Source organism: Streptomyces sp. NPDC093260, from assembly GCF_040683715.1.
Classification (GTDB): Bacteria; Actinomycetota; Actinomycetes; order Streptomycetales; family Streptomycetaceae; genus Streptomyces; species Streptomyces sennicomposti.
On record NZ_JBFBEK010000002.1, the window covers coordinates 343,311 to 399,778 of the forward strand.

53 protein-coding genes and 1 riboswitch (1 of these 54 only partly in view) are annotated in these 56,468 nt (G+C 70.1%); of the genes, 26 read left to right on the top strand and 27 right to left on the bottom strand.

Annotation, left to right across the window (positions count from 1 at the left end; genetic code table 11):
• Positions 1 to 247: 247 nt before the first annotated feature.
• The 9 genes from rpmH to AB0N63_RS03770 all read left to right on the top strand — a co-directional run bounded on the left by rpmH (position 248) and on the right by AB0N63_RS03770 (position 7,247).
• On the top strand, positions 248 to 385 hold the full coding sequence (gene rpmH, locus AB0N63_RS03730; protein WP_003956500.1) for a 50S ribosomal protein L34: 138 nt from the start codon (positions 248 to 250) through the stop codon (positions 383 to 385).
• A 21-nt stretch (positions 386 to 406) separates the two neighbouring features.
• A complete protein-coding gene (gene rnpA, locus AB0N63_RS03735) occupies positions 407 to 778 on the top strand; it encodes a ribonuclease P protein component (RefSeq protein ID WP_009189582.1) in 372 nt (123 codons plus the stop codon).
• A complete protein-coding gene (yidD, locus tag AB0N63_RS03740; protein WP_164586613.1) occupies positions 775 to 1,128 on the top strand; it encodes a membrane protein insertion efficiency factor YidD in 354 nt (117 codons plus the stop codon). Before rnpA ends, yidD begins: the two co-directional genes overlap by 4 nt.
• Before the next feature lie 3 nt (positions 1,129 to 1,131).
• Complete coding sequence (gene yidC / locus AB0N63_RS03745) at positions 1,132 to 2,430, top strand: membrane protein insertase YidC (protein WP_365523582.1); 1,299 nt, start codon at positions 1,132 to 1,134, stop codon at positions 2,428 to 2,430.
• A 15-nt stretch (positions 2,431 to 2,445) separates the two neighbouring features.
• The gene (locus tag AB0N63_RS03750; protein WP_365523584.1) at positions 2,446 to 2,958 is read left to right on the top strand and encodes a R3H domain-containing nucleic acid-binding protein; all 513 of its coding nucleotides are present in this window, start codon (positions 2,446 to 2,448) and stop codon (positions 2,956 to 2,958) included.
• Positions 2,959 to 3,075: 117 nt separating this feature from the next.
• Positions 3,076 to 3,792: a 16S rRNA (guanine(527)-N(7))-methyltransferase RsmG gene (rsmG, locus tag AB0N63_RS03755; RefSeq protein ID WP_365523587.1), complete on the top strand. Its 717-nt coding sequence runs from the start codon at positions 3,076 to 3,078 to the stop codon at positions 3,790 to 3,792.
• Between the two features lie 434 nt (positions 3,793 to 4,226).
• A complete protein-coding gene (locus tag AB0N63_RS03760; RefSeq protein ID WP_365523825.1) occupies positions 4,227 to 5,300 on the top strand; it encodes a ParA family protein in 1,074 nt (357 codons plus the stop codon).
• The gene (locus AB0N63_RS03765) at positions 5,297 to 6,415 is read left to right on the top strand and encodes a ParB/RepB/Spo0J family partition protein (RefSeq protein ID WP_365523589.1); all 1,119 of its coding nucleotides are present in this window, start codon (positions 5,297 to 5,299) and stop codon (positions 6,413 to 6,415) included. The genes AB0N63_RS03760 and AB0N63_RS03765 overlap by 4 nt, the downstream gene beginning before the upstream one ends.
• 214 nt (positions 6,416 to 6,629) lie before the next feature.
• Complete coding sequence (locus AB0N63_RS03770) at positions 6,630 to 7,247, top strand: GNAT family N-acetyltransferase (protein WP_365523591.1); 618 nt, start codon at positions 6,630 to 6,632, stop codon at positions 7,245 to 7,247.
• Positions 7,248 to 7,378: 131 nt separating this feature from the next.
• Here AB0N63_RS03770 and trxA read toward each other — a convergent pair whose 3' ends face one another.
• The 7 genes from trxA to AB0N63_RS03805 form a co-directional block, all read right to left on the bottom strand.
• Entirely contained in the window at positions 7,379 to 7,711 is a 333-nt protein-coding gene (gene trxA, locus AB0N63_RS03775) for a thioredoxin (RefSeq protein WP_365523594.1), read from the bottom strand.
• A gap of 45 nt (positions 7,712 to 7,756) precedes the next feature.
• The gene (gene trxB / locus AB0N63_RS03780; protein ID WP_365523597.1) at positions 7,757 to 8,728 is read right to left on the bottom strand and encodes a thioredoxin-disulfide reductase; all 972 of its coding nucleotides are present in this window, start codon (positions 8,726 to 8,728) and stop codon (positions 7,757 to 7,759) included.
• Between the two features lie 172 nt (positions 8,729 to 8,900).
• Entirely contained in the window at positions 8,901 to 9,779 is an 879-nt protein-coding gene (locus tag AB0N63_RS03785; protein WP_365523600.1) for a zf-HC2 domain-containing protein, read from the bottom strand.
• Positions 9,776 to 10,495 (bottom strand): RNA polymerase sigma factor SigM, encoded by a 720-nt coding sequence (sigM, locus tag AB0N63_RS03790; protein WP_365523602.1) that lies wholly within the window; start codon positions 10,493 to 10,495, stop codon positions 9,776 to 9,778. The genes AB0N63_RS03785 and sigM overlap by 4 nt, the downstream gene beginning before the upstream one ends.
• Positions 10,496 to 10,519: 24 nt before the next feature.
• Positions 10,520 to 12,241: a protein kinase family protein gene (locus tag AB0N63_RS03795; RefSeq protein WP_365523605.1), complete on the bottom strand. Its 1,722-nt coding sequence runs from the start codon at positions 12,239 to 12,241 to the stop codon at positions 10,520 to 10,522.
• 118 nt (positions 12,242 to 12,359) lie between these two features.
• On the bottom strand, positions 12,360 to 14,756 hold the full coding sequence (murJ, locus tag AB0N63_RS03800; protein WP_365523607.1) for a murein biosynthesis integral membrane protein MurJ: 2,397 nt from the start codon (positions 14,754 to 14,756) through the stop codon (positions 12,360 to 12,362).
• Positions 14,757 to 14,801: 45 nt separating this feature from the next.
• Positions 14,802 to 17,249 carry a DUF6049 family protein gene (locus tag AB0N63_RS03805; RefSeq protein WP_365523609.1) on the bottom strand — a complete coding sequence of 816 codons (2,448 nt, stop codon included), beginning with the start codon at positions 17,247 to 17,249 and terminating at the stop codon, positions 14,802 to 14,804.
• A 243-nt stretch (positions 17,250 to 17,492) separates the two neighbouring features.
• On the opposite strand from AB0N63_RS03805, the gene AB0N63_RS03810 reads away from it, so the two are divergent.
• Positions 17,493 to 18,956 carry a CCA tRNA nucleotidyltransferase gene (locus tag AB0N63_RS03810; RefSeq protein WP_365523611.1) on the top strand — a complete coding sequence of 488 codons (1,464 nt, stop codon included), beginning with the start codon at positions 17,493 to 17,495 and terminating at the stop codon, positions 18,954 to 18,956.
• A gap of 143 nt (positions 18,957 to 19,099) precedes the next feature.
• Here the strand turns inward: AB0N63_RS03810 and AB0N63_RS03815 are convergent, their stop codons facing one another.
• The 4 genes from AB0N63_RS03815 to AB0N63_RS03830 form a co-directional block, all read right to left on the bottom strand.
• On the bottom strand, positions 19,100 to 19,594 hold the full coding sequence (locus AB0N63_RS03815; protein ID WP_365523613.1) for a hypothetical protein: 495 nt from the start codon (positions 19,592 to 19,594) through the stop codon (positions 19,100 to 19,102).
• Between the two features lie 128 nt (positions 19,595 to 19,722).
• Positions 19,723 to 20,985, bottom strand: coding sequence for an MFS transporter (locus AB0N63_RS03820; RefSeq protein WP_365523616.1), 1,263 nt, complete (start codon positions 20,983 to 20,985; stop codon positions 19,723 to 19,725).
• Between the two features lie 93 nt (positions 20,986 to 21,078).
• Positions 21,079 to 22,161, bottom strand: a complete 1,083-nt coding sequence (locus AB0N63_RS03825; RefSeq protein WP_365523618.1) for an inositol-3-phosphate synthase — start codon at positions 22,159 to 22,161, stop codon at positions 21,079 to 21,081.
• Between the two features lie 44 nt (positions 22,162 to 22,205).
• A complete protein-coding gene (locus AB0N63_RS03830; protein ID WP_365523620.1) occupies positions 22,206 to 22,886 on the bottom strand; it encodes a PadR family transcriptional regulator in 681 nt (226 codons plus the stop codon).
• Between the two features lie 398 nt (positions 22,887 to 23,284).
• On the opposite strand from AB0N63_RS03830, the gene AB0N63_RS03835 reads away from it, so the two are divergent.
• On the top strand, positions 23,285 to 25,984 hold the full coding sequence (locus AB0N63_RS03835) for a transglycosylase domain-containing protein (RefSeq protein WP_365523623.1): 2,700 nt from the start codon (positions 23,285 to 23,287) through the stop codon (positions 25,982 to 25,984).
• A 105-nt stretch (positions 25,985 to 26,089) separates the two neighbouring features.
• Entirely contained in the window at positions 26,090 to 27,598 is a 1,509-nt protein-coding gene (locus tag AB0N63_RS03840) for a glycosyltransferase 87 family protein (protein WP_365523626.1), read from the top strand.
• 143 nt (positions 27,599 to 27,741) lie between these two features.
• Here the strand turns inward: AB0N63_RS03840 and AB0N63_RS03845 are convergent, their stop codons facing one another.
• The 3 genes from AB0N63_RS03845 to AB0N63_RS03855 form a co-directional block, all read right to left on the bottom strand.
• Complete coding sequence (locus tag AB0N63_RS03845; RefSeq protein WP_365523628.1) at positions 27,742 to 28,773, bottom strand: alanine racemase; 1,032 nt, start codon at positions 28,771 to 28,773, stop codon at positions 27,742 to 27,744.
• 104 nt (positions 28,774 to 28,877) lie between these two features.
• The gene (gene femX, locus AB0N63_RS03850; protein WP_009189558.1) at positions 28,878 to 29,999 is read right to left on the bottom strand and encodes a peptidoglycan bridge formation glycyltransferase FemX; all 1,122 of its coding nucleotides are present in this window, start codon (positions 29,997 to 29,999) and stop codon (positions 28,878 to 28,880) included.
• A gap of 210 nt (positions 30,000 to 30,209) precedes the next feature.
• On the bottom strand, positions 30,210 to 30,530 hold the full coding sequence (locus AB0N63_RS03855; RefSeq protein ID WP_365523631.1) for a hypothetical protein: 321 nt from the start codon (positions 30,528 to 30,530) through the stop codon (positions 30,210 to 30,212).
• A gap of 288 nt (positions 30,531 to 30,818) precedes the next feature.
• On the opposite strand from AB0N63_RS03855, the gene rpsF reads away from it, so the two are divergent.
• The 4 genes from rpsF to rplI all read left to right on the top strand — a co-directional run bounded on the left by rpsF (position 30,819) and on the right by rplI (position 32,546).
• Entirely contained in the window at positions 30,819 to 31,109 is a 291-nt protein-coding gene (gene rpsF / locus AB0N63_RS03860) for a 30S ribosomal protein S6 (protein ID WP_289939642.1), read from the top strand.
• Between the two features lie 73 nt (positions 31,110 to 31,182).
• A complete protein-coding gene (locus tag AB0N63_RS03865) occupies positions 31,183 to 31,764 on the top strand; it encodes a single-stranded DNA-binding protein (RefSeq protein WP_365523634.1) in 582 nt (193 codons plus the stop codon).
• An 81-nt stretch (positions 31,765 to 31,845) separates the two neighbouring features.
• Positions 31,846 to 32,082 carry a 30S ribosomal protein S18 gene (gene rpsR / locus AB0N63_RS03870; protein WP_003949403.1) on the top strand — a complete coding sequence of 79 codons (237 nt, stop codon included), beginning with the start codon at positions 31,846 to 31,848 and terminating at the stop codon, positions 32,080 to 32,082.
• A 17-nt stretch (positions 32,083 to 32,099) separates the two neighbouring features.
• Positions 32,100 to 32,546 (top strand): 50S ribosomal protein L9, encoded by a 447-nt coding sequence (gene rplI / locus AB0N63_RS03875; protein ID WP_009189554.1) that lies wholly within the window; start codon positions 32,100 to 32,102, stop codon positions 32,544 to 32,546.
• Between the two features lie 120 nt (positions 32,547 to 32,666).
• Here rplI and AB0N63_RS03880 read toward each other — a convergent pair whose 3' ends face one another.
• Positions 32,667 to 34,004 (bottom strand): MATE family efflux transporter, encoded by a 1,338-nt coding sequence (locus AB0N63_RS03880; RefSeq protein ID WP_365523636.1) that lies wholly within the window; start codon positions 34,002 to 34,004, stop codon positions 32,667 to 32,669.
• Positions 34,005 to 34,463: 459 nt separating this feature from the next.
• Between AB0N63_RS03880 and dnaB the strand changes: the two genes are divergently transcribed.
• Together dnaB and AB0N63_RS03890 are read left to right on the top strand one after the other, a co-directional pair.
• Entirely contained in the window at positions 34,464 to 35,942 is a 1,479-nt protein-coding gene (dnaB, locus tag AB0N63_RS03885) for a replicative DNA helicase (RefSeq protein ID WP_365523639.1), read from the top strand.
• A 94-nt stretch (positions 35,943 to 36,036) separates the two neighbouring features.
• A complete protein-coding gene (locus AB0N63_RS03890) occupies positions 36,037 to 37,422 on the top strand; it encodes a serine hydrolase domain-containing protein (protein ID WP_365523641.1) in 1,386 nt (461 codons plus the stop codon).
• 71 nt (positions 37,423 to 37,493) lie between these two features.
• Here AB0N63_RS03890 and AB0N63_RS03895 read toward each other — a convergent pair whose 3' ends face one another.
• Positions 37,494 to 37,946, bottom strand: a complete 453-nt coding sequence (locus AB0N63_RS03895) for a GNAT family N-acetyltransferase (protein ID WP_365523644.1) — start codon at positions 37,944 to 37,946, stop codon at positions 37,494 to 37,496.
• 39 nt (positions 37,947 to 37,985) lie between these two features.
• Positions 37,986 to 38,450 carry a MarR family transcriptional regulator gene (locus AB0N63_RS03900; RefSeq protein WP_365523646.1) on the bottom strand — a complete coding sequence of 155 codons (465 nt, stop codon included), beginning with the start codon at positions 38,448 to 38,450 and terminating at the stop codon, positions 37,986 to 37,988.
• 138 nt (positions 38,451 to 38,588) lie between these two features.
• Here AB0N63_RS03900 and AB0N63_RS03905 point away from each other — a divergent pair, with 138 nt between their 5' ends.
• Together AB0N63_RS03905 and AB0N63_RS03910 are read left to right on the top strand one after the other, a co-directional pair.
• On the top strand, positions 38,589 to 39,797 hold the full coding sequence (locus tag AB0N63_RS03905; protein WP_365523649.1) for an MFS transporter: 1,209 nt from the start codon (positions 38,589 to 38,591) through the stop codon (positions 39,795 to 39,797).
• Between the two features lie 192 nt (positions 39,798 to 39,989).
• Positions 39,990 to 40,412, top strand: coding sequence for a heme-binding protein (locus AB0N63_RS03910; protein ID WP_365523651.1), 423 nt, complete (start codon positions 39,990 to 39,992; stop codon positions 40,410 to 40,412).
• A gap of 72 nt (positions 40,413 to 40,484) precedes the next feature.
• Here the strand turns inward: AB0N63_RS03910 and AB0N63_RS03915 are convergent, their stop codons facing one another.
• The 5 genes from AB0N63_RS03915 to AB0N63_RS03935 form a co-directional block, all read right to left on the bottom strand.
• Positions 40,485 to 41,351 carry a GNAT family N-acetyltransferase gene (locus tag AB0N63_RS03915; protein ID WP_365523653.1) on the bottom strand — a complete coding sequence of 289 codons (867 nt, stop codon included), beginning with the start codon at positions 41,349 to 41,351 and terminating at the stop codon, positions 40,485 to 40,487.
• A gap of 201 nt (positions 41,352 to 41,552) precedes the next feature.
• A complete protein-coding gene (locus AB0N63_RS03920) occupies positions 41,553 to 42,035 on the bottom strand; it encodes an NUDIX hydrolase (protein ID WP_009189537.1) in 483 nt (160 codons plus the stop codon).
• Between the two features lie 86 nt (positions 42,036 to 42,121).
• A complete protein-coding gene (locus tag AB0N63_RS03925) occupies positions 42,122 to 43,027 on the bottom strand; it encodes a LysR family transcriptional regulator (protein WP_365523656.1) in 906 nt (301 codons plus the stop codon).
• Between the two features lie 293 nt (positions 43,028 to 43,320).
• Positions 43,321 to 44,517, bottom strand: a complete 1,197-nt coding sequence (locus AB0N63_RS03930) for a cystathionine gamma-lyase (RefSeq protein WP_365523659.1) — start codon at positions 44,515 to 44,517, stop codon at positions 43,321 to 43,323.
• A 98-nt stretch (positions 44,518 to 44,615) separates the two neighbouring features.
• Entirely contained in the window at positions 44,616 to 44,993 is a 378-nt protein-coding gene (locus AB0N63_RS03935; protein ID WP_365523661.1) for a phage holin family protein, read from the bottom strand.
• A 47-nt stretch (positions 44,994 to 45,040) separates the two neighbouring features.
• On the opposite strand from AB0N63_RS03935, the gene AB0N63_RS03940 reads away from it, so the two are divergent.
• The 4 genes from AB0N63_RS03940 (at position 45,041) to AB0N63_RS03955 (ending at position 47,343) form a co-directional block, all read left to right on the top strand.
• A complete protein-coding gene (locus AB0N63_RS03940; protein WP_365523663.1) occupies positions 45,041 to 45,358 on the top strand; it encodes a cupin domain-containing protein in 318 nt (105 codons plus the stop codon).
• Positions 45,359 to 45,503: 145 nt separating this feature from the next.
• Complete coding sequence (locus AB0N63_RS03945; RefSeq protein WP_365523665.1) at positions 45,504 to 45,710, top strand: DUF5326 family protein; 207 nt, start codon at positions 45,504 to 45,506, stop codon at positions 45,708 to 45,710.
• Between the two features lie 302 nt (positions 45,711 to 46,012).
• The gene (locus AB0N63_RS03950; RefSeq protein WP_365523668.1) at positions 46,013 to 46,807 is read left to right on the top strand and encodes a helix-turn-helix domain-containing protein; all 795 of its coding nucleotides are present in this window, start codon (positions 46,013 to 46,015) and stop codon (positions 46,805 to 46,807) included.
• Between the two features lie 98 nt (positions 46,808 to 46,905).
• The gene (locus tag AB0N63_RS03955; protein WP_365523670.1) at positions 46,906 to 47,343 is read left to right on the top strand and encodes an SsgA family sporulation/cell division regulator; all 438 of its coding nucleotides are present in this window, start codon (positions 46,906 to 46,908) and stop codon (positions 47,341 to 47,343) included.
• Between the two features lie 117 nt (positions 47,344 to 47,460).
• Here the strand turns inward: AB0N63_RS03955 and AB0N63_RS03960 are convergent, their stop codons facing one another.
• Positions 47,461 to 48,864, bottom strand: a complete 1,404-nt coding sequence (locus AB0N63_RS03960) for a YibE/F family protein (RefSeq protein WP_365523672.1) — start codon at positions 48,862 to 48,864, stop codon at positions 47,461 to 47,463.
• Between the two features lie 71 nt (positions 48,865 to 48,935).
• Positions 48,936 to 49,112: riboswitch (TPP riboswitch) on the top strand.
• Between AB0N63_RS03960 and thiC the strand changes: the two genes are divergently transcribed.
• Positions 49,105 to 50,928 carry a phosphomethylpyrimidine synthase ThiC gene (gene thiC, locus AB0N63_RS03965; protein WP_365523674.1) on the top strand — a complete coding sequence of 608 codons (1,824 nt, stop codon included), beginning with the start codon at positions 49,105 to 49,107 and terminating at the stop codon, positions 50,926 to 50,928. (Overlaps the previous riboswitch by 8 nt.)
• Positions 50,929 to 51,211: 283 nt before the next feature.
• Here the strand turns inward: thiC and AB0N63_RS03970 are convergent, their stop codons facing one another.
• The 3 genes from AB0N63_RS03970 to AB0N63_RS03980 form a co-directional block, all read right to left on the bottom strand.
• On the bottom strand, positions 51,212 to 52,060 hold the full coding sequence (locus tag AB0N63_RS03970) for a hypothetical protein (RefSeq protein ID WP_365523676.1): 849 nt from the start codon (positions 52,058 to 52,060) through the stop codon (positions 51,212 to 51,214).
• A gap of 182 nt (positions 52,061 to 52,242) precedes the next feature.
• Complete coding sequence (locus AB0N63_RS03975; protein WP_365523679.1) at positions 52,243 to 53,358, bottom strand: metallophosphoesterase; 1,116 nt, start codon at positions 53,356 to 53,358, stop codon at positions 52,243 to 52,245.
• Positions 53,359 to 53,541: 183 nt separating this feature from the next.
• Positions 53,542 to 54,654 carry a LacI family DNA-binding transcriptional regulator gene (locus AB0N63_RS03980; RefSeq protein WP_009189525.1) on the bottom strand — a complete coding sequence of 371 codons (1,113 nt, stop codon included), beginning with the start codon at positions 54,652 to 54,654 and terminating at the stop codon, positions 53,542 to 53,544.
• 482 nt (positions 54,655 to 55,136) lie between these two features.
• Between AB0N63_RS03980 and hisC the strand changes: the two genes are divergently transcribed.
• Positions 55,137 to 56,216, top strand: coding sequence for a histidinol-phosphate transaminase (gene hisC / locus AB0N63_RS03985; protein WP_365523682.1), 1,080 nt, complete (start codon positions 55,137 to 55,139; stop codon positions 56,214 to 56,216).
• Positions 56,217 to 56,279: 63 nt separating this feature from the next.
• Here hisC and AB0N63_RS03990 read toward each other — a convergent pair whose 3' ends face one another.
• Positions 56,280 to 56,468 carry the 3' end of a cyclophilin-like family protein gene (locus tag AB0N63_RS03990; RefSeq protein WP_365523828.1) on the bottom strand. The gene runs 264 nt beyond the window's last position, so 189 of the gene's 453 nt are visible here — the last part of the coding sequence; the start codon falls outside the window, past its right edge; it ends in the stop codon at positions 56,280 to 56,282.

Sequence of the window (56,468 nt, forward strand, 5' to 3'; positions counted from 1 at the left end):
AAGTTGTTGTCCCCAGGCTGTGGACAGTGTCCCCCGCCGTCAGCCGGTTTGACCGGACGGCCCGGCCGCGCGTACCGTAACCAGGTCGAGTTGTCGATGGCTGCTGCCGCCTGCCTCCGAAGGGCACAGATCGCGTCAAGGTGATCGGTAAGCGGTGCACACGGGCGTGACTGCGAGCTACTCGTGGGCGCACGGTGACAGCCAGGACGGCACCCCGCCACCTACCGATTCTTTCTGGAGCCCCCGAGTGAGCAAGCGCACCTTCCAGCCGAACAACCGTCGTCGCGCGAAGACCCACGGCTTCCGGCTGCGTATGCGCACCCGTGCCGGCCGCGCGATTCTCGCGTCCCGCCGTAGCAAGGGTCGCGCCCGCCTGTCCGCCTGATCCCGATCAGGTCATGACATCGTGCTGCCTACCGAGAACCGGCTGAGGCGGCGCGAGGACTTCGCGACCGCGGTACGACGAGGGCGCCGGGCAGGACGCCCACTCCTCGTCGTCCACCTTCGTAGCGGTGCCACGGACCCGCACGCGCCAGGGGAGAGCGCTCCCCCGACACGTGCGGGTTTCGTCGTGAGCAAGGCAGTGGGGGGAGCCGTCGTGCGCAACAAGGTGAAGCGCAGACTTCGCCATCTGATGCGCGACCGGGTCACCCTGCTGCCCCCCGGTAGCCTGGTAGTCGTACGAGCGCTGCCCGGCTCGGGTGACGCCGAGCACGCACAGCTGGCCCGAGACCTGGATGCCGCCCTTCAACGACTGCTGGGAGGGGGCGCACGATGAAGTACCCGCTGCTGGCCCTGATCAAGCTGTACCAGTGGACGATCAGTCCGCTGCTGGGGCCGGTGTGCAAGTACTACCCGTCGTGTTCCCACTACGGCTACACGGCCATCGACCGGCACGGTGCGATCAAGGGCACGGCACTCACCGCCTGGCGCATCCTGCGGTGCAATCCGTGGTCGCTCGGTGGCGTGGACCATGTCCCGCCGCGCAAGCGTCCGCGGTGGCACGAAATGCTGCGCGGCGCCTGGCGTGCGCGCAGGGGCGGGCCCTCCGCCGCCGAACCGGCCACCGACGGGAGTATGCCGTCGAGCCCGGCCGCAGAGACCTCGTCCCATGCCCAAGGAGCATGATTAGTGGACACGATTGCCAGCCTCTTCAGTTTCATCACCTGGCCCGTCTCATGGGTCATCGTCCAGTTCCACAAGGTGTACGGGGCGATCTTCGGGCCTGACACCGGGTGGGCCTGGGGCCTGTCCATCGTGTCCCTGGTGATCCTGATCCGCATCTGCCTGATCCCGCTCTTCGTGAAGCAGATCAAGGCGACCCGGGCCATGCAGACGCTCCAGCCCGAGATGAAGAAGATCCAGGAGCGCTACAAGAACGACAAGCAGCGTCAGTCCGAAGAGATGATGAAGCTGTACAAGGAGGCGGGAACCAACCCGCTCTCCTCGTGCCTTCCCATCCTGGCGCAGTCCCCGTTCTTCTTCGCCCTGTACCACGTGCTCAACGGCATCGCGTCGGGCAACAAGATCGGCTACATCAACGACGCCCAGCTCGCCAGCGCCCGCCAGGCGCACATCTTCGGCGCCCCGCTGGCCGCGAAGTTCCTGGACGGCGCCGACACGGTGGCCAAGCTCGGCGCGTCGCTGACCGACGTGCGGGTCGTCACCGCCCTCATGATCGTCCTGATGTCGGCGTCGCAGTTCTACACGCAGCGTCAGCTGATGACGAAGAACGTCGACACCACGGTGAAGACGCCGTTCATGCAGCAGCAGAAGATGCTGATGTACGTCTTCCCCATCATGTTCGCCTTCTTCGGCATCCGCTTCCCGGTCGGTGTCCTCGTCTACTGGCTGACCACCAACGTGTGGACCATGGGCCAGCAGATGTACGTGATCCACAACAACCCGACCCCGGGTTCCAAGGCCCAGGCCTCCTACCTGGACCGGCTGCTCAAGCACGTCACGCACCACGGCAAGACCCGCGGCCGGGGCGAGAAGGCCATCGTCAAGGCGATCGTCGCCAAGGGCCGCGACCGCAACGAGTTCGAGCGCAAGTTCATCAACGGTCTGAACAAGGCGGGCCTGACCGCCCAGCCCGACGGCACCGTGGTGAAGAGCGACGGCGCCGTGACCGTCCAGTCCGAGGACGGCACGACGACCACCGAGCCCGCCACCGGCGCCACGCCCAGGCGGCAGCAGCCCAAGCGGCAGACCAAGGCCCAGCGCCAGTCGGGCGGACCGAAGGCGGCCGGAGCCGGTGACCCAGAGTCCGAGCCGACGACGTCGCTGACCAAGTCCACCGAGCCGCAGGACGCCCCGCCCACCGCGAACGGCAAGGCCGCTCCCAAGCCCGGCAATGGTGCCCGGAGCAAGGCCCAGTCCGGTCAGCGCAAGGGTCCGCAGCGGCCCAAGTCCCCGTCCAAGAAGTAAGAAGGAGCCCATCCCGTGACGGAAGGCACCACCTCCGCCGCTGCCGAGGGGGCAGACGCCCTGACCCGCCTGGAGCAGGAGGGCGAGATCGCGGCCGACTACCTCGAGGGTCTGCTGGACATCGCCGACCTCGACGGCGACATCGACATGGATGTCGAGGCCGACCGCGCCTCTGTCTCGATCATCAGCGACACCGGCAGCCGGGACCTGCAGAAGCTGGTCGGACGGGACGGCGAGGTGCTGGAGGCGCTCCAGGAGCTGACGCGTCTGGCCGTGCACCGGGAGACCGGCGACCGGAGCCGCCTGATGCTGGACATCTCCGGCTACCGCGCCAAGAAGCGGGCTGAGCTGTCCGAGCTCGGCGCCAAGGCCGCGGCCGAGGTCAAGGCCAGCGGCGAGTCCGTGAAGCTCAAGCCGATGAGCCCCTTCGAGCGCAAGGTGGTGCACGACGCGGTCAAGGCCGCCGGCCTGCGCAGCGAGTCCGAGGGCGAGGAGCCGCAGCGCTTCGTCGTCGTGCTTCCCGCCTGAGCGGTACCACGTTCACCGGCCCCGTCTGTTGCGCAGGCGGGGCCGGAACTTTGTCAGCCTGAGGATTCTGGTGGTCGGCGCCGCTGGCGCTGATGCGGTACGGAAGGACGGTCCCCCGTGACGGAGGCAGCGGAGCTCCCCCCTGCGCCCGAGCAGGCACGTGACGTATTCGGTGATCGCTTCGCCGACGCGGTCCGGTACGCCGAGCTCCTGGCCGAGGCCGGAGTGCAGCGAGGTCTCATCGGCCCGCGGGAGGTGCCGCGCCTGTGGGAGCGGCACCTGCTGAACTGCGCGGTGCTCTCCGAGGTGGTGCCCGAGGGGGTGACGGTGTGCGACGTCGGCTCCGGAGCCGGCCTGCCGGGCATTCCTCTGGCCCTGGTCCGGGAGGACCTCAAGATCACGCTGCTGGAGCCGCTGCTGCGGCGCACCAACTTCCTGACCGAGGTCGTCGAACTGCTGGGCCTCGACCACGTCACTGTCGTCCGGGGGCGTGCCGAGGAGGTCATGGGCAAACTCACACCGGTCCATGTGGTCACCGCTCGCGCGGTCGCACCGCTGGACCGGCTCGCCGCCTGGGGCATCCCGCTGCTGCGCCCGTACGGCGAAATGCTCGCTCTCAAGGGGGACACGGCCGAGGAGGAGCTGAAAAGCGCGGCCACCGCCCTGGCCAAGCTCGGTGCGGTGGAGACCTCCGTCCTCCAGGTGGGCGAGGGCGTCGTGGACCCCTTGTCCACCGTGGTGCGCGTCGAGGTCGGGGAGAGCCCCGGCGGTGTGCGTTTCGCGGCCAAGCGTGCGAAGGCCGCCCGGACAGGGCGGGCGCGCCGACGCCGCTAGTCCGTTCGGGACGAGGAGTGGGCCGGGGCTGCTGGTCCGTTCGGGACGAGGAGTGGGCCGGGGCTGCTGGTCCGTTCGGGGAGGCGCCGCTCCGCGCGGTTCCGACCCATCCGGGAAGGCGCCGTCGGTGTTGGTCCGTTCGGCACTTGGCGCACACGGCGCGCGGAGTGCCGGCCCGTCGGTCGGACGTACTCCACACAAGCTGCCGAACCGTCCCATGACGGAGTGTCGCGACAGTTCGGACCCCGTCGCTGTGCATCGTGTTTCACGTGAAACGTCGCTCTCTGCTGCACGGCATCATCAACCGTGGCCGCGCTGCGGCCCAACCGCGCGATCGCAAGCCTCTCGGTTCACTCGGAGAGGTAGCGGAGTTGTCCACAGAGGTGGATTTCTCCACAGAACGCCAGGCCTCACTGGTTCGCGACCCCGAAGGCATGGGAGGCTCTGTTCATTGCGAGCCTGAAGTCGAGGAGAGTGAATCCTTGCGGTCCGACGCCAACATCGCGGGACCGATGACCGATCCGGTCCCCGGTCCCCGTACCGAGTCCATGGGGGAGCATGTTTCACGTGAAACACCGCCCCCTATGGACGACACTCCCATCGGTCGTGCCGCCCAACTGGCGGTCGAGGCTCTCGGCCGGGCAGGCGATGGACTGCCGCGCCCGGAACAGACCCGCATCATCGTGGTCGCCAACCAGAAGGGGGGGGTGGGCAAGACCACGACGACGGTCAACCTCGCCGCCTCCCTGGCCCTGCACGGCGGCCGTGTCCTGGTGATCGACCTCGACCCGCAGGGCAACGCGTCCACGGCACTGGGAATCGACCACCACGCCGAGGTCCCCTCCATCTATGACGTACTGGTGGAGAGCAGGCCGCTGGCTGAGGTCGTCCAGCCCGTCGCCGATGTCGAAGGTCTCTTCTGCGCCCCCGCCACGATCGATCTCGCCGGTGCGGAGATCGAGCTGGTGTCCCTGGTCGCACGCGAGAGCCGGCTCCAGCGGGCGATCCAGGCCTATGAGCAGCCGCTGGACTACATCCTCATCGACTGCCCGCCCTCGCTCGGCCTGCTGACCGTCAACGCGCTGGTCGCCGGCGAGGAAGTCCTCATCCCGATCCAGTGCGAGTACTACGCCCTGGAGGGCCTTGGACAGCTCCTGCGCAACGTGGACCTGGTGCGCGGGCATCTGAACCCCACGCTGCACGTCTCGACCATCCTGCTCACCATGTACGACGGTCGGACGCGCCTTGCCTCTCAGGTCGCGGAGGAAGTCCGCACCCACTTCGGCGACGAGGTCCTGCGGACCAGCATCCCCCGCTCCGTCCGTATCTCCGAGGCGCCCAGCTACGGCCAGACGGTGCTGACTTACGATCCAGGTTCGAGCGGTGCCCTCTCATACCTTGAGGCGGCACGAGAAATCGCGCTGAGGGGCGTAGGTGTCAGCTATGACGCCACCCACGCTCACATCGGCGCTCAGAGCGACCCGAGCATGGTGGAGGGCATTCAGTGAGCGAGCGACGGAGGGGGTTGGGCCGTGGCCTCGGCGCGCTGATCCCTGCTGCCCCGACCGGGGAGAAGACGCCGGCTCAGGCGACCGCGGGGAGTGTTGCTTCAACCTCTCCCACGGCGGTCCCAGTGCTGACCGCGGAACGCGGCGACCGGGGAGTGGCCGCTGCTCGGGTGGCCGCGCTGCCGCCTGTTTCACGTGAAACAGAGGAGCCGTCGCCGAGCGGTGCGGCGGAGCTTCCCGCGCCTCCGATGGGTGCGCACTTCGCCGAGATCCCCCTCGACGCCATCACACCGAACCCGCGTCAGCCTCGTGAGGTCTTCGACGAGGACGCGCTGGCCGAGCTGATCACCTCCATCAAGGAGGTCGGCCTCCTCCAGCCCGTCGTCGTACGGCAGCTCGGCCCGGAGCGCTATGAGCTCATCATGGGCGAGCGGCGCTGGCGGGCCTGCCGTGAGGCGGGGCTGGAGGCGATCCCGGCGATCGTGCGGGCCACGGACGACGAGAAGCTCCTTCTGGACGCCCTGCTGGAAAACCTGCACCGGGCTCAGCTCAATCCGCTGGAAGAGGCAGCCGCCTACGACCAGCTGCTGAAGGACTTCAACTGCACCCACGACCAGCTGGCGGACCGGATCGGACGCTCCCGCCCCCAGGTCTCCAACACCCTGCGTCTGCTGAAGCTCTCGCCTGCGGTGCAGCGCCGGGTCGCCGCCGGAGTGCTCTCCGCCGGTCATGCGCGGGCGCTGCTCTCGGTGGAGGACTCGGAGGAGCAGGACCGGCTGGCTCACCGGATCGTGGCCGAGGGCCTGTCCGTGCGCGCGGTCGAGGAGATCGTGACCCTGATGGGGTCGCGGCCCAAGGCGGCGCAGCGCTCCAAGGGCCCGCGCGCCGGCGGTCGGGTCTCCCCGGCCCTGTCGGATCTCGCGACACGTCTGTCTGACCGCTTCGAGACCCGGGTGAAGGTGGACCTGGGGCAGAAGAAGGGCAAGATCACCGTCGAGTTCGCCTCCATGGAGGACCTGGAGCGCATCCTCGGCACCCTGGCGCCGGGCGAGGGCCCGGTGTTGCAGAAGAGCCTTCTGGACGGTGGTCCGGAGGAGACGGAAGAGGACGCCTGAGACCGCGGGAAACGCGGGCTCTCGGCCCAGTCGCCCGGCGGGAGCGGGTCGTGACCGGTTGTACCGGAACACGGCCCGCTCTTTGCTGTCCGTCGGTGTTGAGGAGATCGCGTCACGGTTACGATGCGATCGGGCATGGCATATCCACCGGGGGGCGCTCATGGTGCGGCGCCGCTCGCGACGCCGCAGGCGCAGGAAGCGAGGATCAGCCCTCATGGGTCGCAGGCTGCTGCCGCTCACACTGGACAACCTTCCGGACATCCCCCAGCGCTGCCGCGGGTGCGTCTTCTGGGAGTTGGACCCCGTCAGCGGAGAGGCCGCGCTGAAGGAGAACAGAGCCGCCGCCGAGAAGGAGGCATGGATCTCCGCCGTGCTGCTGGACTGGGGCTCCTGCGGCCGGGTGGTCTATGTCGACGACGTCCCGGTCGGGTTCGTCCTCTACGCTCCCCCGGCTTATGTGCCCCGCTCCGCGGCGTTCCCCACGAGCCCCGTCTCCTCGGACGCGGTGCAGCTGATGACCGCCTTCATCATGCCGGGCTACCGGGGACAGGGGCTGGGTCGCGTAATGGTCCAGACGGTCGCCAAGGATCTGCTGCGGCGGGGCTTCAAGGCCATCGAGGCCTTCGGGGACGCTCGCTGGGAGGAACCCGCCTGCATCCTGCCGGCGGACCATCTGCTGGCGGTGGGCTTCAAGACGGTCCGGCACCATCCCGCGCATCCACGACTGCGGCTGGAGCTGCGCTCCACACTCTCTTGGAAGGAAGACGTGGAGATGGCCCTCGACCGATTGCTCGGAGCAGTGCAGAAGGAACCGGCGCTACGACCGCTCTAGGAAGCTGAGCAACAGGTGGAGAAAGCGGGGGAGGAAGACACGCCCGTAAAACCGAGTGGGCCGGCCCGGACGGGCTGGCCCACTCGTGTTTCACGTGAAACATGCGTCGTCGTATGCGACGGCTTGTCGCGTCACTCGCTGATGAAGTCCTCGAGGTCGCGGACGATCGCGGCCTTCGGCTTGGCACCGACGATGGTCTTGGCCACCTCGCCGTTCTGGTAGACGTTCAGCGTCGGGATCGACATCACGCCGTACTTGGCCGCCGTGGCCGGGTTCTCGTCGATGTTGAGCTTGACGATCTCGATCTTGTCGCCATGCTCGGCGGCGATCGCTTCCAGGGAGGGGGCGATCTGACGGCACGGGCCACACCAGGCGGCCCAGAAGTCCACCAGGACGGGCTTGTCGCTCTTGAGGACGTCCTCGTCGAAGGTAGCGTCGGTCACGTTCTTCAGGGTGCCGGCCACGGCAGGCTCCTTAACTCGTTCGGTGCGGTGGGGTGGGTGGGAAGGTCAGACAGTGCTCTTCTCGGGCTCCGCCTTCTGCTCGTTGTCCGAGAGGGCGGCGAGGAAACGCTCTGCGTCGAGAGCGGCGGAACAGCCGGTGCCTGCCGCAGTGATGGCCTGGCGGTAGGTGTGGTCGACGACGTCGCCGGCGCCGAAGACACCCGTCAGGTTGGTGCGCGTCGAGGGGGACTGCACCTTGAGGTAGCCCTCCTCGTCCAGGTCCAGCTGGCCCTTGAACAGCTCGGTCCGCGGGTCGTGGCCGATCGCGATGAACAGACCCGTCACCGGGAGGTCCGAGAGCTCGCCCGTCTTGAGGTTCCGAAGCTTCAGCCCGGACAGCTTCTGCTCGCCCTGGATCTCGGCCACCTCGCTGTCCCAGATGAACTTGATCTTCGGGTCGGCGAAGGCGCGCTCCTGCATCGCCTTGGACGCGCGCAGGGTGTCCCGGCGGTGCACGATCGTCACGGACTTGGCGAAGCGCGAGAGGAAGGTGGCCTCCTCCATCGCGGTGTCGCCGCCGCCGATCACGGCGATGTCCTGGTCGCGGAAGAAGAAACCGTCACAGGTGGCACACCAGGAGACGCCCCGGCCGGACAGCGCGTCCTCGTTCGGCAGACCCAGCTTGCGGTGCTGCGAGCCGGTGGTGACGATGACGGCCTTCGCCCGGTGCACCGTGCCCTCGGTGTCCGTGACGGTCTTGATCTCACCCGTCAGGTCGACGGAGACGACGTCGTCCGGCACCAGCTCGGCGCCGAAACGCTCGGCCTGGGCGCGCATGTTGTCCATCAGCTCGGGACCCATGATGCCGTCGCGGAAGCCCGGGAAGTTCTCCACCTCGGTGGTGTTCATCAGCGCACCGCCCGCGGTGACGGCGCCCTCGAACACCAGCGGCTTCAGCGAGGCACGCGCGGTGTAGAGCGCCGCCGTGTAGCCGGCAGGCCCGGAGCCGATGATGATCACGTTTCGGACGTCGCTCACGGCTTGATTCCTCGTCTCTGGACTGTGTCCCTACGGCCGGTGGGAGCCCTTCTCTCTGCTCTCACCCCACCCAACGGATCCTAAGGGGCGCGCATTCCCGCTGGGTCGGCGCACACGCAAGTGCTCCGGAGTACGGGATGCCGCGCAGTGCCGTGACCGAGCGTCCGGGCCTTCAGGAACGCGGGTAGGAGCGGTCCAGCAGGACCTTGGCGGGGGTGGCGGGGTGGTGCACACAGGTCGCGTCGACGAGGTAGGCCGTGACCCGGGTGGGGTTGCCCTTCGCGTCGGGCAGGACGACAAGATAGGCGTCGTTGCCGTCGTAGGTGCCGGCCTTGGCCGCGAGCGGGGACGCGGTGCTGTTGATGCCCTGGCGGACGCAGGCGGGGACCGAGACAGTGGGCTCGCTCTTGAAGACGTGCGGCCTGTCGCTGCCCTTGTCCGACTCCACGCCGAAGCTGTGCGGGGGGCGGGCGGGCCCTGAGGATTTGGGCGCCTCGGCGAGCAGGCCGGACACCTGCTTCTCCAGTGTTCCCTCGGAGAAGGTGTCCGCTACGGTGCTCGGCCGGCCGTGAGCGGTGGAGTCCGGCCCCTTGTCGTCGTGCAGGGACACCAGCACGACCGAGGCGACTCCGAGCGCGGCGACGGTGAAGGCGGTACCGAGAAGGGCGATCCTGCGGCGGCCGCGAGGTGCGCGGGTCTTGCGACCCGGGCCGCTACTGGAGGTGCGGGCGCGGCCCGCAGGGCGCTTCACAGCCGGTGTTTCACGTGAAACATGCGCGGTCTCGGTGGCGCCGGAACGCGTGGCGACGCTCTCGGCGGCCAGGGCAGCGTCGATCTGGTCGGCGATGTCGCGGGGCATCTCCTGCGGGCCGTCCAGCGTGCCGAGCAGACTCCGGATCTCCTCGAGCGAGGTGTGCACGTCGGCGCACGGCGCGCAGCCGTCCAGGTGCCGGCGCAGCTCCTCGGCCCGGACGGGCGCGAGCAGGCCTTCGGTGAGGTCGGAGATCTCGGTGACGTCCGGGTGTCCGGCCGTGCCCGTCGTGGATGTCACGATCGCCCACCTCCGCCCTTCACAGCAGCTGAATCACTTGGCCCGGGGTCCCTGGAGCCGGGACTCCCGGGACTCTCCGCCGGTGGGACGGATGTCCCCTGCGCCCGGTTCCGTTCCGCGTCCAGCTCCTTTCCGGCGCGCTGCGGCCGCAGGTGCGTGAGCAGCGGCAGGAGTCTGGCCCTGCCCCGGGCGCAACGGCTCTTCACCGTCCCGGTGGGCACGTCGAGGATGCGGGCGGCCTCGGCGACCGGGTAGCCCTGCATGTCCACGAGTACCAGGGCGGCCCGCTGGTCGGGCGGCAGGGTGCCCAGCGCCTCGACGAGCTGGCGTTGCACGTCATTGCGCTCGGCGGGCGCCGAGGCTGACTCGTGCGGCTCCAGCAGGTGTTCCAGCCGCTCGGTGTCGTCCACGGGCGAGGTTTTGCGGACGGCCGCCTTGCGGGCCCGGTCCAGACAGGCGTTCACGGTGATCCGGTGCAGCCAGGTGGTGACAGCCGACTGGCCGCGGAAGGTGTGGGCGGCCCGGTAGGCGGCGACGAACGCGTCCTGCACGGCGTCGGCGGCCTCCTCGCGGTCCCCCAGCGTGCGCAGGGCGACGGCCCAGAGGCGATCGCGGTGGCGGCGCACCAGCTCACCGAAGGCGTCGTGGTCACCCGCCACATGACGGGACAGGAGATCCTGGTCGTTCGTGTCGCCGTAGCCGGTGTCGTCCCCCATCGGGCCCTCCCCCTCAGTGAGACGTCAGCCCGTGAACTTCACTTCGGTGAGAGCCTGCTTGTAACCGGCTCCGCTGTAGCCGTCACCGGGCGCCATGGGCACGTCCGTGATCCACAGCAGCACGTACCGCGTCTTCACGGGCTTCGACGCCTTCACCGTGAGGGAGGTCCCGTCGGTGGTCGCGGTTCCGATCTCCTGCATCCCGTCGACACCGGTCGAGGGGGACAAGGAGTCCGTGGCGTAGAGGTGGACCTTGGTCCGGGTGCCGCCGTAGCGCAGGCCTATGGACGCGGTGCCGACCGTCTGCGACGAGCCGAGGTCGTAGACGATGCCCACACCCGGCTTGTACGGGGCCAACTGCGGACCGTCGTTGTAGCGCCTGGTCCGCCAGTACGTCGACGTGTCGTCGTCGTAGGTGTTGCCGACGTCCTGCGGGGCCTGGGCGTCACCGCTGGCGACGTACTCCCGGGCATCCTGGATCTTTATCGGCAGGGCCGGCTTCGGCAGATGGTTCTTCTTGTCGTTGCCGTCCTGCGTCTGGGTCTGGGTGTCCTTGCCGGACTTGCCGCCCTGGTCCATCAGGGCGTCGGCGAGCTGCCAGCTCCCCAGGCCGAGCGCGGCGATGAGAAGCGCCGAGACGGCCCACTTCAGGGCCTTGCCGGTGCGGCTCTGCAACGGGGGCGGCGGGGCCGGGACCGGCTGGGGGACACCGGGGCGCGGCGTCGGACGCCCGTAGGCACCCTGCTGGTACGACGTGCTCTGGTACTCCGGCGGGCTGGTGAACGAGGGCTCCGGCGGGCGGATGCGCGGCATCTCGCCGATCGCCTTCACCAGTTCCTCGGGGGTGGTGCACGGCGACTCGTGGCGGGAGGCGGTGGCGCCGTCGTTGACGAGGGCGCGCATGGCGAGCTCGGACAGGCCGCGGTGGATGCCGGCGCGGACCTGGTCGGGGGCGATGAGACCGATGTCCTTGGGGAGGCCGGACAGGCCGTAGGCGTCGTTGTCGTAGGGCCAGCGCTGGGTGAGCGCGGCGTACAGCAGGGCGCCGATCGCCTCGGTGTCGGTGCGCTGCGGGGTGTCGGAGCTGATGCCCCGCAGCGCGGCGTTCACGGCGAGGCCGCGGATGCGCCACTGGCCGGTGGAGGTGCGCAGAACGGCGTTGGGGTTCAGGCGCAGATGGGCCAGGCCCTCGCGGTGCGCCGTGGCCATGGCGGAGGCGACCTGGCTGACCAGCTGGTAGGCGTCATGCGGTTCCAGCGGGCCGGCGGACAGCAGGGTGGTGAGTTCGGTGGCGTCGGGGAGCCATTCGTGGACGACGTAGACGAGGTCGTCCTCCTCGACGGCGTCGAGTACCTGGACGAAACGGGGGTCACCGAGCAGGGCGGAGGAGCGCGCCGCGGCCAGTACGGAGCGGGCACGCGCGTGGTAGGCGGGAAGGATGTGCACGCCGACGGCCCGGCGGAGCTTCTCGTCCACCGCCCGCCAGCTGCTGAACCCGTCCAGACGGGTGACGCACTCCTCGAGGCGGTAGCGCCCGGCCAGCTTGTGGCCGCTGTGGAGTTCGGGCGGTGTGCTCCTGGTCTCGGGACGCTCGGTCCCGCCGTCCTTCTGCGCCTCGTCGATGTCCGTGTCCCGCTCCCGCATCTTGGCCACCCCGTCGGCCGTGGCCTGGTCCGCCTCGGCGGTCAGCGGTTCGTCACCGCTGTTGTCTGCCACCTCGACGGCAGCCGTGCTCCGTTCCGCCACCGCCGCTCCTGCCTCCCCATCCGTCGCGCGTTGTCCAGCGCCGAAACCAATTGTGCCCACAGTCCGCTGCTATGCACGACACACAGCCTTGGCCGATGGTTGTGCGCCTACCCTCGCCTCAACGTCCCAGCCGCCCGCGGACCATTCCGACGAGGGAGTTCAGCTCCTCGATCCGCATCCGCCGGGCGGCGACGAAGAAGACGCCGAACAGCAGGACGCCGCCGGCCACCAGCGCCGCGAACGAGCCGACGACGCCCTGGCCCAGAGCGTGCCCGACGGCGTAGCAGGCTGCGCCGCTGATGAGCGCGGCCGGCACGGAGGCGATGCACAGCCGCGCGTAGGTGCGCAGCACGTGCGAGCCGTCGAGGTCGCCGCCGAGGCGTTTGCGCAGCCGGTTCCAGGCGACGCCGACGCCGATGGCGTAGGCGAGGCCGTACGCGGCGGCCATGCCGATCACCGCCCACCGGGCGGGCAGCAGGAAGTAGCACAGGGCCGAGGCGCCGGCGTTGACGGCGGCGACGATGACCGTGTTGTAGAAGGGTGTCCGGGTGTCCTCGTAGGCGTAGAAGGCACGCAGGACGACGTACTGGACGGAGTACGGGATCAGGCCGAGGCCGAAGGCCATCAGCATGTAGCCCATGTTCGTCGCCTCACTGGTGCCCGAGGAGCCGAAGATCAGCGTGCACATCGGGATGCCGAGCGAGACGAAGCCGAAGGCGACCGGGACGATCGCGACGGCCGTGGTGCGCAGGCCCTGGGAGATGTCGTCGCGGACGGCGCCGCCGTCGCCCTCGGAGGCGGAGCGGGAGATCCGCGGGAGCAGGGCGGCCATCAGGGAGACGGTGATGATGGCCTGCGGCAGGCCCCAGATCAGCTGGGCGTTGGCGTAGGCGGAGAAGCCGGTGCCGTCGACGGGCGAGTGCTTGCCCGCCGCGGTGGACAGCTGCGTCACGACGATCGCGCCGGCCTGGTTGGCGAGTACGAAGAGAACGGTCCACTTGGCGAGCGTCGCCGCTTTGCCGAGGCCGTGCCCGCGCCAGTCGAAGCGCAGCCGCAGCCTGAAGCCGGTCTCGCGCAGGTAGGGGATCATCGCGAGAGCCTGGACGACGAGACCGAGCAGGATGCCGATGCCGAGAAGCCGCTGGCCCTCGGCCGGGATGGTCGACACCTTCATCCCGGAGTCGGCCGAGGTGCCGTACACCCAGATGAACATGCCGAGGGTCACGATGATGACGATGTTGTTCAGGACCGGCGTCCACATCATCGCGCCGAACTTCCCGCGTGCGTTGAGGACCTGTCCCATCACCACGTGGATGCCCATGAAGAAGATCGAGGGCACGAAGTAACGGACGAAGGTGATGCCGACCTGGTCGGCCGCCGGGTCGTTCGCCACCGACGGGGACAGCAGGCGGATCAGGAGGGGTGCGCTGACTACCGCGAGCACGGTGAGCGCACCGAGGGCCGCCATGACCAGCGTCAACAACCGGTTGGCGAAGGCCTCGCCCCCGTCGTCGTCCTCCTTCATGGCTCGCACCAGCTGCGGTACGAAGACGGAGTTGAGGCCGCCGCCGACGGTCAGGATGTAGATCATCGTCGGCAGTTGGTAAGCCACCTGGAACGTGTCGCCGAGCAGACCGACGCCCAGTGCCGAGACGATCATCGCCGAACGGATGAAGCCCGTCAGCCGGGAGACCAGCGTGCCCGCCGCCATCACGGCGCTCGACTTGAGCAGGCCGGAGGCCTTGCCGCCCTTCTTCGCGGCCGGAGCCTCGGGGGGTGCGGCGACGGCCGCCTGCACGGTGGTGTCAGGGGCCGGGGCGGGCGCGTAGGGACCGGCGGGGCCCTGGCCGGCGGCGACCGGAGCCGGGCCGGGGTTGGCGGGGACGCCCATCGGGGGGTACGCGTTCGTCTCCTGCCTCGGGGCCTGGTAGCCGTACTGGCCGGCTGCCTCGTAGCCGCCCGCGCGGGGATCCTGGTAGCCCTGCTGGTAGTTCTGGTAGCCCTGCTCGGGTCCCTGGCCGACGCCGTGGCGCTGGCCCTGGTAGCCGCTCTGCTGCTGGTCCCGGAAGAGGTGGGCGAAGGCGTCCGGCTCCTGGTACTCCTCGCCGGAGTGGCTGACCAGGTCGTCCACGCCCACGAACTGCGTCGTGCGGGGGTCCTCGCCGTAGGGCAGGTGCTGGGTGGCGGGACCGGACGGCTCGGGCGGCGGTGTCTGGGCCCAGACGTGCGGGTCCGGGGCGTACGGCGACTGCGGCGGGTTGCCGTACAGCGGCTGCTGCGGCTCGTAGGAGCCCGGGGGTGGTGGCGGGTGCGCGGCGCGGTCGTACAGCGCCTCGCCGACCGGGTCCTGCGCGGTGAGGTCCTGCGCCCGGTAGGGGTCCTCGGCGTAGGCGTCCTGGAGGTACATGTCCGCCGGATGCTGCTGCGGCGCCTGGCCGTGCTCGGGCGGCGGGGCATCGGGGTGCCCCGAGCCGCCCACGGCCTGGCCGCGGTCACCGTCGTACGGCGCGTTCATGGTTACCCCACCTCATCGTCCCGGGCCCTCCGGGCCACGACATCCTCAACGGTCCACTTTCTCACCCGTGCCGGACGGGTCGGCGTTTTCCGCTGCGGTGTCCGGTGTCGGGTCACTCGGCTGCTCCGGGCCCTCGGCCCGGGGCCGGGCGCCCGGCTCTTCCGTGAGACGCTCGGCGGTGCCCGCGGGGTTCTCGGCCCGCTCGCGCTCAGGCCGTTCCGTGTCCTCGCCGGCTCGCCCGGGCTCTTCGGCGGCCTCCCCCGGTCCGTCCCCGTCCTGCGGGTCTCCGGCGTTCTCCCTGGCCGCGGCGCGCTTGCGCTGGGTGTACATGCGGAAGCCGGCGAGGACGAGGAGCAGGACGCCGCCGCCGATGACCAGCATCACCGTGGCGGTGATCTCGGTGACCTTCACGTCGAAGGTGACGGGCTCGCCGTACGGCCGGCCGTCCTGCGTGTACAGCTGGGCGATCACGGAGACGGGGCCGTTGGCGTTGGCCGACGTGGTGAACTTCACCGACTGGCTGTGTCCGCCGGAGACGGCGACCGGCTGCTCCGAGTAGGCCCGGCCGCTGATCTTGAGGCGGGTCGGGTTGGTCGAGGTGAGGCGCAGCACCAGGTGGTCGACGCCCTGCACCAGGTTGTTCTGCACGGTGACGGGGATCGTGGCGCTGCGGCCGGACAGCTTGGTCTCCGACTTGTCGATCAGCTTGACCTGCTCGGAGATGTCGTTGAGGTAGTCCTCCACGCCGTCGCGGAAGTCCGCCGCGGCCCGTTTCCGGCCCCGCCACGAGGTGGACATCTCCCGGTTCATGGCCCGGCCGAACGGCGTGACGACGCGCGACTCGTCGGTGAGCACGACCTTGAAGTTGTCGACCTTGTCCTGTGTCCGGGCGATCTCGGCGAACGCCGAGGCGCGCAGCTGCTGCTTGCGCAGCGCGGACGGGTAGCGCGAGGACGAGGGGACCTTCGTCGTCGCGCCGGGGTCGGGCTTGTCCTTGGCGGCCGCGCTCAGGGGCTGCGACTGGGACCAAGTGCTCTGCTGGAGGAGGGCCAGCGCCTGCGCCATGGCCTGGGCCTGGTTGGCGCTGGGCATCCGCTGCGGAGCGATGACGATACTGCGCTGCTTGGCGGTCTGGCCGTTGAGTTCGAGGCTCTGGGCGAGGAAGCGCTGCACGGCGAGGGTGCTCGCGCCGGCCTTCGTCAGGTCGTCCTCGAACGCCCGCGACAGCCGTGCGTCCGCGACGACCGCGGTGGTGCCTCCGCCGATCGGGCGGGCGGCCGACGGCGTGTACGTCAGCGAGTCGGACTCTTCCAGACTGTCGCTGCGCGCGATCACCTTGTCCGCGCCCGCCGAGGTGGCGACCCGGACGATCGACGAGTCGACGGCCCCGTCCACAGGCCAGGCGAAGTCCGTGTCGGGCTTCACGTGGAGCACCGTCTCCACGGTGCTGGCGGCCACGTCGGTGGCGTCCTTGATCTGGCTCAGCGAACCGGTGACGCTCGTGCCGTTGTGGGCGAGGGAGGCCAGATCGGGGTCGGCGAAGGGCAGTGCAACGACCTCCTTGCCCGCCACCGCCCGCTGCAGCTCGGCGAGCCACTGCTTCGCCACCGCCTGGTGGGTGCCGGTGACCGGGTCGGCGTCGCCGCCGGCCCGGATGCGGTAACTGCGGGTCATCGCGTCGACCGACGCCAGCAGGTCGGGGTCGATCACCCAGGTGACGTCCAGGTCCTTGCCCAGAGACAGCATCCGCTCCAGCCGGCCGCCGGGGGCGAGGTCCTTGGCGAGGTCGTCGTTGAGGAAGACCGGGACCTGCTGGGTGCCGGGGCCGGTCTCCGCCGTCATGTGCACGGTGGAGATCAGGGGCCACAGATAGGTCGTCTTCGTCTTGGCGGCCGCGTCGTCGGGCTGCCAGGGCAGGAACGTGTGCTGAATGCCCAGCACCTGCTCCCAGGCCTCGGCGGCGGTCTGGCCGGACAGTGAGACGGAGAGTCCGTAGACGCCGTCCGAGCCGAGTTTCAGCTTGCTGGCGGGCACGGCGATGCTGAAGCGCTGCGCGACCCCAGGGGCCAGCCGGCTGAACTTCTGGACGTACTTGCCGCCGATCTCCGGGCCGTCGGAGACCGGATCGAACGAGGTGCTCCGGGCGACGTCGTCGATGGCAGAGCGGGTCTCCAGCTCCTGGCCCACCCGCAGACCCACGTGGGCGTCGGTGACCGGCTGCTTGCCGTTGTTCGTCACCGTGCCCGAGACGGTGAGCGTGTCCCCGTCGGAGGGGACGCTGGGGGTGAGGGAGTCGACGGACACGGCGACCGTGCGCGACCCGGTGGCCGCCGCCCGCACGGCCTGCCGGCCCGTGGCGTGCGCGGCCGGAGCGGCGGGCAGCTGGAACAGAGCGGCTATCAGCGGCGCTCCGGCGAGGAGTGCCCCGGTGCGCCGCAGCAGGCGGCAGGCAGGTGAGGGAGAGGTCCCCTGGAAGTCTGCCGCCTCGGCCACGCGCTCGCCCGTCCCTCGTCGTCGTCAGTGGTCGTCGGAATGTGCGTCCCCGCATGGTAACGATGCGAGCGGAGGGTGAGTGCCACGGAGGCTGTCACAAGATCGGCGGGCCGACGTGAACAGCCTCTATATAGAGGTATCCGGTGATTGTGTTCGTTGTGTCACGTAGGTCCCGCTTGCGGACCGTCCGGCGGGCGCGACGGCGAAGCGGCCGGGCGTCCGGGCCACGTACTCTCTTCTGTTGTGCCGAACGCCAACGAAGACACCCCTGCCCTGAGCCAGGTACAGCAGCGCGCGGTGAGCGAACTGCTGCGCGTGGCCCCTGTCGCCGACGACCTCGCGCGCCGATTCCAGGAGGCCGGGTTCTCTCTCGCCCTGGTCGGCGGCTCGGTCCGGGACGCGCTGCTCGGCCGGCTGGGCAACGACCTGGACTTCACGACCGACGCCCGCCCCGAGGACGTACTGAGGATCGTGCGGCCGTGGGCGGACGCGGTGTGGGACGTGGGGATCGCATTCGGCACGGTCGGCGCGCAGAAGCAGGCCCGTGTCGAGGGCGTCGAGCGGTGCTTCCAGATCGAGGTGACGACCTACCGGTCCGAGGCCTACGACCGCACCTCGCGCAAGCCCGAGGTGTCCTACGGCGACTCCATCGGGCAGGACCTGGTCCGGCGCGACTTCACGGTCAACGCGATGGCGGTGGCACTGCCGGAGAAGGACTTCATCGACCCGCACGGCGGGCTGGAGGACCTGGCGGCGCGTGTCCTGCGCACCCCGGGCACGCCCGAGGAGTCCTTCTCGGACGATCCGCTGCGGATGATGCGGGCCGCCCGGTTCGCCGCTCAGCTCGACTTCGAGGTCGCTCCCGAGGTCGTGACGGCGATGAAGGAGATGGCCGAGCGCATCGAGATCGTCTCCGCCGAGCGGGTCCGGGACGAGCTGAACAAGCTGATCCTCTCCGCCCATCCGCGCAAGGGCCTGACGCTGCTGGTCGACACAGGTCTCGCCGACCGGGTGCTGCCCGAGCTGCCGGCCCTGCGGCTGGAGCGGGACGAGCACCACCGGCACAAGGACGTCTACGACCACACGCTGATCGTCCTGGAGCAGGCGATCGCCCTGGAGGAGAACGGCCCCGACCTCACCCTCCGGCTGGCCGCGCTGCTGCACGACATCGGCAAGCCGCGTACCCGCCGGTTCGAGAAGGACGGCCGGGTCTCCTTCCACCACCACGAGGTGGTCGGCGCCAAGATGACCAAGAAGCGTATGACCGCCTTGAAGTACTCCAACGAACTGGTGAAGGACGTCTCCCGGCTGGTCGAGCTGCATCTGCGCTTCCACGGTTACGGCACCGGCGAGTGGACGGACTCCGCCGTCCGCCGCTATGTCCGTGACGCCGGGCCGCTCCTGGACCGCCTGCACAAGCTGACCCGCTCCGACTGCACCACCCGCAACAAGCGCAGGGCCGCGGCGCTCTCCCGGGCGTACGACGGTCTGGAGGAGCGCATCTCCCAGCTCCAGGAGCAGGAGGAGCTGGACGCCATCCGTCCGGACCTCGACGGCAACCAGATCATGGAGGTCCTGGGGGTCAAGCCGGGACCGGCCGTCGGACAGGCCTACAAGCACCTGCTGGAGCTCCGTCTGGAGAACGGCCCGATGGAGTACGACGCGGCGGTGGCGGCCCTGAAGGAATGGTGGGCCGAGCAGAACTGATGCCGCGGGCCGGGGCGATGTTTCACGTGAAACACGGCTCCGGCTGAGCGGGGAATCCCCGGCCTTCCCGGGGGCCCGCGCGCCGGACATGGCGAAGGGGCGATGTTTCACGTGAAACATCGCCCCTTCGCCATGTCCGGCTGCTACTTCTTGGCTTCCTTCAGGCACAGCACGACATCGTGGCCACCGCCGTACTGGACGTAGGAGATCGTCGCGGCGGCGACGGTCTCGCACTTCTTCTCGTCGGTGGAGCCGTCGAACTTCTGGACGACCTCGTACTCGGCCTTGGCGGACGAGCAGTCGACGTCCTGGAGGTCGGGCTTGGACATGGTGCCGTCGTTGTGCATGCAGGAGCCGACCGAGGTCGTCTCCGCGTCGTCACGGGTCAGGAACCAACCCGCGCCGAACTTCAGCACGGCGATGATGACGGCGACGACGATCGCGCCGATGATGCGCACGGCCTTCTTGCCGATGCGCTTGCCGGCCGGAGCGGGCGGCGGGGGAACCGGCGCGCCCTGCTGCTGCGGGAACGGGGCGTAGGGCTGCTGAGGGACTCCCGGCTGACCGGGCTGCTGCCCCACGGGAGCAGTGGGCACCTGGGCGTACGGGTTCGGGCCCTGGGGCGGCGGAGTGGTCACTTGGGGTCCCCCTAGAGAAACGTAGGCACGATGACGCGAACATGGCGTCGACATAAGACGCACGTAAGCTACAGGCCCCCACTGACATCCCCGTAGCTCACGGGAGGTCTGTGTCATTGATGTGACACTTACTGGCGTGCATACCGCGCCATAGCCACCGCAATCGCCCCGTAGATCACGGCGACCGTGACCACCAGGGCCGCCGAGCGGCCGTCGGGTGGCAGCATCAGCGCGGCGACGGCCGCGGCGCCGACGAAGGCGATGTTGAAAAGGACGTCGTACAGGGAAAAGATCCGGCCGCGGAAGGCGTCCCGCACCTCGTACTGCACGACCGTGTCTGTGGCGATCTTGGCGGCCTGAGTGGTCAGCCCCAGGACGAAGGCCGCGGCCAGCAGCGGACCGCCGGCGAACGGCAGACCGAGGGCGGGCTCCAGGACGGCGGCGGCCCCGGCGCACACGACGATCCAGCGGACCGGCCCGAGCCGCCCCGCTGCCCAGGGCGTCACCAGCGCGGCCACGAAGAACCCGGCGCCGGAGAAGCCGAGCGCCAGCCCGAGCAGCCGCAACCCCGCATCGGTGCTCGACGTCAGGCCGTAGCGGCACAGCATCAGCACCAGGACGGTCAGCGCGCCGTAGCAGAACCGCATCAGGGTCATGGCGGCCAGTGCGCCCGCCGCTTCCCGGCGCCGCGGCTCGGCGAGGTGTGCCACGCCCGCCATCAGATCGCGGACGGTGCCGGTCAGCGCGGTGCCGAGCCGCGGCCGTGCGGCGGGGCGGTCGGGGCCGAGCAGTTCGGGAGCCATCAGCACCGACACGAGGGCCGCGCACAGGTACAGGCCGGCGCCCAGCAGCACCACGGCCGCGTCGGAGTCCGCTCCGGCCAGGCGCACGGCGAAGGCGAGACCGCCGCCCGCGAACGCGGCCAGGGAGCCGGCGGTCGGCGACAGGGAGTTGGCCATCACCAACCGCTCGGCGTCGACCACCCGGGGCAGCGCGGCGGACAGGCCGGACAGGACGAAGCGGTTGACCGCGGTGACACACAGCGCGGAGACGTAGAACAGCCAGTTCGCGGCGCCGGCCACCATCAGCGCGGCGGTGGCGGTGGCCAGCACCGCACGCGCCAGATTGCCGTACAGGAACACCTGACGGCGCCGCCAGCGGTCCAGCAGGACACCCGCGAACGGGCCGACCAGGGAGTACGGCAGCAGCAGCACCGCCATGGCGGAGGCGACCGCGGCGGCCGAGGCCTGGTGCTCCGGGGAGAAGACGACATAGGTGGCGAGGGCCACCTGGTAGACACCGTCGGCACTCTGGGACAGCAGCCGTATCGCGAGCAGGTGCCTGAAGTCCCGCAGACACAGCAGGACGCGCAGGTCACGGACGACGGCCATGGGGCACAGCCTCACATACGCGAGGACCCCCGGCGCACGCGCGGTGCGTCCGGGGGCCCTCACAGCCCTGGCAGGAGCGGTTTCAGCGGTCCGTCAGCGCTCGACGTCGCCGCGGATGAACTTCTCGACGTTCTCGCGGGCCTCGTCGTCGAAGTACTGGACCGGCGGGGACTTCATGAAGTACGAGGACGCGGAGAGGATCGGGCCGCCGATGCCGCGGTCCTTGGCGATCTTCGCGGCACGCAGGGCGTCGATGATGACGCCGGCGGAGTTCGGGGAGTCCCAGACCTCGAGCTTGTACTCCAGGTTCAGCGGGACGTCGCCGAAGGCGCGGCCCTCGAGGCGGACGTAGGCCCACTTGCGGTCGTCGAGCCAGGCCACGTAGTCGGACGGGCCGATGTGGACGTTCTTCTCACCGAGGTCCCGGTCGGGGATCTGGGAGGTGACGGCCTGCGTCTTGGAGATCTTCTTGGACTCCAGGCGCTCGCGCTCGAGCATGTTCTTGAAGTCCATGTTGCCGCCGACGTTCAGCTGCATGGTGCGGTCCAGGATGACACCGCGGTCCTCGAACAGCTTCGCCATGACGCGGTGCGTGATGGTGGCGCCGACCTGCGACTTGATGTCGTCGCCGACGATCGGGACGCCCGCCTCCGTGAACTTGTCCGCCCACTCCTTGGTGCCGGCGATGAAGACCGGGAGGGCGTTGACGAAGGCGACCTTGGCGTCGATGGCGCACTGGGCGTAGAACTTCGCCGCGTCCTCGGAGCCCACGGGCAGGTAGCAGACGAGGACGTCGACCTGCTTGTCCTTGAGGATCTGGACGACGTCGACCGGCTCCTCGGCGGACTCCTCGATGGTCTGGCGGTAGTACTTGCCGAGACCGTCCAGGGTGTGGCCGCGCTGGACCGTCACACCGGTGGAGGGGACGTCGCAGATCTTGATGGTGTTGTTCTCGGAGGCGCCGATGGCGTCCGCGAGATCCAGACCGACCTTCTTCGCGTCGACGTCGAAGGCGGCGACGAACTCGACGTCACGCACGTGGTAGTCGCCGAACTGCACGTGCATGAGGCCCGGGACCTTGGACGCCGGGTCGGCGTCCTTGTAGTACTCGACGCCCTGCACCAGCGATGCGGCGCAGTTGCCCACGCCGACGATGGCTACGCGAACCGAACCCATTCCGGTTGCTCCCTGTGTGTACTCGGTGAAGCCCTGGGCGGGCATCACGTGGCGGTGTCGCCGGGCGTATCCGGCCGGGGCGGCTCCCCGGTCCGGGGCAGGCCGCCCGTCGCTCCAGATGTGGTGTCCTGCTGAGCGGTCTCCCCGGCGGACCCCTTGAGGTCGCGTCCGGCCCGCTCACTCTCGATGAGCTCGTTCAGCCAGCGCACTTCGCGCTCCACGGACTCCATTCCGTGGCGCTGGAGCTCGAGGGTGTAGTCGTCGAGGCGTTCCCGGGTGCGCGTGAGGGAGGCGCGCATCTTCTCCAGGCGCTCCTCCAGCCGGCTGCGGCGCCCCTCGAGCACCCGCATGCGCACATCGCGCGACGTCTGCCCGAAGAAGGCGAAACGCGCCGCGAAGTGTTCGTCGTCGTAGGTGTCGGGGCCCGTCTGGGAGAGCAGCTCCTCGAAGTGCTCCTTGCCCTCCGCCGTCAGCCGGTAGACGATCTTGGCCCGCCGCCCCGCGAGCGGAGCGGCGAGGGCGTCCTCGGCCGTGTTCCCCGGTTCCTCCGTGAGCCAGCCGCTCGCGACCAGCGTCTTGAGGCAGGGGTAGAGCGTCCCGTAGCTGAAGGCGCGGAACACACCCAGTGACGTATTGAGTCGTTTGCGCAGCTCATAGCCGTGCATCGGGGACTCGCGGAGCAGGCCGAGTACGGCGAACTCGAGGATCCCGGAACGTCGGCCCATCGTCGCCTCCTCTCTGCCGCGCCCCGGTGCCGGCGGATGCCGTTCCGAGGACCGTGACGGTCTTTATGTCGCGCTGATGTATCGACTCGATACATCAAGACGATAGAACGGCCGTCCGCGCGCGACAAGAGGGGGCATCGTGAACGGGATCACATCCCTGTTTCGTTGAGACCAAGTTGCCTGGTTTGCGGTGAACTTCGGAGCACGGCGGGTTTTGCCGGTGCGTAGTCTGTGCGCCATGCAGACCACCGGGAACCGAGTGACGCCTGGGGACGTCCTCGTCCTCGGTGCAGTACGGGTGAATGCGAGACCGACCACATCCGTACTTCGGGGGGACCGGAAACCAGCCGCCGTTTCCAGGCGCGCACGGGTGCGCCTGCCCGAGGAGTAGTCGTTCGATGAGCGAGCACCGTCGCAAACCGCCGCAGCCGCAGGGAGGCGGACGTGCCGCGGCCCGCCGCGGCCCCTCCGGTTCGTCCTCCGGTCGCCGTGCGGCTCCGCGAGGCGCCACCGGATCTCCCGCCGACTCCTACGGGTCCGGTTCCTACGGGGCGGGCCCGTACGACGCCGCGGACGACCAGCGCCCCTACGGCGGGCGCGCCGAGGCCCGCCGCGCGGCGCAGCGCGGCGGTCGGCGCAGAGGAGCAGACCCGGGCCCGAGCGGACCGGGGCGCGGCCGGGGCCGGACGGGGCCGCCCGCCAAGAAGCGGTTCATCGACTACCCGCGCGTGGGCAAGGACGGCTGGCGCCGCTGGATGCCCTCCTGGAAGCTGGTGACGGGCCTGTTCATCGGCTTCGTCGGCAGCCTGGTGGCCGTCGCGGGAGTCGGCTACGCGATGGTGAGCGTGCCGAACGTCGCCCAGACGGCGACCGCCCAGAACAACGTGTACTACTGGTCCGACAACTCGGAGATGGTGCGGACCGGCGGTGAGATCAACCGCCAGATCATCAACTACGGAGACATTCCCCAGGAGATGCGGTACGCCGTCATCTCCCAGGAGAACAAGACCTTCGAGACCGACAGCGGTATCGACCCGAAGGGCATCGCGCGCGCCCTGTTCAACATGGCGCGCGGCGGTCAGACACAGGGTGGTTCGACCATCACCCAGCAGTACGTCAAGAACGCGATGCTCAACGACCAGTCGCAGACCATCTCCCGCAAGTTCAAGGAGATCTTCGTCGCCATCAAGGTCGGCGCGGAGGTTCCCAAGGACGAGATCATGTCGGGGTACCTGAACTCCGCGTACTACGGGCGCGGCGCGTACGGTATCCAGGCGGCCTCGCACGCGTACTTCAACAAGGACGCCAACCACCTGAACCCGGGTGAGTGCGCCTTCCTCGCGGCGATGCTCAAGGGCGCCACGTACTACGACCCGGCCGGCGCGACCTCGATCGACCCGTCCGCCACCGCCGAGGCCAACAAGAGGCGGGCCGAGACGCAGATGCAGGACACGCTCGACAAGATGGTCGAGTACGGGCACCTGAGCGCCGCGGAGCGGGCCAAGTACACCACGCTCCCCAAGTGGCAGAACCCGCGGTCGAACACCCGGCTGAGCGGCCAGATCGGCTACCTCGTCGACCTGGCCAAGGCCTACATCATCAACAACACCGACATCACGGCGGACGACCTCCAGCGGGGTGGCTACCAGATCCACACGACCTTCGACAAGAAGAAGGTCCAGGAACTGGAGGCGGCCGTCACCAAGGTCCGCAAGACCAACATCGACCCCAAGAAGCGTCCGGAGCACGACACGTACGTCCAGTTCGGCGGAGCATCGGTGGACCCCGCGACCGGCGCCATCGAGGCGATCTACGGCGGTGAGGACGCAACCAAGCACTTCACCAACAACGCCGACGCGACCGGCGCCCAGGTCGGCTCCACCTTCAAGCCGTTCGTGCTGGCGGCGGCCATGCGCGACGGAGTCCGCGATCCGAACGGCGACGAGAACCAGGCGCAGGACGAACGCACCCAGGTCTCGCCCAAGAGCCGCTTCAGCGGGAAGAACAAGCTGAAGATCAAGAACTACGACGGGTCCGTCTGGAAGAACGAAAAGGGCGAGGAGTGGCTGCAGACCAACGACGACCACCTGTCGTACGGGAGCCCGCCCAACTACATGATCGACCTGCGTGAGGCGATGCGCGAGTCGGTGAACTCCGCCTTCGTGCAGCTCGGCATGGACGTGGGCCTCGACAAGGTCAAGCAGGCCGCGCTGGACGCGGGGCTGAAGAAGGACAGCCTGACCGGTACCACCTACCCGTCCTTCTCGATCGGCATCTCCGACCCCAGCGCCATCCGCATGGCGGGCGCGTACGCGACCTTCGCCGCCAGCGGCAAGCAGAACGAGCCCTACTCGGTGACCTCGGTCAAGAGCAAGGACGGAACGGTCTTCACGCACAAGAGCGCCGCCAAGACCGCATTCACCGCGAACGTCGCCGACAACGTCACCGATGTGCTGAAGACCGTGGTCGAGAAGGGCACCGGCACCAGCGCCAAGCTGCCCGGCCGCGAGGTGGCCGGCAAGACCGGTACCACCGACGGCAACCGGTCCGCCTGGTTCGTCGGCTACACCCCGCAGCTGTCCACCGCGATCAGCATGTTCCGACTCGACGACGACGCGAACAACAAGGCGCGGACGTTCCTGCCCATGTTCGGCACGGGCGGCAAGGAGAAGATCCACGGCGCATCGTTCCCGGCCGAGATCTGGCACGACTACATGTCGCAGGCGCTGGCGGGCCAGCCGGCCAAGTCCTTCCCGGAGCCGCAGCCGATCGGCGAGATCGTCAACCCCGCGCCGAGCCTGACGCCCACCCCCTCGCCCACCCACAGCGAGACGTCCAGTCCGTCACCGAGCCCGACGCCCACGCCGAGTGGGACGCCCAGCTCCCCGACGCCCACGCCGACCGAGACGCTCTGCGGCTTCTTCGGCTGCTCCGACAACGGCGGCAACGGCAACGGCGGCAACGGCAACGGAGGGAACGGCAACGGCGGCAACGGAGGCGGCTCCAACCCGTCCCCGTCCTCCAGCGAGTCGTCCGGGGAGAGCGCCGGCGGCCAGGGCAGTACCTGGGGCAGCAGAGGAGGCGTCTTCGGCAACTAGCCGAGCATCGCCCGCCGGGCCGTTTCACGTGAAACATGGGCCGCCGCATCCACCGGGTGCGGCGGCCCACGGCGTGTTCCCAGCCGCATACGGCAGGATGTCCGCATGCCCAGTGCTGAATCGACGCAAGCCAGCGCGCACGAGCCCGGCCCGGTGCTGCCGACCCGGCAGGACGAGGTCGCCGCAGCCGGCAGCGAGCTGATCGGCGGCCCGATCGGACGGCGCGCCCTGCTCGCGGCGTCCTGGTGGACCCCGGTGCGTGTCATCGCCCTCGTCGGGATCGGGATGTTCGCCCTCGGTCTGGTCCAGAAGGCGCCCTGCTACCACAGCGGTTGGTTCTTCGGCGCCAGCTCCCAGTACACGAAGGCCTGCTATTCGGACATCCCGCACCTTTACCAGGGGCGTGGCTTCGCCGACGGCCTGGTGCCCTACTTCGACAAGCTCACCGGCGACATGCCGTACCTGGAGTACCCGGTGCTCACCGGGGTGTTCATGGAGGTGGCCTCCTGGCTGACCCCGCACAGCGGCACCATGCAGCACCAGGAGCAGTGGTACTGGATGGTCAACGCCGGGATGCTGATGGTCTGCGCGGCCGTCATCGTGGTGTGCGTGGTCCGGACGCACGCCCGGCGCCCCTGGGACGGCCTGCTGGTGGCCCTGGCGCCGGCGTTCGCGCTGACCGCGACCATCAACTGGGACCTGCTGGCGGTCGCCCTCACGGCCGCCGCGATGCTGATGTGGTCCCGTGGGCGGTCCCTGGCCTTCGGCGTGCTGATCGGGCTCGCCACGGCCGCCAAGCTCTACCCGGTGCTCCTGCTCGGCCCGCTGTTGGTGCTGTGCTGGCGTGCGGGACGCTGGCGTGAGTTCGGCAGCGCCCTGGGGGGCGCCGTCGTCGCCTGGCTCGTCGTGAACCTGCCGGTGATGCTCTTCGCCTCCGACGGCTGGTGGCAGTTCTACCGGTTCAGCCACGATCGGGGCGTCGACTTCGGCTCCTTCTGGCTGATCTGGTCGCAGGAGTCGACGGACCCGCCGAGCACCGACTTCGTGAACACCGGGGCCACGCTGCTGATGGTGCTCAGCGCCCTGGGGATCGCGGCCCTGGCGCTCACCGCCCGGCGCAGGCCGCGCTTCGCCCAGCTCGCCTTCCTGATCGTGGCGGCCTTCGTCCTCACCAACAAGGTCTACTCGCCGCAGTACGTCCTGTGGCTGGTGCCGCTGGCCGTGCTGGCGCGCCCCAAGTGGCGGGACTTCCTGATCTGGCAGGCCTGCGAGGTGGCGTACTTCCTCGGGATCTGGATGTACCTCGCGTACACGACCAGCGGCGACGCCCACAAGGGACTGCCGACCGAGGGCTACCACTGGGCGATCGCCCTGCACCTGGCGGGAACGCTCTATCTGTGCGCGATCGTCGTGCGCGACGTCATCCGGCCGGAGCGGGACGTCGTGCGCCGCGTGGGGGACGACGACCCGTCGGGCGGTGTGCTGGACGGCGCGGAGGACGTCTTCGTCCTCGGGGCCCAGGCCCGCGCACCGCACGACGAGGAGCCCTTCGAGGGGCCCCGGACGGAGTGGGGAGGCCGCCCGGCGGCCCTGCCCGAAGACCGTTCGCTCTGAGCGAACAACGTTCGGACGCACCCCTCCGCCCCGACACACCCCGGCTCACCGCCGGGGCTCAGGACGCGCGGGACCGAACGAAAGGCCGTACCCGGCAGGTTCCGGGTACGGCCTTCGGTGTTCCTGTGACGGCGGTGGACCGCTCAGCGGTCGACGAGGCGGTCGAACTGGGTCGTGGTGTGCCGCAGATGGGCCACCAGCTCGTCGCCGACCTTCGGCTCCGGCGCGTCGGAGGGCACGAAGAGGATCGACACCTGCATGTGCGGCGGCTCGGCGAACCAGCGCTGCTTGCCGCCCCAGACGAACGGCGACAGGTTGCGGTTCACCGTGGCCAGGCCGGCCCGTGCGACGCCCTTGGCGCGCGGCATGACGCCGTGCAGCGCCTTGGGGGCCTCCAGGCCCACCCCGTGCGACGTACCGCCCGCCACGACCACCAGGAAGCCGTCCGAGGCGGCCTTCTGCTGCCGGTAGCCGAAACGGTCGCCCTTGGCCACCCGGGTGACGTCCAGGACCGCGCCGCGGTACTCGGTGGCGTCGTGGTCGCCCAGCCACAGCCGTGTGCCGATCCGGGCGCGGAAGCGGGTCTGCGGGAACTGCTGCTGCAACCGGACCAGTTCCTCGGCCTTGAGGTGGCTGACGAACATGGTGTGCAGCGGCAGCCGGGCCGCGCGCAGCCGGTCCATCCAGCCGATGACCTCCTCGACGGCGTCCGAGCCGTCGGTGCGGTCCAGCGGCAGGTGGATGGCGAAGCCCTCCAGGCGAACGTTCTCGATGGCGGCCTGGAGCTGCGGCAGCTCCTGCTCGGTGACGCCGTGCCGCTTCATCGAGGACATCACCTCGATGACCACCCGGGCCCCGACGAGGCCGTAGACGCCGTCGATGGACGACACCGAGCGGATCACCCGGTCGGGCAGCGGCACGGGCTCCTCGCCGCGCCGGTAGGGCGTCAGCACCAGCAGGTCACCGCCGAACCAGTCCTTGATCCGTGCGGCCTCGTACGTCGTGCCGACGGCGAGGACGTCCGAGCCGAGCCGGGTGGCCTCCTCCGCCAGCCGTTCGTGCCCGAAGCCGTAGCCGTTGCCCTTGCAGACCGGGACGAGTCCCGGGAACTGCTCCTGCACGTGCTTGTGGTGCGCCCGCCAGCGCGCGGTGTCGACGTAGAGCGTGAGCGCCATGGCCGGACCTGGAACCTTTCTCCTGGCTGCGGTGTGTCAGAGGGGTGAAGCGGTGCGGCGCGGGCGGGGACGCCCGCGCCGGAGTCGAAGCGGTGAGCGCGGGGTCAGCGCCGCGACATGTAGATGTCGAGCGCCTTGTGGAGCAGCTTGTTGAGCGGGAAGTCCCACTCGCCGAGGTACTCGGCCGCCTGCCCGCCGGTGCCGACCTTGAACTGGATCAGGCCGAACAGATGGTCGGTCTCGTCCAGCGAGTCCGAGATGCCGCGCAGGTCGTACACGGTGGCGCCCAGAGCGTAGGCGTCGCGCAGCATCCGCCACTGCATCGCGTTCGAGGGCCGCACCTCGCGGCCGATGTTGTCGGAGGCGCCGTAGGAGTACCAGACGTGCCCGCCGACGATCAGCATGGTCGCCGCGGCCAGGTTCACGCCGTTGTGCCGGGCGAAGTACAGCCGCATGCGGTTCGGGTCCTCGGAGTTGAGGGCCGACCACATGCGCTGGAAGTACGACAGCGGGCGCGGCCGGAAGTGGTCGCGCACGGCCGTGATCTCGTACAGCCGCTGCCATTCCTCGAGGTCGTAGTAGCCGCCCTGGACGACCTCGACGCCGGCCTTCTCGGCCTTCTTGATGTTGCGGCGCCACAACTGGTTGAAGTTCTTGTGGACCTCTTCCAGGGACCGGTTGGCCAGCGGTACCTGGTAGACGTAGCGGGGCTGGACGTCGCCGAAGCCGGCACCGCCGTCCTCGCCCTGCTGCCAGCCCATCCGGCGCAGCTTGTCGGCGACCTCGAAGGCGCGCGGCTCGATGAAGTCGGCCTCCAGGTCGCGCAGGCGCTTGACGTCCGCGTCCTGGATGCCGCGCTTGATGGTCTCGGCGTTCCAGCGCCGGATGATCACCGGCGGCCCCATCTTCACGGAGAACGCGCCCTGCTGCTTCAGATGCGCCAGCATCGGCTGGATCCAGTCCTCCAGGTTCGGCGCGAACCAGTTGATGACCGGGCCCTCGGGCAGATAGGCGAGGTAGCGCTTGATCTTGGGGAGCTGCCGGTACAGCACGAGGCCGGCGCCGACCATCTGACCCGTGCGGTCGTCGAACCAGCCCAGGTTCTCCGAGCGCCACTCAGCCTTCACGTCCGCCCATGCCGGAACCTGCATGTGACTCGCCGCCGGCAGGCTCTGGATGTAGGCCAGATGCTGCTCTCGACTGATGGTCCTCAGGGTCAGGCTCATTCGGGGCGCTCCTCGGGCTGGCGTGTCCCCATGGGTTCAGGGGCTCCGGCTCTCGCGCCGAAGCCTACTGCGCCAGGGGAGCGCGCAGACTGGCCGCACACCACCTTCGTCCCGGCCCGTCGCCCGCCGGGGCGTTTCGCGCGCTCGCCACGGGGGCGTCCGCGCCGTGCGGCGGACGTCCCCGTGCGAGGAGTGTCCGGTGTGAGCGGGTCAGCCGATGACACCGCCGAAGGGGCCGCCGTGCCACATGCCGAGGAAGAAGCCGATGGCCGAGGCGCCGAGGCCGAGGATCAGCCCGAAGCGCTGGCGTGTCGTCACCGAGATCCACTGGCCGTACGCGCCGGTGAGGATGCCCACCAGACCGGCCCAGGAGCTGAGCAGATGCAGGCCGGGAGCGGTGAGGCCGGTGATGAACGCGGTCAGGCCGACCACCAGGGTGACCAGGAGCAGGGTGTCCTGGAGCGGGTGGGGCTTGCCGTCCGTGGCGAGCAGGCCGCTGCCGGCGGTGTTCGGTCGCATCGTCTGTGCCATGGGCACCTCCTGCGAAGGGCGGCGCATGGTAGCGCCGTACACACCCGAGGTGTCCAGATTGCCGGGAACGGAGCACCGATTTCAACCGGAAGCACGGGTGCGGGTACTCTGTACCGTCTGCACCCGTGTCTGCCTTCCGGGCGGAGCGCAGGACAGCCCGGCGATCCCGCCGGCCGACCCCGCTTGTCAGTGCCGGCTGTTTTACTGGCAGACACGATTGCGTACGCATCACAACCCTCCTGCCACGGAACGACCGTGGCCGCTGAGTCCAAAGGAGGTGGGTTCCACATGCGTCACTACGAGGTGATGGTCATCCTCGACCCCGATGTCGAGGAGCGCTCTGTCTCCCCGCTGATCGAGAACTTCCTCTCTGTCGTCCGTGACGGCGGCGGAAAGGTCGAGAAGGTCGACACCTGGGGCCGTCGTCGTCTCGCGTACGAGATCAAGAAGAAGCCCGAGGGCATCTACTCGGTCATCGACCTGCAGGCCGAGCCTGCGGTCGTCAAGGAGCTCGACCGCCAGATGAACCTGAACGAGTCGGTCCTCCGGACCAAGGTCCTTCGCCCCGAGACCCACTGAGCCCTTCGGCTCAGCCGGCCTCGGGATTCGAGTAGCAGCACCAGCAGCCAGCACACCCGCCGAGAGGTTCCCCATGGCAGGCGAGACCGTCATCACGGTCATCGGCAATCTTGTCGACGACCCCGAGCTGCGCTTCACCCCCTCCGGTGCGGCGGTCGCGAAGTTCCGCGTCGCGTCCACGCCCCGCACCTTCGACCGCCAGACGAACGAGTGGAAGGACGGCGAGAGCCTGTTCCTGACCTGCTCGGTCTGGCGTCAGGCGGCGGAGAACGTCGCCGAGTCGCTCCAGCGAGGCATGCGCGTGATCGTGCAGGGCCGGCTGAAGCAGCGGTCCTACGAGGACCGTGAGGGCGTCAAGCGCACGGTCTACGAGCTGGACGTCGAGGAAGTCGGCCCCAGCCTGCGCAACGCCACGGCGAAGGTCACCAAGACCGCCGGTGGCGCCCGCGGTGGCCAGGGCGGTTACGGCGGCGGTGGCGGCGGCCAGCAGGGCGGCGGCTGGGGCGGCGGCCCCGGTGGCGGCCAGCAGGGCGGCGGCGCTCCGGCCGACGACCCGTGGGCGACCGGCGCTCCCGCCGGTGGCAACCAGGGCGGCGGCGGCTGGGGCGGTGGCTCCGGCGGCGGTGGCGGCTACTCGGACGAGCCTCCCTTCTAGGCCTTCGTGCCGGGTCCTTCGGGCCCGGCGGGTCGGAGGGCGGGTCGTACCCACACTTCTTGATCACACAGGAGAAACACCATGGCGAAGCCGCCTGTGCGCAAGCCTAAGAAGAAGGTCTGCGCTTTCTGCAAGGACAAGGTCACGTACGTGGACTACAAGGACACGAACATGCTGCGGAAGTTCATTTCCGACCGCGGCAAGATCCGTGCCCGCCGCGTGACCGGCAACTGCACGCAGCACCAGCGTGACGTCGCCACGGCCGTGAAGAACAGCCGTGAGATGGCGCTGCTGCCCTACACGTCCACCGCGCGCTAAGGGAGGGTGACCGAATCATGAAGATCATCCTCACCCACGAGGTCTCCGGCCTCGGTGCCGCCGGCGACGTCGTCGACGTCAAGGACGGCTACGCTCGCAACTACCTGATCCCGCGGAAGTTCGCTATCCGCTGGACCAAGGGTGGCGAGAAGGACGTCGAGCAGATCCGTCGTGCTCGCAAGATCCACGAGATCCAGACCATCGAGCAGGCCAACCAGATCAAGGCCCAGCTCGAGGGTGTGAAGGTCCGTCTGGCCGTCCGCTCGGGCGACGCCGGCCGTCTCTTCGGTTCCGTCACGCCGGCCGACGTCGCTTCGGCGATCAAGGCCGCCGGTGGTCCCGAGGTCGACAAGCGCCGCATCGAGCTGGGTACGCCGATCAAGACCCTGGGCGCCCACGAGACGTCCGTGCGTCTGCACCCCGAGGTTGCCGCCAAGGTCAACATCGAGGTCGTCGCGGCCTGATCGCGTGCGCTCGGTTGCGTGAACTGAGAGAAGGGCCGTACCCCGCCGGGTACGGCCCTTCTTCATGGCCATGTTCTCGTGGGTCAGCCGGTGCGAGCCGGTTTCACGTGAAACGGCGGCTCAGCGGGTCGCCCCCGTCACCAGCCAGCGGCCCGATCGGGTGCGCAGCCAGAGCGTCAGCAGGCGGATGGTCATCATGAGTGTCATCGCTCCCCACAGGGCGGTGAGCCCACCGCCGAACACGGGCACCAGGAGCGCTGCCGGGACGAAGACCGCCAGGGTGACCAGCATGGCTCCGGCCAGGTACGGACCGTCGCCCGCGCCCATCAGCACACCGTCGAGGACGAAGACGACACCGCAGATCGGCTGGGACAGCGCCACCACCAGCAGCGCGGGCAGAGCGGTGTCCTTCACGGTGGAGTCGGCGGTGAACAGGGGCAGGAACACCGGTCGGGCCACGACCACCAGCAGGCCGAGGACCACACCGACCGCGATGCCCCACTGCACCATCCGTCGGCAGGCCTCCCGGGCGCCCCCGGTGTCCCCTGCCCCCAGGAAGCGCCCGATGATGGCCTGCCCGGCGATCGCGATGGCGTCGAGTGCGAAGGCGAGGAGGGTCCACAGGGACAGGATGATCTGGTGCGCCGCGATGTCCGCGTCACCGAGTCGGGCCGCGACCGCGGTGGCGATCATCAGGATGGCCCGCAGGGAGAGCGTACGGACGAGGAGCGGAACGCCCGCTTGGGCGGAGGCTCGGATGCCGGCGGCGTCGGGGCGCAAGGAAGCGCCGTGCCTGCGGGCGCCGCGGACGACCACGCCGAGGTAGACGGCGGCCATGCCGCACTGGGCGATCACGGTGCCCCAGGCCGAGCCCGCGATGCCGAGTCCGGCACCATAGACGAGGCCGGCGTTGAGGGCGGCGTTGGCGACGAAGCCCGCGACGGCGACGTAGAGCGGTGTCCTCGTGTCCTGGAGTCCGCGCAGGACTCCGGTCGAGGCGAGGACTACGAGCATGGCGGGGATGCCGAGAGCGGAGATCCGCAGATACGTCGTCGCGTACGGGGCGGCGGTGGGGGACGCTCCGAAGACGTCCACCAGGGCGGGTGCGGTGGGCAGGGTGATCGCGATGACGGCGGCCCCGAGCAGCAGCGCCAGCCAGATGCCGTCCATGCCCTGCCGGATGGCGGCCTGCAGATCACCGGCGCCGACGCGGCGGGCGACGGCGGCCGTGGTGGCGTAGGCGAGGAAGACGAAGACGCTGACGGCTGTGGTCAGGAGGGCGGAGGCGATGCCGAGGCCGGCGAGTTGCGCGGTGCCGAGGTGGCCGACGATCGCGCTGTCGGCCATCACGAAGAGCGGCTCGGCGACGAGCGCGCCGAAGGCCGGCACGGCCAGGGCGGCGATCTCCCGGTCGTGTCGTCGCCGGGCGGCCGGACGGCGTGCGGGGGCCTGTGTCATGGGATCAATCTAGTCGTCCACAGGTAAGTGATGCAAAGGCTTTGTGATCCTTACTTGTCGTCGTGTGTTGTGCACATGTGCGCATCGTTCGAAGCGAATGTTGCCCGAGCGGGAAAGTTTTTCTTCTGCACAGCCCGTGGATGGGATCACCGCAGGTCACACGGCTACCTCCAAGAGGCGCGAGGGCTTGTTCACAGCGCTGTCCACCGGGTCGTGCACAGGTTTTGGCGAGTTCTCCACAGCATCGGGCCCGTCGTCCACATGGCCTGTGGATAACCAGATTGGCTGAAGGTGCCCGGGGGCCTACCGTGGTCCGGCGCCCGCTCCTTCCACACGGCTTCCGAACGGTCCCAGAAAGACGCGCGGAAGTGGAGTCGGGAGCCTCGATTTGTCAGTGCCGTGGCGTACAAGAGAGAAGCACGGCGAAGGTCCGCAGGGCGGACGGGAGGAGGTGGCTCGGTGAGCATTTCCGAGCCCTTGGACGACCCCTGGGCCGACAGCGGCCCCAGCGATCGTCTGCCCGCCTCCCGGCGACGCCCCGACGGCGGCCGCGGCCGGGACGAACAGCACGAGCGCGACCGGGACGACCGCTTCATGGACGGCGGGGGCCCGTCGTTCGAGCGCGTCCCTCCGCAGGACCTCGACGCGGAGCAGTCCGTCCTCGGCGGAATGCTGCTCTCCAAGGACGCCATCGCCGACGTCGTGGAGATCCTCAAGGGCCACGACTTCTACAAGCCCGCGCACGAGACGATCTACCAGGCGATCCTCGACGTCTACGCCAAGGGCGAGCCGGCCGACCCCATCACCATCGCCGCCGAACTGACCAAGCGCGGTGAGATCAACAAGGTGGGCGGCGCCTCCTACCTGCACACGCTCGTTCAGACGGTGCCCACGGCGGCCAACGCCGCGTACTACGCGGAGATCGTCCACGAGCGCGCGGTGCTGCGCCGCCTGGTGGAGGCCGGCACCCGCATCACGCAGATGGGCTACGCGGCCGACGACGACGTGGACGAGATCGTCAACCGCGCACAGGCCGAGATCTACGCCGTCACCGAGCAGCGCACCAGCGAGGACTACCTGCCGCTCGGCGACATCATGGAGGGCGCGCTCGACGAGATCGAGGCGATCGGTTCGCGCAGCGGCGAGATGACCGGCGTGCCCACCGGGTTCACCGACTTCGACTCGCTGACCAACGGCCTGCACCCCGGTCAGATGATCGTCATCGCGGCGCGCCCCGCGATGGGCAAGTCGACGCTCGCGCTGGACTTCGCGCGGGCCGCGTCGATCAAGCACAACCTGCCCAGCGTCATCTTCTCGCTGGAGATGGGCCGCAACGAGATCGCGATGCGCCTGCTCTCCGCGGAGGCCCGGGTCGCCCTGCACCACATGCGCTCGGGCACCATGACCGACGAGGACTGGACCCGGCTGGCCCGCAGGATGCCGGACGTCTCGGCCGCCCCGCTCTACATCGACGACTCCCCGAACCTGTCGATGATGGAGATCCGCGCCAAGTGCCGTCGGCTCAAGCAGCGCAACGACCTGAAGCTGGTCGTCATCGACTACCTCCAGCTGATGCAGTCCGGCGGCTCCAAGCGCGCCGAGAGCCGCCAGCAGGAGGTCTCGGACATGTCCCGCAACCTCAAGCTGCTCGCCAAGGAGCTGGAGATCCCGGTCATCGCGCTCTCCCAGCTCAACCGTGGCCCCGAGCAGCGCACCGACAAGAAGCCCATGGTCTCCGACCTGCGTGAGTCCGGCTCCATCGAGCAGGACGCCGACATGGTCATCCTGCTGCACCGCGAGGACGCCTACGAGAAGGAGTCGCCCCGGGCGGGCGAGGCCGACCTGATCGTCGCCAAGCACCGCAACGGCCCGACCGCCACCATCACGGTCGCCTTCCAGGGCCACTACTCACGCTTCGTGGACATGGCCCAGACCTGATCGGCGCCGCGCGTCCCCGCCCCGTCGTCCGACTCGTGGCGTGGCCCGGGGAAATGGGCTCGACGTTCACCGGGGCAGCCTGTGGACTGAGGGCATGACGACACCTCAGGACGAGTTGCTTCCCGGTACACGCCGGGCCCTGTCGCACCGGATCGCCGTGGCCCAGAGCGAGGGGCGGGCGCCGTCGCTCGTCGCGGCGGTCGTGCGGGACGGGCGGACGGTGTGGCACGGCGCGCGCACCTCGGTAGCCGGGCATGCGCCGGACGAGAGCACCCAGTACCGCATCGGCTCGATCACCAAGACCTTCACCGCCGTGCTCGTATTGCGGCTGCGGGACGAGGGGCTGCTCGATCTCGGGGACCCGCTGGACAAGCACCTGACCGGCACCGGTGCCGGTCAGGCCACGATCGCCGAACTGCTGGCGCACACGGCCGGCCTGGCTGCCGAGTCCCCCGGGCCCTGGTGGGAGCGCACGCCCGGCAGTCTGCGCCCCGAACTGGCCGACGTGCTCGGCGAGGAGCCGCTGCGGCATCCGGTCGGCCGGCGCTTCCACTACTCGAATCCCGGCTACACCCTGCTGGGCGCGCTGGTCGAGAAGCTGCGGGGCGCTCCGTGGGAGGACGTCCTGCGGCGGGAGGTGCTGGAACCGCTGGGTCTGCACCGCACCGGCGGGCGGCCGCAGGCGCCGCACGCGGGTGGCTGGGCGGTGCATCCCTGGGCCGACGTGATGTTGCCCGAGCCTGTCGAGGACCTCGGCCGGATGGCTCCCGCCGGGCAACTGTGGTCCACCACCGGGGACCTGGCCCGCTTCGCGGCCTTCCTCGTCCGGGGCGACGACCAGGTCCTGAGCGTCGCTTCGCTGCGGGAGATGCGCTCCCCGGCGGCACCGCCCCAGGAAGCGGACGTGGTGGCCGGGTACGCGTACGGCCTGGGGCTGGAGCTGCGGCGGTCGGGCGAGCGGCTGCTCGTGGGTCATTCGGGTTCGCTGCCGGGCTTCCTGGCCTCGCTGACCATCGCGGTGGAGGACGACGTGGCCGCCATCGTGCTGGTCAACTGCACCTCAGGGGTGTCCCCGGTCGCCGTGGGGGCGGATCTCGTCCGGATCGTCGCCGAGGCCGAGCCGCGCATCCCGGAGCCCTGGAGGCCGGCGCGGGACGTCGATCCGGCGGTGCTGGAGCTGGTGGGGCAGTGGTACTGGGGGACGAGCGCCTTCGGGCTGCGGCTCGGCGCCGACGGGCTCGTCTCCCTGGAGCCGCTGACCGGCAACGGCCGCCGCTCCCGCTTCCGGCCGAACGGCGACGGGACCTGGACGGGGCTGGAGGGCTACTACGCGGGGGAGCGGTTGCGGCCCGTACGGCGCGGCGATGGCTCCGTGGACCACCTGGACCTCGGGTCGTTCGTGTTCACGCGCCAGCCGTACGAGGAAGGGGCTTCGGTGCCCGGCGGCGTGGACCCCGAAGGCTGGCGGGGCATCGGATAGCGCTCGGGGCCTCCATGACCCGAGGGGCCGGTTCGCGTTTCACGTGAAACGGCCCCCGTCGCCCGGAGCTGTCAGAGGGTCAGCTTGAAGCCCACATGGGAGGCCTCGAAGCCCAGCCGCTCGTAGAAGCGGTGGGCGTCGGTGCGCGACCGGTCCGAGGTCAGCTGGACCAACTGGCAGCCCGCGCGGCGGGATTCCTCGATCGCCCACTCGATGAGCCGGGTGCCCAGGCCGCTGCCGCGCTCGTCGGCGTGGATGCGCACGGCCTCGATGACGGACCGGGTCGCGCCGCGCCGTGACAGACCCGGGATGAAGGTGAGCTGGAGGGTGCCGACGATCCGGCCTTCACGCACGGCGACCACCAGTCGCTGGTTCGGGTCGGCGGCGAGCCGCTCCAGAGCGGCCAGATACGGCGCGAGGTCGTCCGGCGACTCCCGCTGCGCGCCCAGCGGATCGTCAGCGAGCATGCCCACGATGGCGGGGACGTCGTCTGTGGCGGCGCCGCGTATTTCAAGATCTCCCATGCCCGGCACCCTACGCGCGGCGCCCGGCACCGCGCAGTGTCACGCGGGCGCGGGCGCGTGCAGCGACTCCACGACCCGGACAAGGGGCGCCAACTCCGGATTCCCGGCCGCCTCGTCCAGCGCCTCGCGCAGCGCGGCGTCGTTGGTCGGCCGGGCCTCCTCGAGGAGCGCGAGACCGGCTTCGGTGACGTTGGTGTAGATGCCACGGCGGTCGGTGGGGCACAGATAGCGCTCGAGCAGTCTCCGGTCCTCGAGGCGGGTGACGAGCCGGGTGGTGGCGCTCTGGCTGAGGACGACCGCGTCGGCGACCTGCTTCATCTGCAGGTGCCCGCCCTCGCCGTCGTGCTGTCGGCTGAGCACGTCGAGCAGGGAGTACTCGCGCACGCTCAGGCCGTGCCCCGTCTGCAGGGCGCGCTCGATGTGGGCCTCGATCCTCCCGTGCAGCAGGGAAAGGGCGCACCAGCCCTGGGCGAGCGCGGTGAGCGAGGGGTCTGTCGCTGTCATGGGCGTTCCTCCATCCCGTGGGGCTGCCTCCAGGATAGAGCAGGTATGCAATATAAGGCGCTTGCATTTAGCCCGCGTCTGCAACTATTGTCGGAGCACGTAAAGCGCACCTGCAATCGTTGGGAAGGTAGCCCCCTCATGCCTCTCGCGCTTCTGGCCCTCGCGATCGGGGCCTTCGGAATCGGTACGACCGAGTTCGTGATCATGGGCCTGCTGCCCGAGGTCGCGAGCGACTTCGGGGTCTCCATCCCCACGGCCGGTCTCCTCGTCACCGGCTACGCACTGGGCGTCATGCTCGGTGCTCCGCTGATGACCCTGCTCGGCACGAAGATCTCCCGCAAGCGGATGCTGATGCTGCTGATGGGACTGTTCGTCGCCGGGAACCTGCTGTCGGCGCTGGCCCCCGCCTTCTCGGTCATGCTGATCGGCCGCGTGGTCGCCTCGCTGGCCCACGGCGCCTTCTTCGGCATCGGCTCCGTGGTCGCGGCCGAACTCGTCGCACCACACAAGCGGGCCGGCGCCATCGCGATGATGTTCACTGGCCTGACGGTCGCCAACGTCGTCGGCGTCCCGCTCGGCACTCTGATCGGGCAGTCCGCCGGATGGCGCGTCACCTTCGCCGCCGTCGCCGGGCTCGGCGTCCTCGGACTGGCTGGCATCGCCAAGCTGGTGCCCGACCTGCCCAAGCCCGAGGGCGTGCACCTGCGGCACGAACTGGCCGCGCTGAAGAACGTCCAGGTGCTGCTGGCCATGGCGATGACCGTCCTCGGCTTCGGCGGCGTCTTCGCGGCCGTCACCTACATCGCGCCGATGATGACCCACGTCACCGGCTTCTCGGACGGTTCGGTCACCTGGCTGCTGGTGCTCTTCGGCCTCGGCATGGTCGGCGGGAACCTCGTCGGCGGCCGGTTCGCCGACCGGGCCCTGATGCCCATGCTGTACGTCTCCCTGAGCGCCCTGGCCGTCGTGCTCGCGCTGTTCACCCTCACCGCGCACAACAAGGTCGCGGCGGCCGCGACCATCATCCTGATCGGCGCCCTCGGCTTCGCCACCGTGCCGCCGTTGCAGAAGCGGGTCCTGGACCAGGCACACGGCGCCCCGACGCTGGCCTCGGCCCTCAACATCGGCGCCTTCAACCTCGGCAACGCGCTGTCCGCGTGGCTCGGCGGACTCGTCATCGCGGCCGGCTTCGGCTACACGGCGCCCAACTGGGTCGGCGCCGCCCTCGCCGCGGGTGCCCTGGTCCTCGCGATCCTCTCCGCAGCCCTGGAGCGCCGGGACAGCGCGCCGAGCACGGTCGTCGCCGCCGACGGGCGGACCGGACAGCCGGTCACCGCCCGGCACTGACCCGGACACCACACCTCCGGCGCCGACCGCGACGGCCCCGCACCGGTCCGGGACCGTCGCCCCACCCCCCGGCGCCGACCGGCCCCCCGTCGACCGGTCCGCCTCACCCCGAGGCCGGCCCGTCCCCATCCCCCACCGACCGATCCACCTCACCCCCACGCACGTGGCACCACCCTTGAGGAGAACCCCCCGATGAGCACCACCACCGCCGTGGCCCCGCTGACCATCCAGGACGCCGAGACGCTCGTCGCCGCGGCCCGTCAGGCGGCGGAGGCCGCCGGAGTCGCGGTCAGCGTCACCGTGCTGGACGCGGGCGGGCACCTGCTCGCCTTCCGCCGGGACGACCGTGCCGTCCTGATCTCCGGGGAGACCAGCACCCGCAAGGCCTACACGGCCCTGCAGCTCGACACCCCCACCGCTGACCTCGTGGCCGCCGTGCAGCCGGGCGCCCCCTTCCACACCCTGCCCACCGCGCTCGACCGGCCGCTGCTGTTCATCGCGGGCGGTGTCCCCGTGCGGCGCGACGGCCGGCTGATCGGGGCCGTCGGAGTCGGCGGCGGCGCCCCGGAGCAGGACCACGGCTTCGCCGTCACCGCCGTCGAGACCCTCACCTGACCAGGCCGCGGTACGACGACGCCGGCCCCGCGGAACCTTCCGCGGGGCCGGCGTTCACCTGTTCCGGTCCGCTCAGCCCGCCGCCACGGTCAGGGGGGCGAAGCGACGGGTCCAGTCCCCTGGCAACTCCGGGATGCCGTACGTCATGACGGAGTTGGAGAAGACGGAATCCATCCCGCGCTGCCGCATCCAGGCCAGCAGCTCCTCGTGGCGCACGTCGACGTCGGTGCGCAGCGGACGGTCGGTACGGGCGGCGACGGCGGCGACGAGGGCCTTCGCGGTCTGTGTGTCCCGGGCGATCAGCGGGCCCACGACATGGGTGTCCATGTTGGGCCAGGCGGCCGTGTACCCGATGATCCGACCGCCGTCCTCGGCGACGAGGAGATGGTCGGCGAACGCGGGCAGCCGCGTGATGAGCGGGGTGCGGTCGGCGCCGAACACCTCCTCGTCCAGCCTGAGCACGCCGTGGAGGTCCTCGGCGGTGGCCCTCCGGGTGGCGACGAGGGGCGGCGTGTTCTCGGGGACGAAGCGGCCGACCACCATCTCGGCCCGGCCGGTGACCTTGAAGCCCAGCTCTTCGTAGAGCGGGCGCCCGTTCGGCGTCGCATGCAGGGTCAGCGGCGTGGGGCCCATCAGGGAGACGACGTGCCGCATCAGACGGCGGCCGATGCCCTGCCGGGCGTGGCGTTCGGCGACCAGGACCATGCCGATGGCACCCAGGTCAGGGCGGCCGTGTGTGCCGTACTCGGTGACCACACAGCTGGCCACGAGGCCTCCGTCGGGGTCGTCGATGCCGTAGGCCTTCCCGGCGGTCAGAAGGAGGCCCCATTTGTGTTCCTCGCGCTGCCACCCCCGGTTCTCGGACAGGTCTGCGCAGGCGGCGAGATCCCGGAGCGTCAGGCGGCGGATGGGCAGGGCGGCGGCGGAAGGAGTCGACACGCAGGTCAGGCTGTCCGACGGGGGCCGTCGGCGTCCACCCGTTTCCCCAGAGACGTACGTGCTTTTGGTCATGCTGTGGCCTGCTGTACAGCCCACCGACGGGCACCGGGTGTTTCACGTGAAACCCGCCGGGTGCTCCGCGCCGGCGGCGGCGTACGGTGAGGGCCCCGGCTGTGGCGCAGGCGCGCAGCGGTTGGGCCGTCAGCCGAGATCCGGGGCGTGCAGGGCCAGAACGCCCTCGATGTTTCCGTCCAGATAGTGCCGCAGCGACAGCGGTACGAGATGGACGGAGGCGATGCCGACGCGGGTGAACGGAACGCGCACGATCTCGTACTCCCCGGCGGGCTCCTCCACCTCGGGGCCGTGGCGCAGCGAGGGGTCCATCGACTCCAAGCGGCAGACGAAGAAGTGCTGCACCTTCACACCGGTCGTGGCGGCATCCGCGCCGATGTGCTCCACGGTGTCCACGAAGCAGGGCACCACGTCGCTGATCTTGGCCCCGAGTTCCTCGTGCACCTCCCGGTGCAGGGCGTCGACGACGGTCGTGTCCCCGGGTTCGACTCCGCCGCCGGGGGTGACCCAGTAGGGATCGACACCGGGCTTGGTGCGCTTGATCAGGATCAGGTCGTCACCGTCGAGGAGAACGGCGCGTGCGGTGCGCTTGACCACGGGTCGGACGGTCATGGGAGAAATGTGGCCCAGCTTGTTCCACGTGAAACATCGCGGAGCATCACCTCCCCGGTTCGTCCGGTGCTGCCGGCCGGAACGCCTCAGCACCACCGGGAGGCCGCCCGCAGCAGCCACTCGTGTGCCCGCGCGATATGCGGCATCGCCAGTGTTCCGGCGCGCACCACCAGGAAGTACGTCCGCAGCGGCGGTACCACCGGGTCATGGAGGGCCACCACGTCCCTTCGTGCTAGGGCGGTGGCGCACAGGTAGCGGGGCAGCACGGCGAGTCCCGCCCCGGCCACGGCACAGGCGAGCACCGCGCGCAGATCGGGCACGACCACGGCACCGGCCGCGGTCGGTCGGGAGTCGAAGACAGAGGCCCAGTAGCGGAACACGAACGGAAGCGACTCGTGGACCTCGACCACGGGGACGTCCTTCAACGCGGCCATGCCCTTCGTTCCCGTCTGCACGGGTCCCGTTTCCTCGGCCCAGCGTGGGGCCGCGACCAGGACGTGCTCCTCGTCGCAGAGCGGGGCGGCTGTGAGCAGTCCACCACGCGGCCGGGCGGTGCCGATGGCGAGATCGTGGTGCCCCGCGGACAACCCGTCCAGCACCTCCTCGGCGGTCCCGAAGGAGGCGCGCAGCGCGAAGCCCCGCCTGTCCTCTCCGGCCAGTTCGGTCAGTGCGGGCAGCGCCCGTTCCGCGGTGAACTCGGGGGGACCCGCCAGGTGCAGCGTGCGTAAGGAGGACTCGTCGTCCAGACCCGACTCGGTGATCTCCACCAGGGCATCGAGGTGTGGAGCGGCCTTGTGGGCGAGTTCGTCGCCGATGGTCGTCGGGGTGACCCCGCGCGCCTGGCGCAGGAACAGGGGGCGGCCCAGCTGGCGCTCCAGTGTGCGGATCTGCGAGGTGACGGCCGGCTGGGACAGGCCGAGCAGCGCCGCCGCCCGGGTGAAGGAGCCTGCCCGGTGCACGGTCACGAACGTACGCAGCAACGCCAGATCCAAAGCACGCCCTCCCCTCGTGGCGTCCCGTGCTCCCCATCCGCAGGCCGCACCCAACTATAAATATGTCGATAGGTCTCTGTCGCTACCGTGATTGGACACTGATAAAGCGTCAACTAGCCTGGTACGCACGGTTCTTCACCGGTGGAACCGAAGGCGGTTCGAGCCACGAGGGGGGAGGCTCGGACCGCCCGCCGAGCATGTCCGGACACCGGCCGGCCGCGCGCAGGCGGTCAGCGCCCGCACCATGCCGAGGACGCCCGCAGCATGCCGAGGACGTCGGCTCCCCGAGGCCGTCAGCCCGCCGACTCGTCCAATGCCCGCAGCACGTCCGCCACCAGGTCCGCCGGGTCCTCGGCGCCGACGGAGAACCGCACGAAGCCCTCCGGCACCGCGTCCCCGCCCCAGCGCCCGCGCCGCTCGGCCGTCGAACGCACTCCGCCGAAGCTGGTCGCGTCGTCCACGAGCCGCAGCGCCTGAAGGAAGCGCTCGGCACGCGCGCGCGTGGGCAGCGTGAAGGACACCACGCAGCCGTAGCGCCGCATCTGCTGCGAGGCGATCTTGTGCGAGGGGTCGTCGGCGAGCCCCGGGTACCGCAGCCCGGACACCTCCGGACGCCCGCGCAGCGCCTCGGCGAGGGCCAGGGCCGAGGCGTTCTGCCGGTCGACGCGCAGGTGCAGGGTGGCGATCGAACGGTGTGCCAGCCAGGCCTCCATGGGACCCGGGATCGCGCCGACGATCTTGCGCCAGCGCCGTACGGCCGCCATAGCCTCGCCGTCGCGGCCGACGACGTAGCCGAGCAGGACGTCGCCGTGCCCGGTGAGCTGCTTGGTGCCGCTGGCCACCGCGAAGTCCGCGCCGAGCTCCAGCGGACGTTGCCCCAGCGGTGTCGCGAGGGTGTTGTCGACGGCGACCAGGGCGCCCTGCGCATGGGCGGCCTCGACCAGCCGCCGGATGTCGCACACGTCGAGCCCCGGGTTGGACGGGGACTCGATCCACAGCAGCCGGGCCCCGTCCAGCACGTCGAGCTGCGCGTCCCCGCCGGTCGGTGCGGTGCGCACCTCGATGCCGAAGGCCTCCAGCTGGGCGCGTGCCAGGGGGAGCGCCTGGTAGCCGTCGTCGGGGAGGACCACGGCGTCGCCGGCGCGCAGCTGGGAGAAGAGCACCGAGGAGATGGCCGCCATGCCGGAGGCGAACACCAGCGTCCGCACGTCCTCCTGCCCGGGCGCCTCCAGCTCGCCGATGGCGCGTTCGAGCAGCGTCCAGGTCGGGTTCTCGTCCCGTCCGTAGGTGTAAGGGCCCGTCGGGTCGCCCGGCAGGTGGAAGTGGGCGGCGAAGACGGGTCCGGGAAGCGTCGGCTCGTGCTTGACCGGCTCGGGGAGCCCGGCCCGCACCGCACGGGTGCCGTCGCCGGAGTCCACCGGGAGCCCGCCCACCGGCAGTCCGGCGTCCCGCCCGGTGCTGTTCGTGCCGTCCGCAGCGGAATCGTTCATGCCGCCTGTCCCTTCGCGTGCTGTCGTTGCCGGACGAACCGAGTCCGCCGCTCCCACCCTCTCAGAGTCCGCCGGCCGCGCCCGCCGGGCCGGGCCGCTCAGTCCTCGTCCGGCAGGACCATGTGCAGCGCCCAGGAGACGACCGAGACGATGAGGCCGCCGAGGACGGCGGTCCAGAAGCCGTCGACATGGAAGCTGAGCTGGAGCTTGCCGCACACCCAGGAGGTCAGCAGCAGCATGAGTGCGTTGACCACGAGGGTGATCAGACCGAGCGTGAGGATGAACAGCGGGAAGGTCAGCACCTTCAGCACCGGCTTGACCAGGAAGTTCACCAGCCCGAAGACAAGGGCGACCACGATCAGCGTGCCGGCCTTCTTCGCGGTGCTGTCACCGGTCAGCGTGATCTTGTCGAGCAGCCAGACGGCGACCGCCAGGGCACCCGCGTTGGCGATCGTCTTGACTACGAAATTCTTCATGTGTCTGATCGTGACAGACGAGATCGACTACGGACACGGGCGAGGCGATGAAGGCATTCCGGCTGGACGAACTGGAGGCGGAGCGAGCCGCCAACGAGGGCGCCTACCTTCAGTTCCTGCGGGAGCGGAACATGTCGGTCGGGCTGTACGCCCTCGACGCGGGCGAGCACGACCCGCAGCAGCCGCACGGCCAGGACGAGGTGTACTTCGTCGTCAGCGGCCGCGGCTCGATCACCGTGGGCCTGGAGACGACCGACGTGGCGCGCGGCAGCGTGGTGTACGTGCCGGCCGGGGTCGCCCACAAGTTCCACCACATCAGCGAGGACCTGCGGGTCCTGGTGGTGTTCTCTCCCCCGGAGGCCTGAGGCGCCGTCTCAGGGTTCCCTAGGGGACCGGTCAGGGGGAGACAAGGGATGCGGGACCCCCGCCGGACCCTCCACCGGCCCTAGCATCGAGTGCAGGACATCGACGGGCCCGGCGCAGCGCGGGCGAGAGGTAGGGACGAGGGCAATGCGAGAGATCTTCGCGGGGCTGCCGTGGTGGGTGAAGTGGGTCGCGGTGCCGCTCATCGCCCTGGTCGTGTTCGGCGGGCTCATAGCGAGCGTCGTCGGCTTCGTGATCGGCCTGCTGTTCAAGCTGCTGATCTGCGTGGCCCTGGTCGGTGGGCTGATCTACATCGTGCGGAAGTTCACGTCGAGTTCGCGCAGCGACTGGTGAGCGCCCCGGGGACCGGTGACCGGTAACGCGGCGCACCGGTTCCCTCGCGGGAGGGAAGTTTCCGGGGCAAGCCGCCCCTGAGCGGTGGCAGGCGGATAAGGTCCGGAGATCGACGCGGGGGCCGGCCCCCGCGGGCGGCCCGCCCCCCACCCGTGTTTCCCCGCACGGGCTGCCCCCACGCGCTCTGGGAGTGACCCTTGGCCACGGTTGACACCACACCCGCAGAACGGCCCGTACCACCCGCCCTCGGGACGGCGTCCCGCTCCGTGGCGCTCCCCGCGCAGCCACGCTCCGCAACCGCGGTGGACCGCGCCCGCCCCCGAGTGCCGGAACAGCCGCCGGCCCGTTCGGCGCAGACCCTCATCGGTTCGGTCCAGCGCGCGATGCGCCTGCTGGAGAGCGTCGCGGCGCACGAGCACGGGGCCACCGCCAAACAGCTCGCGCGCGAGACGGGACTGGCCCTGCCCACCGCCTACCACCTGCTACGCACTCTGGTCCATGAGGGCTATCTGTACCGCGACAAGGGGTTGTTCTTCCTCGGTGAGGCGGCCGAGCGGCTGAGCAGCAGCGGAGCCGCGCAGAAACGTCGCAGCACGATCGCCGACACGCTCGGACGATGGCGGGATTCGATCGGCGCGCCGGTGTACTACGCGATGTACCGGGACGGCGAGATCGACGTCCTGTCCGTGTCCGACGCCCCGGCCTGTCCCGCCGCCGAGGAGTGGGCCGACTTCCGGGAGACCGGGCACGCGCACGCGCTCGGGCAGTGCCTGCTGTCCCAGTTGGACGAGGAAGCCCGCCGCGACCACCTCGCCCGCCATCCCGTGCGGTCCCTCACCCCGTACACGGTGCGTGACGCGCGCACGCTTCTCCGCCGGCTCGAACGGGTAGGACGCATGGAGCCGGTGACGGAGCGGCAGGAGTACGCGCTGGGCACGGTCTGCGCGGCGGTCCCCATCACCGTGGGGGCCACGGCCTGCACGGTGGCGCTGTCGCTCCCCGCACACCAGGCCGACCGACTGGCCCTCGGGGCACGGCAGTTGCAGCACGAGGTGGGGTGCAGTGTCGGCTCACTCGCGCTCGCTATCAGTATCTGAAAACTCACTCCTTGTGATGCGGCGTGTACGTTCAGCAAGATGCCTCAAGTGTCACTTGGATGAGTCCCGGCCAGTCGACGGCAGATGACGGGGTAGCAATGCGCGAGTCCGTACAGGCAGAGGTCATGATGAGCTTTCTCGTGTCCGAGGAGCTCTCCTTCCGCATCCCTGTGGAACTGCGGTATGAGACCTGCGATCCCTATGCCGTGCGGCTGACCTTCCATCTGCCCGGTGACGCCCCGGTGACCTGGGCCTTCGGCCGGGAGCTGCTGATCGATGGGGTGGGAGCGCCGTGCGGGGACGGCGACGTCAGGATCTCGCCCGCCGACAGTGACGCCCTGAGTGAGGTCCTGATCCGGCTTCAGGTCGGTGCGGACCGGGCGCTGTTCCGCTCCTCCACGGCACCGCTCGTGGCGTTCCTGGACCGTACGGACAAGCTGGTGCCTCTGGGCCAGGAAGGTGCGCTCGCCGACTTCGACGCCCATCTCGACGAGGCTCTGGACCGCATCCTCGCGGAGGAGCAGAGCGCGGGCTGAAGCGCTTCGGCAGCGGGGCGCGGACGGCGGCACGACACACCACCATGCGCGCCGCGCGCGGGCTTTCCCAGTCGTCGCATGCCGACGACGCGGTGTGACACGCTCCCCGGCACCCGGTCAGCGCTTGCGGCGCCTGCCCCGGCCACCCCGCGCCGGAGCCGGCACACCTGCGGCAGCCGTGGCCCTGGTACCGGCAGGCCCCGGGCGGTCCGCCGAGACCACGAGCGCGGCGAGTGCCGTGGTGACCGGCACCGAGGCGACCAGGCCGATCGAGCCCACCAGCGTCCGGACGATCTCCTCGGCCACCAGTTCGCTGTTGGCGACGGTTCCCACGCTGCTCTGCGCGATGGAGAAGAGCAGCAGCAGCGGCAGTGCGGCGCCCGCGTAGGCGAGGACGAGGGTGTTGACCACGGACGCGATGTGGTCGCGACCGATGCGGATGCCCGCCCGGTACAGTCCGCGCCAGCCCATCGACGGATTGGCCTCGTGCAGCTCCCAGACCGCCGATGTCTGGGTTACCGTCACATCGTCGAGGACGCCGAGCGAGCCGATGATGACGCCGGCGAGCAGCAGACCGCTCATGTCGATGGACGGATACAGGCCATGGATCAGGCCGGTGTTGTCGTCCGTGTTGCCGGTGAGCGCGGCCCAGCCGACGAACAGCGAGCCCAGCAGACCGATCAGCACCAGCGAGATCAGGGTGCCGAGCACCGCCACCGAGGTCCGGGCGGACAGACCGTGGCACATGTACAGGGCGATCAGCATGATGGCGCTCGACCCGACCACGGCCACGATCAGCGGGTTCGAGCCCTGCAGGATCGCGGGCAGGATGAACAGGCTCAGCACCAGGAAGCTGATGGCCAGGGCGACCAGCGCCATGACGCCCCGTAGCCGCCCGACGACCACGACGGCGAGCGCGAAGATTCCCGCGAGCAGCGCCATCGGGAAACGCCGGTTGACGTCGGTGACCGAGTACTGCAACTCGCGGGGCGCGGAAGGCTCGTAGGCGACCACCACCTTCTCGCCCTGGTGCAGCTGGCGTGACTGGTCCGGCTGCACGATCTCGGTGAACGTACGGCCCTTGTCGTTTCCGGTGTCGACGCGGATCGTGGCCTTCTTGCAGGAGCCGGTCGCCTGCGCCTGCGCGGAGGCGCCCTCGGCGGTGGAGGTGTTGCCGGTCGGGGCGTCCCCGGAGGCGTTCACCGCCTTGCAGCTCACCGCGACCACCTGGGTGACCGTGGCCTGCTGGGTCTGCCGGTCGAAGCCCACGCCGGTGCGCTGGTGCGAGGGAGCGCCGCCGGGCCAGAGGACGGCGAGACCGATGAGCACCGCCGCGGCGAACGGGATCAGGACCGCGGCGATGACCTTGCGCAAGTGCTTCGAGACAGGAGCCGCCGGGCCGTGACTGTGGCTGTGTGGGTGCCCGTGGCCCAGCCCGGAGCCATGCTCATGGCCGTTCTCGCCGGCGGCTCCGCGCCCTGGTTCGGGCGGCGGATGGGGCAGCTGCTGTGTCGGGGTCACCGCCTGATCATCGCAAGAACGGCCGGGGCCCACTGTTCACCGCGCCACACATGACGCTAGCGTGGAGGCACCTTTGCACACGCGGGAGCTCGGAGCACCGGGCTGAGAGGGCGCTGACCTTCGTCTTCGCGGTGTTTCACGTGGAACCAACGGTGTTTCACGTGAAACCTGCCGGACGGGAACCGCTGCGTCGACCGCCGAACCTGTTACCGGGTAATGCCGGCGTAGGGAGTAGGTCTCATGACCAACAAGGACGCACGCACGCCTGCCTCGACGCAGCTGACCAGCGACGGGGAGCAGACCGCTTCCCGTGAGGAGGCCGGGAAGTCCATCGGATGGCACAAGGCGTATGTCGAGGGCTCGCGCGTCGGCCTGCGCGTACCGGTCCGTCAGGTGCACCTGACCAACGGGAAGTCTGTCACGCTGTACGACACCTCGGGCCCGTACACCGATCCACTCGTCGAGACCGATGTCCGCAGGGGGCTGCCGCCGCTGCGGGAGAACTGGATCATCGCCCGCGGCGACACCGAGGAGTACGCGGGCCGTCCCGTCCGTCCCGAGGACGACGGGATCAAGCACACCTCGCCGCGCGGCGGTCTGCGCAACCTCGACGCGGTGTTCCCGGGCCGCCCGCGCCAGCCCCGCCGGGGCCGGGACGGCGCCGCGGTGACCCAGCTCGCCTATGCGCGGCGCGGGGAGATCACGCCCGAGATGGAGTTCGTGGCGGTCCGTGAGAACGTCGACCCCGAGGTCGTCCGCGACGAGATCGCGGCGGGCCGCGCGGTGCTGCCGGCCAACGTCAACCACCCGGAGATCGAGCCGATGATCATCGGCAAGCGGTTCCTGGTGAAGGTCAACGCCAATATCGGCAACTCCGCGGTGACCTCCTCCATCGAGGAGGAGGTCGAGAAGATGACCTGGGCGACCCGCTGGGGCGCCGACACGGTCATGGACCTCTCCACCGGCCGCAACATCCACACCACCCGCGAGTGGGTGCTGCGCAACTCCCCCGTGCCCATCGGGACGGTGCCGCTCTACCAAGCGCTGGAGAAGGTCGACGGACGGGCCGAGGAACTGACCTGGGAGATCTACAAGGACACGGTCATCGAGCAGGCCGAGCAGGGGGTGGACTACATGACGGTCCACGCCGGTGTGCGGCTGGCGTACGTGCCGCTGACGGCGAACCGGAAGACCGGCATCGTCTCGCGCGGCGGCTCGATCATGGCGGCATGGTGCCTCGCGCACCACAAGGAGTCGTTCCTGTACGAGAACTTCGAGGAACTCTGCGAGATCCTCGCCGCCTACGACGTCACGTACTCGCTCGGGGACGGTCTCAGGCCGGGGTCGATCGCGGACGCCAATGACGAGGCGCAGTTCGCGGAGCTGCGGACGCTCGGCGAACTCAACCGGATCGCGAAGCGGCACGATGTGCAGACCATGATCGAGGGGCCGGGACACGTCCCGATGCACAAGATCAAGGAGAACATCGACCTCCAGCAGGAGATCTGCGAGGAGGCGCCGTTCTACACGCTCGGCCCGCTGACCACGGACATCGCTCCCGCCTACGACCACATCACCTCGGGCATCGGCGCCGCGATGATCGCCTGGTGGGGCACGGCGATGCTCTGCTACGTCACGCCCAAGGAGCATCTGGGCCTGCCCGACCGGGACGACGTCAAGACCGGCGTGATCACCTACAAGATCGCCGCGCACGCGGCGGACCTCGCCAAGGGGCACCCGGGTGCGCAGGAGTGGGACGACGCGCTGTCCGACGCCCGCTTCGAGTTCCGGTGGGAGGACCAGTTCAATCTGGCCCTCGACCCGGACACGGCAAGGGAGTTCCACGACGAGACGCTCCCGGCGGAGCCGGCCAAGACGGCGCACTTCTGCTCGATGTGCGGGCCGAAGTTCTGCTCGATGAAGATCAGCCAGAGCATCACGGAGCGGTTCGGCGGCAAGGCGGCGGAGGGCGCCTCCGCGGACGAGATCGCCGAGGGCATGCTGCAGAAGTCGAAGGAGTTCGCCGCGAGCGGTAACCGGGTGTATCTGCCGCTGGCCGAGTGACAGGCGGGCGCGGGGCCTCCGCCCGGTCGCGCCGGACGGTGCGGGGCCTCGAGCCGGTGTGAAGCCTCCGGCCGCTTCGGGCGGGCGCAGGCACCGCCCCAGACGGTGGCGCCGTCCACGACCGCACACCAAAGCCCCCGCGCCGGGCGCGATCCGGTGCGGGGCGGGGCGGTACCCGGGCCTCTCGGCCCGTCGGGGCCGTGGGCTTCACCGGGCCCGGCTTCGCCTCGCCCCGGCCCGTCCGCGGGCCATGCCGGCGCGTAGCCGTCCGGAGGCCGGGCGGCTACTCCGGCCGGTGTTCCGGTCCGCCGAAGTCCGGGCTGGTGAAGTCGGGGCTGGAGAAGCGCGGCCGGGCCGTCGGGGCGCCGTCGTCGGGGCTGCTGAACCCCGGGCGGCCGTACCCGAGTTGCGGAATACGGTCGCCCGGCGTCGCGGGGGCCGGACGGGGCCGGGACGCGGCGCCGGGATCGGCCAGCGCCTCGCGCAGGAACGGCACGATGCCGCGTTCGAGCAGGGCCTCGCGCCACGCCTCCCTCGCCTGGCCGACCTCCTCCGGCAGACCGCCGTAGGCGCCGTACTCGGTCGAGGACCGGTTGCGCAGGGCGGCGAGCAGCAGCCCGGCGCCGGCGACGACGATCGCGACCGCGGTCACCGCGCCGAACACCCAGCCGGCGGTGATCATCGTCTGGGCGAACGCGGGCGCCGGATCGAGCATCTTCAACAGATAGCCGACGAGCAGGAAAACGGTCGCCGCGATCCCCGCGAGGACCGGTGCGAGCACCGCGACGACGGCGCCCGCACCCGCCCCGGCCGTCTCCGCGGCGGTCCCGGCCGCAGCCGCCACCGCGCCCGCCTCGGACGCAGCGGTGTCCAGTACGGGCGAGGCGGCGGGCGCCGGACGGCGCAGTTCGTCGCGGATCTTCACGTAGTGCTGGTACTCGGTCGCGGCGGCGGACGTGATCAGGGCCGTCGCGGCGAGCGCCATGGTGCGCAGTTGTTCGGTGGTGAGCCGCTTTCCGATGGTGGAGAGTTCCGGGCGGTGTGGGGCGGAGCGCAGCGCCTCATCGAGGATCCGCTCGAATTCCTGGCGATCCTCGCTCAGCAGGTACTGCGGAACGCTGTTCATGTGCATCCCCCGATGCTCCGTAGGGCTGGGGGCTCGCATGGCGACGAGCCGTCGGGCAGAAACGGAGGGGAGCCTGCTACGGATAAGCCGATGGTAGAGCCGCGACGGCGCGCGGTGACAGGGGGTTTCCACAAATTGCGTGCCGACCGGCCCGGTCGGCACGCCCGTGGCGAGGACGCGGTGAACGCTCAGACGTCCAGCGGCAGTTGCCGGACCAGCAGCTTCCCCGACATCGTCACGCCGCCGTCCATCGCGATGGCCAGTCCGTCGGCGTAGACGTGCGGCCCCTCCACCACCGGGGCCGTCGGCTCGTCGCCTTCCTCGGAGCCGACTTCGCCCAGCAGATAGGGAATCGGGCTGTGGCCGTGAACGATGCGGGTGCCGCCGTACGTATCGAGCAGGGAGCGTACGGCGTCGGCGCCGCCCTCGTCGCGGAAGGAGAAGCGCTTGGTGAACTTGCGGAACAGGTCCCACACCTCGTCCGCGTCGTTGCGCGTGAGCGCCTCGCGGACATTGTCGTTGACCTCTTCGATCGAACGGCCGTAGTCGAGGTAGGCGGTGGTGTCGGAGTGCACGAGCAGATAACCGTCGACCTCCTCGACCGCGTCGAGGCGGGCCATCCACTGGAGGTGGTGGTCCTGGAGGCGGTCCATGTCGGATTTCTGGCCGCCGTTGAGCAGCCAGGCCGCCTGGAAAGTGGCGGTGCCTGCACCGGAGTTGACGGGTGTGTCGCCGAACCGGCGGGCGCCGAGCAGCAGCAGCTCGTGGTTGCCCATGAGCGCCTTGCAGTAGCCGCCGGCCGCGGCCGCCTCGGCGGACAGCCGCATCACCAGGTCGATGACGCCGATGCCGTCCGGGCCGCGGTCGGTGAAGTCGCCGAGGAACCACAGCCTGGCGGTGCCCGCGCACCACTGGCCCGCAGCGTCGATGAGGCCCTGCTCCTGGAGGGCGGCGACCAGCTCGTCGAGGTAGCCGTGCACGTCGCCGACCACGAACAGCGGGCCGGGCCCGGTGGCGGGCTGCGGGGCGGCCGGCGCGGGCGCCGGGGCCGTGCCCACCTGGAGCGCGTCGCCGCGGTTGATGACGGGCAGATCGCGCTCGGTGGGCGTGTACGCGTCCGGGTAGCCCTCCGGGGCCACCGGATACCCGGGCTCGACCGGCACGGCGGGCTCGGCCGTGGGGCCGCCCTGGGCGTACGGGCCGGTCTCGTTCACATACGCGGGCACTCGGAAGTCACGCAACGTCGCCGTCCGCTCCACCTCGGGTCCCTGACCGGCCCCCTGAGTCATCGACCCCTCCACCATCGCGCCGCATCTGCACCGCTTCGGACTGCCTGGTCGCAGCGGCCCGCGGTGTCGTGCGCCCATCATAGGAATGCGGATCGCGCCATGTGATGACCCAGGGGTGGTGAATCGGAACGGGACTCAGGTTCACCGCGGCTTTCGCCCCGATTGGGCAGTCTTCGGCGCTCCCGCGACCGGCTGACCCTACCGTCCCTCCGGCGTGCGTGGCGGGCTGACCGTCGTGCGTGGCGGGCGGCGCTGGGACGAGGTGCGCACGATCAGCTCGGTCGGTATGACCTGCTCGACCGGCTGGTCCGACTCGACTCCCTCGATGGCGTCGATGAGGAGCTGGATGACCGCCGTGCCGATGCGGCGCGGTTTCAGGGAGAGCGTGGTGATGGGCGGCTCGGTGCTGGCGTACACCATGGACTCGCTGCAGCACACCAGCAGCAGGTCCTCAGGGACGCGCAGCCCGTAGCGACGGGCGGCGGCGAGCAGGTCGGTGCCGTTGGGGTCGAACAGCCCGTAGACCGCGTCGGGCCGGTCGGGGCGGGCCAGCAGCCGGTCGGCGGCGACGGCGCCGGCGCACGGGTCATGAGCGGGGTAGGCCTCGTAGACCGGGTCCTGGCCGACGCGCTCGCACCAGTGCAGGTAGGCGGTGGTCGACAGATGGGTGTACGTGTCGGTCGTGGTGCCGGTGAGCAGGCCGATACGGCGGGCGCCGGCCTCGGCGAGGTGGTCGAGGATGCCGAGGACGGCGGCCTCGTGGTCGTTGTCGACCCAGGCGGTGACGGGGAGCGAGCCGACCGGGCGGCCGTCGCTCACCACCGGTAACCCCTGCCGGACCAGTTCGCTGACGACCGGGTCCTGGTCGGAGGGGTCGATGACGACCGTGCCGTCCAGGGCGACGTTCGACCACACGTCGTGGCGCGAGGTCGCGGGGAGGATGACGAGGGCGTAGCCGCGGGCGAGCGCGGCCGAGGTGGCGGCCCGGGCCATCTCGGCGAAGTACGCGAACTCGGTGAAGGTGAAAGGTTCATCCCCGTACGTGGTCACGGTCAGACCGATGAGGCCCGACTTGCCGGTACGGAGGGTGCGGGCGGCGGCGGAGGGGCGGTACCCCAGCCGGTCGGCCACCTCGCGGACATGGCGGCGGGTGGCGTCCGGGAGTCTGCCCTTGCCGTTGAGGGCGTCGGAGACGGTCGTGATGGAGACTCCGGCGGCGGCGGCCACGTCTCTGATGCCCGCCCGGCCCGGCCGGCTGCCTCGCCGTGAGGTTTCCGCGCGGCTCACCTGGTGCTTCCCTGCTGCTGTCATGGCGAGCCGATAGTAGGGCTCATACGGTGGGGTAGCGCGGACGCATATGCACGCATTCACAGGCACGTTTCTGCAAGGTCGGTGGCCTGCAACTACCTGAGAAACAGAGACAGTTAGCCGATCTGACACCCATACGTGATGTGGTGGCCGGTGTGTGCCTGGCGAGCCTCCGAGGTATCGAAGAGGTCTCAACTCACCTTCACGGGGGATGCGCGCCAGGGCGCAAGCCACCGGCGCATAGATATATGTGGGGTGCGCCCCCTCATTCGTGCGCATTCGTACAGCGGTGTCCCCGAATGCCCGGTGACCGGCGAGGTCACGGTCGCGCGCAGGGTGTGACGAGTCCGCGCGGGTCGAGGCGCCGTCGCGTGGTCCCTGGGCGATCCGGGCAGGAGTGGTGGCCGCCGACCCATACGCAGCGGCGGCCAATCCTCCTAAGGTGTGCAGTATTGGAAGCCGGTGTGTTCACGAGGAGGACTGCGGTGAGCGAGACGAACCCGAAGCTGCGCGCCGAGCTGGAGGGTATCCCCACCTACAAGCCCGGGAAGCCCGCAGCGGCCGACGGCCCGGCAGCGTACAAGCTGTCCTCCAACGAGAACCCCTACCCGCCGTTGCCGGGCGTCATGGAGACGGTCACGGCCGCCGCCCGCGACTTCAACCGGTACCCGGACATGGCGTGCACGGCCCTGACGAACGAGCTGGCCGAGCGCTTCGGCGTGCCCGTCTCCCACGTGGCCACCGGCACCGGTTCCGTCGGCGTCGCCCAGCAGCTGATCCAGGCCACCAGCGGCCCCGGCGACGAGGTGATCTACGCCTGGCGCTCCTTCGAGGCGTACCCGATCATCACCCAGATCAGCGGGGCGACCTCGGTCAAGGTCCCGTTGACGCCGGGCGAGCTGCACGACCTGGACGCGATGGCGGACGCGATCACCGACCGCACCCGGCTGATCTTCGTGTGCAACCCCAACAACCCGACCGGCACGGTGGTGCGGCGCGCGGAGCTGGAGCGCTTCCTCGACCGGGTGCCCGGCGATGTGCTGGTCGTGCTGGACGAGGCCTACCGCGAGTTCATCCGCGACCCCGAGGTCCCCGACGGTGTGACGATCTACCGCGACCGGCCGAACGTCTGTGTGCTGCGCACCTTCTCCAAGGCGTACGGCCTGGCCGGACTGAGGGTGGGCTTCGCGATCGCGCACGATCCGGTGGCGGCCGCGCTGCGCAAGACGGCGGTGCCGTTCGGGGTGAGCCAGCTGGCACAGGAGGCGGCGATCGCCTCGCTGCGGGCCGAGGACGAGCTGCTGGGCCGGGTCGGCTCGCTCGTGTGCGAGCGCACGCGCGTGGTCGAGGCGCTGAGCGCCCAGGGGTGGACCGTGCCCGAGACGCACGCCAACTTCGTGTGGCTGAGGCTGGGGGAGCGCACGGTCGACTTCGCCGAGGCGTGTGAGCAGGCAGGCGTGGTCATCCGGCCGTTCGCGGGCGAGGGGGTGCGGGTGACCGTCGGGGAGACCGAGGCGAACGACATCTTCCTGAAGGCGGCGGAGGCGTTCCGCAACAAGATCTGAGTGATTCATCAGGGTTTCGAGGGCCTGCCCGGCGAGCGCCGCCTTTGCGTGCGTGACCGCCAGTCAGGCCCTCAGTCGTCTTGGCTCCCCCCGCACCGGATCCCCGTGCCGGACGGAGGCGAGCTGACGCGGGCCGCCGTCGACCCGACCGCGACCGTTGCACGGGCTCGCGAGCCGGCACTCGCCGTGGGGGATCGGCGTAGGTCCATAGGGAGGGCACGGGCGGTGCCGTCGGTCCAGAGGGCGACGGTG

Coding starts and splice junctions, on each gene's coding strand:
- yidD (WP_164586613.1), top strand. CDS start 775: ATGAAGTACCCGCTGCTGGCCCTGATCAAGCTGTACCAGTGGACGATC.
- AB0N63_RS03760 (WP_365523825.1), top strand. CDS start 4,227: ATGGGAGGCTCTGTTCATTGCGAGCCTGAAGTCGAGGAGAGTGAATCC.
- AB0N63_RS03770 (WP_365523591.1), top strand. CDS start 6,630: ATGGGTCGCAGGCTGCTGCCGCTCACACTGGACAACCTTCCGGACATC.
- sigM (WP_365523602.1), bottom strand. CDS start 10,495: ATGGGGGACGACACCGGCTACGGCGACACGAACGACCAGGATCTCCTG.
- murJ (WP_365523607.1), bottom strand. CDS start 14,756: ATGAACGCGCCGTACGACGGTGACCGCGGCCAGGCCGTGGGCGGCTCG.
- AB0N63_RS03820 (WP_365523616.1), bottom strand. CDS start 20,985: ATGGCCGTCGTCCGTGACCTGCGCGTCCTGCTGTGTCTGCGGGACTTC.
- AB0N63_RS03825 (WP_365523618.1), bottom strand. CDS start 22,161: ATGGGTTCGGTTCGCGTAGCCATCGTCGGCGTGGGCAACTGCGCCGCA.
- AB0N63_RS03830 (WP_365523620.1), bottom strand. CDS start 22,886: ATGGGCCGACGTTCCGGGATCCTCGAGTTCGCCGTACTCGGCCTGCTC.
- AB0N63_RS03835 (WP_365523623.1), top strand. CDS start 23,285: ATGAGCGAGCACCGTCGCAAACCGCCGCAGCCGCAGGGAGGCGGACGT.
- AB0N63_RS03840 (WP_365523626.1), top strand. CDS start 26,090: ATGCCCAGTGCTGAATCGACGCAAGCCAGCGCGCACGAGCCCGGCCCG.
- AB0N63_RS03845 (WP_365523628.1), bottom strand. CDS start 28,773: ATGGCGCTCACGCTCTACGTCGACACCGCGCGCTGGCGGGCGCACCAC.
- femX (WP_009189558.1), bottom strand. CDS start 29,999: ATGAGCCTGACCCTGAGGACCATCAGTCGAGAGCAGCATCTGGCCTAC.
- AB0N63_RS03855 (WP_365523631.1), bottom strand. CDS start 30,530: ATGGCACAGACGATGCGACCGAACACCGCCGGCAGCGGCCTGCTCGCC.
- rpsF (WP_289939642.1), top strand. CDS start 30,819: ATGCGTCACTACGAGGTGATGGTCATCCTCGACCCCGATGTCGAGGAG.
- AB0N63_RS03865 (WP_365523634.1), top strand. CDS start 31,183: ATGGCAGGCGAGACCGTCATCACGGTCATCGGCAATCTTGTCGACGAC.
- rpsR (WP_003949403.1), top strand. CDS start 31,846: ATGGCGAAGCCGCCTGTGCGCAAGCCTAAGAAGAAGGTCTGCGCTTTC.
- rplI (WP_009189554.1), top strand. CDS start 32,100: ATGAAGATCATCCTCACCCACGAGGTCTCCGGCCTCGGTGCCGCCGGC.
- AB0N63_RS03880 (WP_365523636.1), bottom strand. CDS start 34,004: ATGACACAGGCCCCCGCACGCCGTCCGGCCGCCCGGCGACGACACGAC.
- AB0N63_RS03890 (WP_365523641.1), top strand. CDS start 36,037: ATGACGACACCTCAGGACGAGTTGCTTCCCGGTACACGCCGGGCCCTG.
- AB0N63_RS03895 (WP_365523644.1), bottom strand. CDS start 37,946: ATGGGAGATCTTGAAATACGCGGCGCCGCCACAGACGACGTCCCCGCC.
- AB0N63_RS03900 (WP_365523646.1), bottom strand. CDS start 38,450: ATGACAGCGACAGACCCCTCGCTCACCGCGCTCGCCCAGGGCTGGTGC.
- AB0N63_RS03905 (WP_365523649.1), top strand. CDS start 38,589: ATGCCTCTCGCGCTTCTGGCCCTCGCGATCGGGGCCTTCGGAATCGGT.
- AB0N63_RS03910 (WP_365523651.1), top strand. CDS start 39,990: ATGAGCACCACCACCGCCGTGGCCCCGCTGACCATCCAGGACGCCGAG.
- AB0N63_RS03920 (WP_009189537.1), bottom strand. CDS start 42,035: ATGACCGTCCGACCCGTGGTCAAGCGCACCGCACGCGCCGTTCTCCTC.
- AB0N63_RS03930 (WP_365523659.1), bottom strand. CDS start 44,517: ATGAACGATTCCGCTGCGGACGGCACGAACAGCACCGGGCGGGACGCC.
- AB0N63_RS03935 (WP_365523661.1), bottom strand. CDS start 44,993: ATGAAGAATTTCGTAGTCAAGACGATCGCCAACGCGGGTGCCCTGGCG.
- AB0N63_RS03940 (WP_365523663.1), top strand. CDS start 45,041: ATGAAGGCATTCCGGCTGGACGAACTGGAGGCGGAGCGAGCCGCCAAC.
- AB0N63_RS03945 (WP_365523665.1), top strand. CDS start 45,504: ATGCGAGAGATCTTCGCGGGGCTGCCGTGGTGGGTGAAGTGGGTCGCG.
- AB0N63_RS03955 (WP_365523670.1), top strand. CDS start 46,906: ATGCGCGAGTCCGTACAGGCAGAGGTCATGATGAGCTTTCTCGTGTCC.
- thiC (WP_365523674.1), top strand. CDS start 49,105: ATGACCAACAAGGACGCACGCACGCCTGCCTCGACGCAGCTGACCAGC.
- AB0N63_RS03970 (WP_365523676.1), bottom strand. CDS start 52,060: ATGCACATGAACAGCGTTCCGCAGTACCTGCTGAGCGAGGATCGCCAG.
- AB0N63_RS03975 (WP_365523679.1), bottom strand. CDS start 53,358: ATGGTGGAGGGGTCGATGACTCAGGGGGCCGGTCAGGGACCCGAGGTG.
- AB0N63_RS03980 (WP_009189525.1), bottom strand. CDS start 54,654: ATGACAGCAGCAGGGAAGCACCAGGTGAGCCGCGCGGAAACCTCACGG.